The organism is Methylobacterium haplocladii (assembly GCF_007992175.1).
GTDB classification, from domain to species: Bacteria; Pseudomonadota; Alphaproteobacteria; order Rhizobiales; family Beijerinckiaceae; genus Methylobacterium; species Methylobacterium haplocladii.
Genome location: NZ_BJZT01000022.1, coordinates 1 through 41481, shown reverse-complemented (window position 1 = coordinate 41481; position 41481 = coordinate 1). Strand labels below are relative to the sequence as shown.

Sequence of the window (41481 nt, the reverse complement as noted above, 5' to 3'; positions counted from 1 at the left end):
CCTGGTGCCGCTTGGTCCGACAACGGCGGGCGGCACCACCCCCACCCTCGATCCCTCCCCGCAAGGGGGAGGGAAGGCGCTCCGATGGTCGTGCCGGATTATCCCGAAACCGCCTCGGACGACACGCGCTCACGCGCGCCCGCGCGCTCGGCAGCCACGCGCAGGACTTCGGCAAGCGTCGTCGCCGTATGGTAGCGCGCCGCCTGCCCCGAGAAATCGCTGCGCCAATGGGCGCCGCGGCTCTCCTGGCGCGACAGGGCGCAGACGGCGATCATCAGGCCGGTCAGCGCCGCGTCCGAGCCGCCCTCGGCAAGGACGTGCAGGCGGGCGATGGCCTCGCGCAAGCCGGCCTCGTCGCGCACGACGCCGACCCGGCGATCCATCAGCGCGCGCACCTCGGCCAAGGCCCGCCCATCATCGCCCTGACGTCGCGGCGCCGAGGCCGCGTCTCCGAACATGGCGGAGGCCGACACCCCCTCGATCGACGCGGCGATCGGTCCGGCGAAGGCAAGCGCTTCCAACAAGGAATTGCTGGCGAGGCGGTTCGCGCCGTGCAGGCCCGTCGAGGCGACCTCCCCGCAGGCCCAGAGGCCGGGCACATCGGTACGGCCGCCGGCATCCACCAGCACGCCGCCCATGTGGTAATGCGCGGCCGGGCGCACGGGGATCGGCTGCAGAGCCGGATCGATGCCGACACCGGCGCAGAGCCCAGCCACCGTGGGAAAGCGTCGCGTCATCGAACGGCCGAGATCGCCGCGCGCATCGAGAAAGACGTCGCGGCCGCCGGACAAAGCCTGAAAAATGCCGCGGGCGACGACATCGCGGGGCGCGAGATCGCCACCGCTGATCCCCGCCATCACCCTTTCACCCGCGCCGTCGACGAGCACCGCACCCTCGCCGCGTAGGGCTTCCGTGGCCAGCGGCATCGGATCGGCGCCAGCCGCGATGGCGGTGGGGTGGAACTGCACGAATTCGAGATCGCGCAGGGTGGCGCCAGCGCGTGCCGCGAGCAGCAAGCCGCTGCCGATGGCGCCGCGCGGGTTGGTCGTCGCGGCGTAGAGGCCGCCGACGCCGCCGGTGGCGAGCACGACGGCACGGGCCGGCAGGCGAAAGGCCGCGCCGTCGCTCGCACAGACGAGGCCGCGGACAGCCCCGTTCGCGTCCTGCATCAACGCCTTGGCCTCGGCGACGAGAACTTCGATCGAGGGCGTCGCGCGCACGGCACGGACCAGCCCTTCGAGAACCGTCGCACCGGTGGAATCGCCGCGTCCGCGCACGATCCGGCGGCGGCTGTGGGCGGCCTCAAGCCCGAGCGCGAGCGATCCGTCGGCATCGCGGTCGAAGGCGACGCCGAGGCCGACCAGCCAGTCGATCAGGGCGGGCGCTGCCCCCGCCACGTGGAGCGCGACGTCGGGCTCGGTCAGTCCGGCACCGGCGGCCTCGGTGTCGGCGGCGTGGAGCGACGGTGCGTCGTCGGGACCGATCGAGGCGGCGATGCCGCCCTGGGCCCAACCCGTCGCGGTGCCGTTGCCGAGCGGCGCGGCAGTGACGATGGTGACCGGACGGGGCGCGAGCCGCAGGGCCGTGGCGAGCCCGGCGACGCCCGCGCCCACCACGATCACGCGGTCGGCGGGGCTGCGCGAGACGATGCTCATCGTCAGGACTTCAGGACGGGGGTCGGCGCGGCGGTCGGCTTCACCGCGAGCATCCGCTCGACGGCGCGCCGGGCGCGCTCGGCCAGGGTCGGCTCGACGATGATCTCGTGCGTCATCGTCTCCAAAGCGTGACGGATGTTGCCCAGCGACATGCGCTTCATGTGCGGACACATGTTGCAGGGCTTGATGAATTCGATGTCCGGGTTCGCCACGGCAATGTTGTCGGCCATGGAGCACTCGGTCACCAGCACCACCTGAGAGGGGCGCTTCTGCGTGACGTAGTTCATCATCATCGCGGTCGAGCCCGAAAAATCGGAGGCCTGGACCACGTCGGGCGGGCATTCGGGGTGGGCTATCACGGTGATACCGGGATAGCTGTCGCGAACGGCCGCGATGTCGTCGGGCGTGAAGCGCTCGTGGACCTCGCAATGCCCGGCCCAGGTCAGCATCTCGACCTCGGGGACCTGCAGCTGGATGTTCTGCGCCAGGAACTCGTCGGGCAGCATCAGGACGCGCGGCACGCCAAGCGAACGCACCACGTCGGCGGCATTGCCGGAGGTGCAGCAGATGTCGGATTCTGCCTTCACAGCCGCCGAGGTGTTCACGTAGGTCACCACCGGAACGCCGGGGTACTTCTGCCGCAGCGCGCGGATATCCGCAGCGGTGATGGAATCGGCCAGCGAACAGCCCGCCCGCATGTCGGGGATCAGGACCGTCTTGTTCGGGTTCAGCAGCTTCGCGGTCTCGGCCATGAAGTGGACGCCGGCGAGCACGATGACGTCGGCATCCACCGTGATGGCTTCACGGGCGAGCGCAAGGCTATCGCCGACGATGTCCGCGACCGTGTGGAAGATCTCCGGCGCCTGGTAGTTGTGCGCCAGGATCACGGCGTTGCGCTCACGCTTCAGCCGGAGGATCGCCTCGATGTCGGGCGCGAGCGCCGGCCATTCGATCGCCGGGATGTGCCGGCTGACACGGGCGTAGAGATCCGGGAGCGGCAGACCGTCGGGGCGGGCATTTCGCTGCGGGAGAGAAGTCGCGGCCATGGCCACTCCTTTATGCTCACTTTGAGCATTGCGCCGCCTAAGTTAGGCGCGGCCCGGGGCGTTGTCCAGATATACCCAGACTGAGCATAACGTTTTTGCGGTGCGAGATTTTGGTGCGGACGCGAAGGCCCGCGCACGAGGTCGCGGGTCCCTAAATGAGGTCGGGCGTAGCGGCCGGCCGTGGGGTCCTGCACGAGGACATCACACGAGTGGCATGACAGCAGGGCGCAGGCTGCGAGCGCCGCCGAGGCTACCTGCGCCGAAGCAGCGCTGTACGCCCTCCCACGGCATCGACCGAACCCGCCTCGCGAGCGTAGCGATCAGCCGGAAGCGGACTCAAACCTTCTTTTCGAGCTGCTTCTTGACCATCATCAGCTGATCCCAGACCGTTCCGGGCGTGGTGCCGAAGAACTCGAAGCCGGCGTTCACGCCCCACCAGACCCCGAACACGATGATGGGAACGAGGATCCAGCCCAGGATCTCTTCCCCACGGCGCCTGGACTTGCGCCGCCTCCGGCGCGCCTCGCGTGCCGTCAGCTTCGGCTTCGGCGCACTATTAGGCGCTGAAGAAGGGGGCTGCCGGGTGACAGGCGTGAGGGTCTCCTCATGCGTGTCGCTCATCATGCTGCCCCCGTCACTGTTCGGTCCGCGCAACGCGCAAGCGCCCCGCCCGTCTCATCTCGGTGCGCCCGTATCCGCGAGCGGCCCGAGGAAGGCAACCCGCCTTCCCCGGAAGCGCAATCCGATCACGCCTTCACGAGCGGAACCTTCGGTACCGTGCTGCGAACGCTGCCGGGGCCGCTCGGACCGTCATCCTTGCCGCCGCCGACCTTGCGCTTGGGCGCGGCCCGCGGCTTCGAGCGCTTATGGCGCTTGACCGCGTTGGTGACGTCCTTCTCGGGTTTCGGCGTTACCGGGCCGGCCGGAAACTCGAAGCCGAGCGCGGCCTTACCAGCCTTCGCATCCTTATCCCTGTCGTCCGCATCCGCCTTCAGCAATACGACGCGAACGGCGCCGCCCGTCCTGAGCTTGCCGAACAGCACCTCGTCGGCGAGCGGCGTCTTGATCGTCGACTGGATCAGCCGTGCCATGGGGCGTGCGCCCATCGCATCGTCGTAGCCGTGCTCGACGAGCCATTCGCGGGCCTCGTCGGACAGCTCGATGGTGACGTTGCGGTCGGCAAGCTGTGCCTCGAGCTGCAGCACGAACTTGTCGACGACCTTGGCGACGACGTCCTTCGGCAGATGGCCGAAGGAGATGATCGAGTCGAGCCGGTTGCGGAATTCCGGCGCGAACAGCTTGTTGATCGCCTCGACGTCGTCCCCCGTGCGCTTGGTCTGGGTGAACCCGTAGGCGGAACGAGCCATGTCGGAGGCGCCCGCATTCGTGGTCATGATGATGATCACGTTGCGGAAATCGACCTGCTTGCCGTTGTGGTCGGTGAGCTTGCCGTGGTCCATCACCTGCAGGAGGATGTTGAAGAGGTCCGGATGGGCCTTCTCGATCTCGTCGAGCAGCAGCACGCAGTGCGGGTGTTGGTCGATGCCGTCGGTGAGCAGGCCGCCCTGGTCGAAGCCGACATAGCCGGGGGGCGCACCGATCAGGCGGCTGACCGTATGGCGCTCCATGTATTCGGACATGTCGAAGCGCAGCATCTCGACGCCGAGCGACGCGGCGAGCTGCTTGGCGGCCTCGGTCTTGCCGACGCCGGTCGGGCCGGCGAACAAGTAGGAGCCGATCGGCTTGTCGGGATCGCGCAGCCCCGCGCGTGCCAGCTTGATCGCCGACGTGAGCGCCTCGATCGCGTTCGGCTGGCCGTAGACGACCCGCTTCAGGTTCTCGGTGAGGTTCTGCAGCACGATCGTGTCGTCCTTCGACACGGTCTTCGGAGGAATGCGGGCCATGGTGGCGACCGTGGCCTCGATCTCCTTCACCCCGATGGTGCGCTTTCGGCGCGCCTCCGGCACCAGCATCTGCGAGGCGCCGGTCTCGTCGATCACGTCGATCGCCTTGTCCGGCAGCTTGCGGTCGTTGATGTAGCGGGCCGACAGCTCCACGGCGGCCTTGACCGCCTCGGTGGTGTACTTGAGCTTGTGGAACTCCTCGAAGTAGGGCTTCAGCCCCTTCAGGATCTCGATCGTGTCCGGGATCGACGGCTCGTTGACGTCGATCTTCTGGAAGCGGCGCACCAGGGCGCGGTCCTTCTCGAAGTACTGGCGGTACTCCTTGTAGGTCGTCGAGCCGATGCAGCGCAGCGTGCCGGAGGCGAGCGCGGGCTTCAGCAGGTTCGAGGCATCCATGGCGCCGCCAGAGGTGGCGCCGGCGCCGATCACGGTGTGGATCTCGTCGATGAACAGCACCGCGTTCGGATGCTGCTCGATCTCCTTCATCACCTGCTTGAGGCGCTCCTCGAAGTCGCCGCGATAGCGCGTGCCGGCGAGCAGCGTGCCCATGTCGAGGGAGAAGACGGTGGCGTCGGCCAGAACCTCCGGCACCTCCTTCTGGATGATCTTGCGCGCGAGGCCTTCGGCGATGGCGGTCTTGCCGACACCCGGGTCGCCCACCAGCAGCGGATTGTTCTTCTGGCGGCGGCAGAGGACCTGGATCGTGCGCTCGACCTCCGAGTGGCGACCAATCAGCGGATCGATCTTGCCGTCGCGTGCCTTCTTGTTGAGGTTGACGCAGTAGGCTTCGAGGGCGTCGCCCTTCTTCTTGGTGCCGCGACCGCCCTCCTCGTCGCCGCCGCCACCGGGCCGCTCGGAAGAACCCTCGTCGTCCGAGCCACGTACGGGCTTCGATTCCGAGGCGCCGGGCCGCTTCGCGATGCCGTGGCTGATGTAGTTGACCGCGTCGTAGCGCGTCATGTCCTGCTCCTGCAGGAAGTAGGCGGCGTGGCTCTCGCGCTCGGCGAAGATCGCCACCAGCACGTTCGCCCCCGTCACCTCCTCGCGTCCGGAGGATTGGACGTGGATCACGGCGCGCTGGATCACCCGCTGGAAGCCGGCCGTCGGCTTGGCGTCCTGGCGTCCATCGCCGGTGAGATTCGAGAGTTCGGTGTCGACATACTCGACGAGGTTGCGCTTCAGCACGTCGACCTCGACGCTGCAGGCCCGCATCACGGCGGCGGCATCCTGGTCGTCGACCAGCGCAAGCAGGAGATGCTCCAGCGTCGCGTATTCGTGGCGTCGTTCACCCGCCAGCGCCAGAGCGCGGTGGAGGGCTTGTTCCAGGCTGCGGGAGAAGCTTGGCAATGCTCGAGCCTTTTTCGCGGGGGCCTATTTCTTCTCCATAACGCACTGGAGAGGGTGTTGGTGCTTGCGCGCGAAGTCCATCACCTGCGTCACCTTGGTCTCGGCGACTTCATAGGTAAATATTCCGCACTCACCGACGCCGTTCTGATGCACGTGCATCATGATCTGGTAGGCGTCGTCGTGGTTCTTATTGAAGAAGCGTTCGACGACATGAACGACGAATTCCATCGGCGTGTAGTCGTCGTTCAGAAGCAGCACGCGGTAGAGGCTTGGACGCTTGGTCTTGGGTTTGGTGCGGGTGATGATCGCGGTGTTCGAGCGATCGCCGTCCCCCGGCCCGCGCTCGCTCGCGGCCGTCACCGGCGGGGTGCGCCCGAGCCCGTCATCGGCCGTCGCCATGACCTGCGTCGGCGTCTGAGATCTCGGAATCGTATCGAGTCCGTCCGGCGGCATGCTGCAATCGTGAGGCGTGAATCGTGGGAAGTTCGACGGACCTGCGGCAGCTCCTCCGCCCAGGCCGCCCGCTGACAACGCAACCAGCGAAAGGCAATCTATAGGCCGGGAAACGACTGCGCCAGTCGCCTGCGCGCACTTGTCCGTGCCGGAAGGTCCGAAGACCGGCGCAAGCCCGGCTAAAAGCTCGGCTAGAAGCCTGCCTCCAAACGTCGTTTCGTCGCCAGGTTGCGCCGCATTAACGGCCGCGTAACCGCGTCCGCATACCGTCACACTTCAGAGATGGAGCGGGACGTCGGGCGGACCCGGCGCTCTTCGCGGCAATGGCGCGGTGCGGGCCTGGCGGCGGCTCGAGAGTGCGGGACGGATCAGCGGTAATGCGTAGCGTATCAGGCCGTTTTTTTCGTAACCGTGCGACCCCCGCAGCCCTGGCTGCGGCGGGCATCCTCGCCGCGATCGCCTCGCCGGCCGAGGCGCGCCGGCACGCCCACCACCACCGCGCAGCCCACCATCGCGCCGTCAGCGGCTACAACCCGCCCTACGCGGCCATGGTCGTCGACGTGAAATCCGGCAAGACGCTGCACGCGGTCAACGAGGACGCGTTGCGCCACCCGGCCTCGATCACCAAAGTCATGACGCTCTACATGCTGTTCGAGCAGCTCGAGCGCGGCCGCTTCACCCTTGAATCGCCGCTGACGATCTCGGCCAACGCCGCCGCGCAGGCGCCGTCGAAGCTCGGCCTGCGCCCGGGCTCCACCATCGAGGTCGAGGACGCGATCAAGGCGATCGTGACGAAATCGGCCAACGACGTCGCCTGCGCCATCGGCGAGAACATCGCCGGCTCGGAGCCGAAATTCGCGGAGATGATGACCCGCAAGGCCCAGGCGCTCGGCATGAGCCGCACGCACTACGCCAACGCCTCGGGCCTGCCGGACGCCGACCAGATCACCACGGCGCGCGACCTCACGGTGCTCGCCCGTGCGATCCAGGACCGCTTCCCGCGCTACTACAAGTACTTCCAGACCCGCTCCTTCGCCTTCCGCGGCCGGGTGATCGGCAACCACAACCACCTGCTCGGCAACGTCCAGGGCGTCGACGGCATCAAGACCGGCTACACGCGCGATTCCGGCTTCAACCTGATGACCGCGGCCAAGTCCGACGACCGCCAGATCGTCGCGATCGTGCTCGGCGGCAAATCCGGCGCGAGCCGAGACCGGATCATGGCCGACCTCGTGCGCGCCAGCCTGCCCCGCGCCTATGCCGGCGCCCGTCAGTCGCCGGCCCTGATCGAGACGGCCGAGCGCGGCCGGCCGGCGGTGATCGCCGATGCCGCCTCGAAGACCCGCACCCGCTACGCCTCCGCCGACGACGAAGAGATCGAGACGACGAACGCGACGGATGCCGCGCCGACCACCACCCCCGGCATGGGCCGCCGGCCGCCGGCCGCGATCCCCGGCGCCGCACAGGCCTATGCCGGATCGGCCGGCCAAGCCGCGTTCCCGGGCTCGGCCAAATCGAACGCCCGGCTCCCGTCCTACGACACGGTCGCCGCGCGCTCCGAGGCACCGGCCAGATCCGAAGCCAAAACGGAGATTTCCTCGCGCGGCGTGACGCCGACGGCCTGGGTGATCCAGCTCGGCGCCATGGACGACGAGGACAAGGCTAAATCAATGCTGGCCGAAGCCCGCGGTCGCGCCGGCGGCGCGCTCGGCAAGGCCGCCCCCTACACGGTGCGCGTGAGCCACGGCGGCACCACGCTCTACCGCGCCCGCTTCTCGGGCTTCTCCGAACAGAGCTCCGCCCAGGACGCCTGCTCGGCCCTCAAGAAGAACGGTTTCAACTGCTTCGCGACCCGCAGCTGACGCCGTGCATGATGCGGGAAAGTGGAAGCCGGTTTTTCGATAACATCATGCGACACTTCTGATCTGCCCGTCGGCCCGCGTATCGGGCCGGCGGTTCGTCATCAGTCCCTTCTGACAACGCGCGTGGAGTTTCAGCGATGTCGGTTCGTCAGCCTGTCCCGAGCCGCGTTGATACGCGCGGCAAACTCGGCGGTGCCCCCCTGGTCGGGATGCAGCCGCTTCATCAGCGCCCGGTGGGCCGTGCGGACCTGCTCCAGGGACGCCCCGCTCTCAAGCCCCAGGATCTCATAGGCCTCCTTCTGCGTCATCGCCCCTGGGTCAAGCGCACGGCCCGCCCCCGGGTGAGGATCGCGCTCAGCGTCTACACGCCAGCCGGCGTGCCGGCGGTCCAGATACGCCTCTAGCAGCCGGGCCCCATCGAGGTCGGCACTGCGGCAGAGGGTGTGGAGCGCGACGAGATCGCCGCGCGGAACCGCCGACAGGCGCTCGCCGGTATGGGGCCCGGCCAGCACCGTGCCGTCACCGGAGGCAGGCTCGAACTCGATGGTGGCCGTGCGCTTCGGAGCGCGGTTCGGCTTCAGCTTCGCGACGAGGCCGGCGAGCCGCTTCGAGACCCCCTCCCCTCCCTCCAGCAGCCAGAGACCGGCGCCGGCGAGCAGAAGCGCTGGCAGCAGAACGCCGCGCAACGCCAGCAATGCCGCCACGGCGAAGGCGGCGTAGCTGCCGATCCGCCTTGGACTCAGTCCGGCCGGCAGCCGGCCGCCGCTGCGGCCGAGCCACCACAATCCGACGAGAGCGAGGAGACCGAGGGCGAGAAGCATGCTGCCGTGATCGGCCGGTTAGGTTCGCGCGTAAAGGCTGATCGAGCTACAACCGCGTCTGCGCCACATCCGCCGTGGTCACGCGGATCTGCCGGATCCGGCCGTCGCGCTCGACCTGGAGGGTCACGGCCTTGTCCATGCCGGCCGCCTCGACGGCGGCGGTGAGGTCGGCGAGGCGGTGGACGCGTTTGTCGTTCACGCCGACGACGATGTCGCCGATCTCGCCGGATTGCGGATCGACGCCGCGCAGGCCGGCATTGGCCGCCGGCGATCCGGGCAGCACCCGCAGCACCACGACGCCGTCGATGCCGAGGCGGGCGGCGGTGGCCTCCTGGCCGGCGATGATGCCGATGCCGGGATTGCGCATACGGCCGTTGCGGATCAGCTCCGGCACGACGCGGTTCACCACATCCACCGGAACGGCGAAGCCGATGCCGGCGCTGGCGCCCGAGGGCGAGAAGATCGCGGTGTTGACGCCGATCAACCGGCCGGCGGAGTCGAGCAGCGGCCCACCCGAATTGCCGGGATTGATCGCCGCGTCGGTCTGGATGACGCCCGCCAACTCGCGGCCCTCCTGCGTCGGCAGCCGGCGCTGCAGGGCGCTGATCACCCCGGTGGTGAGGGTGTGGTCGAGGCCGAACGGGTTGCCGATGGCGAAGGCCGCCTGCCCCACCTTGAGGTCCGCAGACGTGCCGACGGCGAGCGGCGGCGGCTGCCGGGCGACGCGCCCGAGCCGCAGTACCGCGAGATCGTAGTTCGGAGCGGTGCCGACGATGCTCGCCGAAACCACCTCGCCGGAGGACAGCCGCACCGAAATCGAGCCGCCCTTGTCCGTCGCGCCCTGCACGACGTGGTTGTTGGTGACGACGTGGCCGCCGGTATCCCAGACGAAGCCGGTGCCGGTCTGCGTGCCGCTGCCGCCCTGCTGGCCGCCGCCCTCGCCCTCGTCCATCTCGGGGTCGAGCAGGGCACGCCCCTGCGCAGCCGACTGCGCGAAGACGTGGACGACGGAGGGCGAGGCCCGGGCGAACAGGTCGACGGTCGTCGTCTCCGAGGCCGAGAGGTCGCCGCGCGCCGTCACGGCCCGGGGCTGATCGGCCGCGTAGAGGAAGGCCATGATGTAGGGCTGCGCCACCAGGGCGATCAGCAGCCCGAGGGTGATCCCCAGGGCGATCCGCACGAAACGATCAGGCACCGGACACATCCCGAAGCCGCGAGCAGGGACGACGGCGTCGTCGGCAGAGCTGCCCGTGCGGGTGCCGCCTGACGTGGGACCGTGGCGCGGTCCCGTCAACGCGCCGACGTCGCGAAAAACCCACAGCCGTCCACAAGCTGAGCAGGTGCGTCACCGCACTGCGGTAGAGTGAGTGCCGAGCTAACGAATTGCTTACACTTCGATCCCACAGTTATCGCATCGCAAGTGCCGAGCATCCAAGGCGTAACGCACGACGCCAGTTCTTCAGTATTTGTCAATCGCGGCAGGGAACTGCGTCGACAAGGTGACGATCGGGAAACAATTGCCCGAATTGATCGCAAAGACGCCAACAGATGCTCCCAATCGTGCTGACATATGCATCCCGTCGGCTGGTCGCTGATCTCAGCCCCGTCGACGAACCGACCGCGTACAGGGTTCACGAGGAAGACCACGACATGGAAACCGAGGCTCTCGAACGTCCGGCCGACCTGACGATCTGGCGCACGCTGCCTGCCGCGTCGCCGCTCGCCCAGCCCGAGCGCTACGATACGCTGCGCGAGGCACTCGAAGCCGCCGCAGGCGCTCTGACCGATCCGGCGAAGCAGCCCTGGATCATCACGGAAGAGGGCGAGATCCTCTCCCCGAACTGGATCCGCACCTACCTCAACTGAAACATAACACAGTGCCGGCGCGCCTATTCGTGGCGCGCCCCCTGACCGCGGGCCGACCAAGGCCTGCGCCGTCGCCGGGACGGCGGATGGCTCGACGGATTTCGAGCCCCCTCTCCTTATGAACCTGCGAAGTCATGTCCGGCCGAGGCTGGTGCCCGCCGGCACCGGCCCATCCGCGAACCGGCCTGCCGGTGCCTCGGCCGAATAGCGCTGAGGCCGGCTCACGAGCGTGACGAGCACGTACGAGACGATCATCAGCAGGAACCACGAACCGAGCTTGGCGGTCGACACCATGGACCAGCCGGCGGTCTGGTTCGGATAGACCCAGACGCGCGTGGCCGTGCCGATGTTCTCGGCGAACCAGATGAACAGCGCGACGAGGCCGAAGCCCAGGAGCAGCGGCATCGCGCGGTGGACGTGCCAGACCTTGAAATGCACGGTCGTCCGCCCGAACAGCACGGCGGTCGCGGCGAACAGCACCAGCCGCAGGTCCGGCCCGTAATGGTGCCCGAAGAAGTTCAGGTAGATCGCCAGGGCGAGCGGAAGCGTGAACGCCAGAGGCGGATGCCGCGTGAACCGGAAATCGAACAGCCGCCAGACGCGGGCGATGTAGGAGCCGATGCTCGCGTACATGAAGCCCGTGAACAACGGCACGCCTGCGATCCGCAGCAGGCTCTCACCCGGATAGATCCACGAGCCGACACCGGTCTTGAAGATTTCCATCGCCGTGCCGACCACGTGGTAGAGCGCAATGACCTTCGCCTCCTCCCAGGTCTCCATGCGCAGGGCGAGGAGCGCGACCTGGATCGCCACGGCCGACAGGGTGAGAAAGTCGTAGCGGCCGAGCCAGGCATTGGCCGGGTAGAACAGGTGGGTGCCGATCAGGAGCGCGCAGATCAGGCCGCCGAACAGGCAGGCCCATCCCTGCTTCACGCCGAAGCGCAGGAACTCGTAGGCGAAGGCAGCCGTCCGCCCCCGCGCGGCGACGCGGGCGCCGAGCGCCGCTTCCGCCGTGATGAAGCGCGCGAGCGGCGGCCAGAACCGCGCCGCGCTGTCCTGCTCGGGATTCGGTCCGCGACGCCATCTCATGCGAGCTTTCCTCCGGCACGCCGTCCGCCACCTTGAAAGCGACCGAAGCTGGGCGACGAAGGCGGCGCGTTCGCTGGCGCACGGACGCCAAGGTCGCCCTCGGGCAACAAGGCGCCGATGATTGGGAGGGGGACGAAGACCGATGCTGCCATCGACGACGCGGGACCCACGCGACCCGGGAGTGCTCCGGGTCGAGCGCGAACTCGTCCGGCTCGAAGCCCTCGCGGCCCGCAAAAGATTTCGGATCGCGATCCTGCGGGCTCTGCGCGGCTTCGTCGGCGCCGGCGGCGCCCTGGCGACCATGCTGAAGCTCAAGATCGCCGGCTCGGTGGTGCTCAAGATCGGCCTCGCCGTGATCGTCGGCCTCGGCTTCGCCTGGCCGCTCTACGCCTTCGCCGCGGTCATCCTCGGCTTCGCGATCCTGTCGATCCTCGACAGCAGTTCCGGGAGCGCGCCGAGCTGCGATTGCCCCGGCGATTGCGAGCGCAAGGAATCGCGGCGCGCCCGCCTCGATCGTCTGATCGAGCAACGCAAGACATGGCTCGTCGCCAACGCCGTTGCGCAGCCACCGAACGTGGGGGTCGCGCGTTAGGAGTAGCGGGCACCCCGACTGTCCCTATAATGGCGAAAAGGCCGCACGCCCCGAGAACCCAAGCGCCATGACGTCCCGCGTTCCCGATTTCACCACCCTCTCCTACGCGGCCGAGGCGATTCCGGCCCCGCCGCCGCCCATGGGCGAGCCGTGGATGACCCCCGAGGGCATACCGGTGAAGGGCTTTTACGGCCCCGAGGACCGCGAAGGGCTGGAGGGTGTCGACTCCTATCCCGGCATCGCGCCGTATCTGCGCGGCCCCTATCCGGCGATGTACGTCACCCAGCCCTGGACCATCCGGCAATATGCCGGCTTCTCCACGGCCGAGGATTCGAACGCCTTCTACCGGCGCAACCTCGCGGCGGGCCAAAAGGGCCTTTCGGTCGCCTTCGATCTCGCCACCCACCGCGGTTACGATTCCGACCACCCGCGCGTCTCGGGCGACGTCGGCATGGCGGGCGTGGCGATCGACTCGATCTACGACATGCGCACGCTCTTCTCGGGCATTCCGCTCGAAGAGATGACCGTGTCGATGACGATGAACGGCGCGGTGCTGCCGATTCTCGCCCTCTACATCGTCGCCGCCGAGGAGCAGGGCGTACCGCCCGAAAAACTCGCCGGCACGATCCAGAACGATATCCTCAAGGAGTTCATGGTCCGCAACACCTACATCTATCCCCCCAAGGGATCGATGCGGATCATTTCGGATATTTTCGGCTATACGTCCAAAAATATGCCGAAGTTCAATTCGATCTCGATTTCCGGCTACCACATGCAGGAAGCCGGGGCGACGAACGATCTCGAACTCGCCTACACGCTCGCCGACGGCGTCGAATACATCAAGGCCGGGCTCGCGGCGGGCCTGACGATCGACCAGTTCGCGCCGCGCCTGTCGTTCTTCTGGGCGATCTCGACGAACTTCTTCATGGAGATCGCCAAGATGCGGGCCGCGCGCCTGATCTGGGCGAAGCTCGTCAAGCAGTTCGACCCGAAGACCGACAAGTCGCTGCCGCTGCGCACGCATTCGCAGACGAGCGGATGGTCGCTGACCGCACAGGACGTGTTCAACAACGTCACCCGCACCGCGATCGAGGCTATGGCGGCGACGCAGGGCGGCACGCAGTCGCTGCACACCAACGCGCTCGACGAGGCGCTGGCCCTGCCGACGGATTTTTCCGCCCGCATCGCGCGCAACACCCAGCTCTTCCTGCAACAGGAGAGCGGCACCACCCGGATCATCGACCCTTGGGGCGGCTCCTACTACGTCGAGCGCCTCACCGCCGACATCGCCAAGCGCGCTTGGGAGCATATCAAGGAGGTCGAGGAACTCGGCGGCATGGCCAAGGCCATCGAGGCCGGCGTGCCGAAGCTCCGGATCGAGGAAGCGGCGGCACGCGCCCAGGCCCGCATCGATTCCGGCCGCCAGACCATCGTCGGCATCAACAAGTACAAGCCCGACGACGAGATGAAGATCGAGCTTCTGCGCGTCGACAACAAGAACGTGCGCACGTTGCAAATCGACAAGCTCAAGCGCCTGCGCGCCGAGCGCAACCAGGCCGATGTCGACGCGGCGCTCGCCGCCCTGACCAAGGCCGTCGACACGGACGAGAACCTGCTCGCACTCGCGGTGAACGCGGCGCGGGCGAAGGCCACGGTCGGCGAGATTTCGGAGGCGCTGGAGAAGGCCTGGGGCCGTCACCGCGCCGAGATCCGCTCGATCTCGGGTGTCTACAAGCGGGAGGTGGGCGGCATGTCGCCGGCGGTGGAAGAGGTCAGGCTGCTCGTCGAGGCGTTCGAGGAGGCGGATGGGCGCCGCCCGCGCATTCTCGTCGCCAAGATGGGCCAGGACGGGCACGATCGCGGCCAGAAGGTGATCGCCTCGGCCTTCGCCGATCTCGGCTTCGACGTCGATATCGGGCCGCTTTTCGCGACGCCGGACGAGGCGGCGCGGCAGGCGGTGGAGAACGACGTCCACATCATCGGCGTCTCCTCGCTGGCCGCCGGCCACCTGACGCTCGTGCCGGAGCTGAAGGCCGCGCTGACCGAGCAGGGCCGCGAGGACGTGATGATCGTCATCGGCGGCGTGATCCCGCCGGCGGATTACGACGCGCTCTATGAGGCCGGCGCCTCGGCGATCTTTCCGCCGGGAACGGTGATCGCCGAGGCCGCGGTGAAGCTGATGAGCGAGCTGAACCATCGGTTGGGCTACGTCGAGCGGCAGGCGGCGGAGTAGCGCGATCGCACCGGGGCGCCGCAGCACGACGACGGTCCGGAGGGTGTCGGCAAGGCGACGACGCCGACCGGAGTTCGGCGGCCCGGGACAAGGTTGGGAGCGGTTGGAGTTTCCGGCGATCCTTCGGTAATGGTGCGGTGCGATCGGTGCTCCGCGTGTGCATCGGCGTATCGGCAACGCTGACGGGAGTGGTTTTGGAATGTCGGAGCCCAACCGAGACCTCATCCTCCCGGTGATCTTGTGCGGCGGCTCCGGCACGCGGCTATGGCCAGCCTCGCGCGAGAGCATGCCGAAGCAGTTTTCGCGACTGGTGGACGAAAACGCCTCGACTTTCCAGGCGACGGCGCGGCGAGTGACCGATGCGGCGGTCTTCGCCAAGCCCATCGTCATCGCCTCGTCCGACGCCCGCTTCATCGTCGCCGAGCAACTGCTGGAGGCCGAGGTCCCCGCCGACATCGTGCTGGAGCCGAGCCGGCAGGATTCGGCCGCCGCCGTCGCCGTCGCCGCCCTCACCGCGGCCCGACGCGACCCCGAGGCAGTCGTCCTCATCCTCGCCGCCGACCACGTCATCGGCGATCCTCCGGCCTTCGCCGCCGCCGCTCGTATCGCTGCGTCGGGCGCACGAGACGGGCACATCATGACGCTCGGTATCGAGCCCACCCGAGCCGCGAGCGACTACGGCTATGTCCGCCCCGGCCCGGCCCTCGAGGGGCTGCCCGGGCTTCATGCCGTCGAGCGCTTCGTCGAGAAGCCGGACACGGCCGGCGCCGAGCGGCTGATCGCCGAGGGCGCCCTTTGGAACTCGGGCTACTTCCTGTTTCGCGCCGACATCATGCTGGCCGAGCTCGAAGCCTACGTGCCGGAGGTCCTCGCCGCCGCGCGCGCGGCGTTCGAGGCCGCCACCACCGATCTCGATTTCGTGCGCCTCGACGCCGCCGCCTTCGCCCAGGCGCCGAAGACCTCGATCGACTACGCCGTCATGGAGCGCACCGAGCGCGCCGGCGTGCTGCCGGTCTCGTTCCCCTGGTCCGACGTCGGCACCTGGGACGCCGTCTGGCAGGTGCTCGACCACGACGCACAGGGCAACGCCGTGCGCGGCCGGGTCGAGCTCGTCGGCACCTCGAACAGCCTCATCCACAGTGAGGGCGAAGGCCTGACCACGGTGGTCGGCCTCGACGACGTCGTCGTCGTTGCCACGCCCGATGCCGTGCTCGTCGCCTCGAAATCACGCTCCGGCGAGGTCAAGGAACTCGTCACCGCGCTTCGCAAGAAGGCGCATCCGGAGGCCGACGCCCATCGGCGGATGTACCGGCCGTGGGGCTGGTACCAGCGCATCGATATCGGCGAGCGCTTCCAGGTGAAGCGCATCATGGTCACGCCGGGCGGCCGGCTCTCGCTGCAGAAGCACTTCCACCGGGCCGAGCACTGGGTCGTGGTCAAGGGCACGGCCGAGGTCACGCTCAACGAGCAGATCATCCTCGTGCACGAGAACGAGGCGGTCTACCTGCCGATCGGCTCGATGCACCGCCTCACCAACCCCGGCAAGATCCCCCTCGAGCTGATCGAAGTCCAGGTCGGAAGCTACACGGGCGAGGACGACATCATCCGCGTCGAGGACATCTACGGGCGCTGAGGAGCGATGAGATGCAGGCGGGCCACGGCCGCCCGCCATCTTACCCCTTGAGGCAGCCGCGCCCGGCTCGTCGCTTGACGGGGCCGAGGGTGCACCCAAGGGTGGCGCACCTCACGCCTCCCGGGCCACCATGGCGCTGTTCGCACGACTGATCTCATACGCCTCGGCGGCCTTCGGCTCCGGGCGGCCTGCGCCCGAGGCGAGCGGAAACGCAGAGGGCGACGAGCATCTCGCCGCGACCGCCCTGCTCGTCCATGTCGCCCGCGCCGACGGCGTGCTCGACCCGGCCGAGTCCGAGCGCCTGACCCGCCTCGTGTGCTCCCGCTACGCGGCGACCGAAACGGAAGCCAACGAGCTCATTGCCCGCGCCGCTGCATTCGATGCGGAGACTCGCGACATGTCGAGCCTCGTCGAGCTGATCGGTCGCGAGGGCGGCAGCGCGGAGCGGGAGCGAATCCTGACAATGGCCTGGTCGGTTGCCGGTGCCGATGGCGAGGTCCACGAGTTCGAGGAGGCGCTGGTATGGCGGCTCGGCAAGCTGCTCGGCCTCGACGAGACAGCGATCGGCCGGGCGCGCGCCGAGGCCCGGACGGCCGGCGATGCTCCGGCCGCCGACGCGATCGCTCCGTAACGGATCCCCGACGGCGCCGTGATCGTCAGCCTTGCCCTGATCCTGCTGGCCCAGCTTCTCGGCGAAGTGGTGGCCCATGGCAGCGGCCTGCCTGTGCCGGGTCCGGTGCTCGGGGCCGTGCTGATGTTCGGTTTTCTGCTGGTTCGCGACCGCTACCACCGCTCGGCCGAGCGGATGCTGCCGAAGCCCCTCGTCCAGGGTGAGTTGGAGGGCACCGCGAAGGGGCTGCTCGCCCATCTCTCACTGATGTTCGTGCCGGCCGGGGTCGGCATCGTCGGCCGGCTCGACGTGTTGGCTGCCAACGGCCTCGCGCTCGCCGTCGTGTTGCTCGTCTCCGTGGTGCTGACCCTGTCGGCGACGGCACTCACCTTCGTCGCGGTCTCGCGCCTCGTGCGTCCGCGCCGCCCCGACGAGACCGCATGACCGGCGAGTTCGCTCTCTGGGTCTATCTCACGCGCACGCCGCTGCTGTGGCTGACCGTTACGCTCGTCGCCTACGTCGTCGCCGAGCGGTTCTCGGAAGCGACCGGACGCCATCCCCTCGCGAACCCGGTGCTGCACGCGATCTGGATGACCGGCCTCGTCCTGAAGCTCACCGGTACGCCCTATCCGACCTACTTCCAGGGCGCGCAGTTCGTGCATTTCCTGCTCGGACCGGCGACGGTGGCGCTGGCCGTGCCGCTTTACGAGCGCCGTGCCGTCGTGCTGCGCGCGCTCGTCCCGATGCTTGCCGCGCTGGTGGTCGGGGCGGTAACGGCACTGACCTCGGCGGTGCTGCTCGCACGCGCTTTCGGGCTGTCGCACGGCATCGTCGTCGCCCTCGCCCCGAAATCGGTCACCACCGGCGTCGCAATGGGCATCGTCGAGGCCCTCGGCGGCGATCCGACGCTGACCGCCGTGCTCGTCATGCTGACGGGGGTGGCCGGCGCGGTCGTCGTCTCGCCCCTGCTCAACCTGCTGCGCGTAAAAGACCTGCGCGCCCGCGGCTTCGCGGCCGGCCTCGCCGCCCATGGCCTCGGCACCGCCCGCGCCTTCCAGGTCAGCGACGTCGCCGGAACCTTCGCCGGCATCGCCATGGGGCTGAACGCCTTCCTGACGGCGATGCTGGTGCCGCTGGTGCTCGGGCTGGTGAAATAGGCGGACCTACTCCGCCGCCGCCGGCACCGGCAGCCGCTTCGGCTCGAACCGGCCGTCGTTCGCCGGCTGCATGTCGATGCGGCCGTCGTGCAGGGCGTGCAGGGTCGAGCGGTGACCGATCGAGACGATCGTGGTGCCCGGCAGTTTTTCACGAAGCGTCGTATAGATTTTGGCCTCGCTCGGCTCGTCGAGAGCGGCGGTGGATTCGTCGAGGAAGAGCCAGTCGGGCTTGGCGAGGATGGCGCGGGCGATGGCGAGGCGCTGCTGCTCGCCGCCGGAGAGGCGCTGGTCCCAGGCATCGGTCTCGTCGAGGCTGTCGGCGAGTTGCGGCAGCTGCGCCGCTATCAGCGCATCCTTGATCGCCGCATCCGAGAACTGGTCGGTGGTGCTGGGGTAGCTCACCGCTCCGCGCAGGGTGCCCAGGGGGATGTAGGGACGCTGCGGCAGCAGCAGTGCCGATTGGCCCGCCGGCACATCGACCCGTCCCTTACCGAACGGCCAGATGCCGGCGATCGCACGGAACAGCGTCGACTTGCCCGAGCCCGAGGGGCCGGTGACGAGCGTGGCGGCGCCCTTGGGCAGGGCGAAACCCGGCGTGTGGACGATCTCGCGGCCATCGGGCAGGGCGAGGACGAGGTCCTTCGCGGTGACGTCGCCCCGACTCTCGTTGCCCTGAACGAGTCCATAACCGGCGCCGCTCAGCGCCTCGGCCTTCGTCATCGCGCGCTTGAACGAGGAGAGACGGTTGGTGTTGGCCTTGTATGAGGCGAGCGTGGTGTAGGAGTTGATGAAGAACGACAGAGCGCCCTGCACGCTGCCGAAGGCGTCGCCCGTCTGCTGGAACTGGCCCAGCGTGATCTTCTTCGCGAAGTAGGACGGAGCTGCCAGAATGTAGGGGAAGACCACGCTGATCTGGCTGTAGGACAGCGTGAAGCTGCCGAGCTTGATCCGCCGGTAGATGATGCCGAGGTAGTTGCCGATGATCGAACCGAACAGGCCGCGCAGGCGCACGGTTTCGGCCCGCTCGCCGCGCAGGAGCGCGATCTGCTCGCTATAGATGCGGGTGCGGGCGAGCGAGAAGCGGAAATCCGCCTCCACCTTCTCCTGGCGGAAATCGAGACCGATCAGCGGCCGGCCGATGACGTGGGTCAGCCAGGTGCCGATCACCGCGTAGCCGATCACCAGCCAGACCAGGAAGCCCGGGATCACCGTGTCGGTGAAGGGCAGCACGAAGTCGCGCGACAGGCCCCACAGGATCACCATGAACGAGACCAGGGTCGCGGCCTGCGAGAGCAGCCGGATCGAAAGCGTCGTCGTCTGCTGGATGAACAGGTTGACGTCGCTCTGGATGCGCTGGTCCGGGTTGTCGGCGTGCTCGTCGGTGAACGGGATGCGGTAATGCGTGCCGCCGTCGAGCCAGCGCTCGTAGAGGCTGCGTGTCAGCCAGGTGCGCCAGCGGATGTGCAGGCTCGCATCGATGAAGACGTCGAGCATGCCGATGATCACCCAGACCGTGGCCAGCGGCCCGAAGATCCAGATCAGCTGATACCAGAAGACCTCGGCCTTATATTCCTGCAGCGCGTTGAAGAGGTCGCGGTACCAGAAGTTCAGGCGCAGTTGCAGGGCGACCTGGGCGAAGGTGACGAAGATCGAGAGCGCCACGAGCCGCTGGCCGATCTTACCCTCGGTGCCCCCGAGGAAGCGGAAGGGTCCGATCTCCTGGGTCGGTGCATCGTGGCCGGCGAAATACGGATCGGCGATCAGCGTGATGTCGCGGATCGGCTGCAGGTAGGAGATGCCCAGCACGACCGCGGCGAAGACGACGGCGCCCGTGGCCGCGAAATCCGGCGGCAGCAACGCCGCCAGCACGGGCGGCAGCAGGCCGAGAACCGCGGCCTGCTTGGCGCCCGCGAGGAAGAGGAAGCCGACGCCGTAGACCGAAATGAAGATCTTCAGATAGGCGGAGATGTTCTTGGCCGCGAGCAGGATGCCCGCCATCGCGAAGCCCGCGAGCGAGACGTAGAGCGGCGGCGACGGCATGCCCGGCGCGACGAGCAGCAGCAGCGAGACGATCGCGGTGAGCACGGCCTGGATGCCGAGCCCGCTCTTGAGTGCGGCCACGCTGGTTCCCCTTCGAAGTCTTCGTCACGCACGAAGTCGGCCCGATGGCATCGGCCCGGCGACGGGCGCCATCCCTGACGGCGCGCCGTGGCGACATAGTGTTGCCGGGCAGGCGCTGTCTCGTGAAATTTTGGTCAGGTTCGGGGCCGCGGCTCCTGCGAGGCCATGTTTCGCTCGGCCCGGCGCTCCGATGAAGCCATCGGGGTGCGACGCCGTGGCTTGCCCGACAGAGCCCCTACTTCCAGTTCCAGTCCTCGAAATCGGGCGACTTGCAGCGGTAGCCGACGGGACATTGCGGGTTGTCGCGGGTCGGCACGAAGCGCAGCTCGGCGATCTCGGTCATCTCGCAATAGCTGCGGTCGGCCACGATCCGCTCGGACATGCCGGGCCCGGTAGCGAGCATGACGTCGCCGTCCTGCTTCACCAACGCCTTCGCATCGGTACAGGACATGCGATTCGCCGCCAGCCGTTGCTGGGCGCCGGCCGGAGCCGCCTGGGCCATCGCCAAGGCGCTCGTCAGTAGGACGAGAGCGAGTTTCATGATCCCGACGGGCGGCCGGTGACGATTCCGGCCTAAGCTTGACCATGGCAGGTTCGATCGGCCGGGAAAAGAGGCCCATGCCGTGCAGAAGCCGCAATCGCGCCGTTTACGAATCGGTGTGGCCGGAAAGGCCTTTAACAAACGATGAAGCGGCCGTAGAAATTACGAATCGCGCCGCCTCCGAACGGGCGAGACCTCACCATGTCGGGCTTATCGATCCTCAACCTGGACGCCGTGCGCGCAGCCCCCGTGGCGCGCGCGCCCTACACCTATTTCCTCGGCAACGACGTGCTGAACCAGGGCGCAATCGACGAGATCCGCGAGGATTTCCCGGCCATCGCGAAGCCCGGCTACCTCACCGTCGACGAGGTCGCGCTGAAAGGCCGCTTCAAGGCGCTGATCGACGAACTCGAAAGCGACGAATTCTCGCGGATCCTCGGCGAGAAGTTCGGCATCGATCTCGTCTCGTGCCCGCGCCTCACCACGATCATGAAAAAGAGCCAGCCGAAATACGGCTCGATCCACACGGATGGCCCGTCCAAGGTGATGACGCTGCTCGTCTACATGAACGATGCCTGGGACGCGCCCGCCGCCGGGCGTCTGCGGGTGCTGTACGACGGCAAGAACTACGAGCCCTTCGCCGTCGAGGTGCCGCCGACCATGGGCACGATGTTCGCTTTCCTGCGGTCGGACAATTCCTGGCACGGCCACGAGCCGTTCGAGGGAGAGCGCCGCGTCGTGCAGGTGGCCTGGGTCAAGGATGCGGCCGAGCTGGAGCGCAAGAAGAAGCGCAACCGCACGGCGCAGTTCCTGAAGGGCATCTTCGGACGCTGATTATGGCCAGGGATCGAGCGGGGGATCGGACATGATCGTGGCGCGCGAGATCGGGGACGACGAGCCCGTGCCCCGTCTCGACGCGCCGATGTCGCCCGTCGCCGATGTCGACGGGCACAGGCCCGTTCGGCTGACGATCCCGCTCCTGCTCGCCGCCGGCTGGGGCGCGCTGCTGACCTTCAGCGTCATGTTCCTGCTGGAGGACGGTCGGGGCCAGATGGCGGGCCACCTCGCAGCGGCCGAGCGCACTGCCGTCGCCGATCAGTCCGACGCCGAGCGCATCGCGATGGTGCGGGCGCGCCGACAGGCAACGGCTGAGGTCGTCACCACCGGGGACACTGGCGTCATCGCCGAGGAGGCCGCCGTCGGGCCGGCAGGCGTCATCCGCGTCGCCAGCGTCGCTCCCGAACCGCTGACGCCCGTTGCACCGGTCGCACCCGTGCGTCCGCCGAGCCCGGCGATCGAGCGGGTAAACTATGTCGGGACCTGGGGGCCGACCGCGCAGGCCTGCGGCGCCACCTCCCGCCGGCGCGGCTACCTGCCGGCCCTGATCACGGAGGACGGGGCGAAGGCCGGCCGCACGCTCTGCCGTTTCCGCAACGGGCGGCGCGACGGCATCGCCTGGACGGTGGCCGCCGATTGCAGCGAGCGCGGCCGCCGCTGGACCTCGCAGGTTCGCCTGCTGGTCGACGGCGACCACCTGACCTGGACCAGCGCGAAGGGCGCCTCGACCTACGTGCGCTGCGGCCGCCGGGACGGGTGAGCCGTCTCAGAACGGCAGCAGCACGTCGACGAGTTGCTGGCCGTAGCGGGGCTGCTGGACGTCGGTGATCTGGCCCCGGCCACCATAGGCGATGCGGGCCTGCGCGATCTTCGAGGAATCGATGGTGTTGTCGGACTCGATGTCCTCCGGCCGCACCACGCCGGCGACCACGAGTTCGCGCACCTCGTAGTTGATGCGGATCTCCTGCTTGCCCTCGACCACGAGGTTGCCGTTCGGCAGCACCTGCGTGACGATGCCGGCGATGTTGGTGGTCACGGTCTCGGCCCGCTGGACCGAGCCGGCGCCGTCGCTCGACGAGGTCGAGGTGGCGTTCAGCAGCTTGTCGGCGCTGATGCCCGCCGCGGCGACGCCCGCCGCCTTCTCCAGGCCGAAGGCGTTGGGCAGACCGAACCCCTCGGCGTTCGAGCGCGAGCGCTTGGTCTCGTTGTTGAGGTTGGCCTTGTCGGTAAAGTTCACCTTCACGGTGAGCAGGTCGCCGATGCGGGCGGCGCGCTGGTCCTTGAAGAAGGCCCTCGAGCCGGTCCGCCACAGCGAGTTCGGCGCGTAGGAGACCGGCTGCACGTCCGGCATCGGCAGCCGCACCGGCTTGTAGCCGGCCTGCGAGGTCGGATCCTCGATTGCCGAGAGGTTCGGCTGCGCGCCGATCTGCGACAGCCGGTCGGCCGTGTTGCAGGCGCCGAGACCCGCGCAGGTCAGCGCGACGGCGAGGAGGTGGGGAACGCGGACGGTCATGGGAAGGGGGCCGCTCTGTGTGACCAGGGACGGGATCAATTGATGCGGCCGACCGGTGCGGCGCTGGCCTGCACCATCGGCTGCGGCCGGGCGGGGCCGACCGAGACGCGGCCGGGCCCGATCACGGTGGCCTGGAGCATCTTCTTCGAGGCCGGGTTGGTCACCGAGACGCTGGCGCCGAGGCGACCGTTCTCGTTGGCGACTCCCGTCATGGAGAGCGAGACGCCGGACGTCTCGAAGACGATGGCGACGGCATCGCCGCGCGCGACCAGATCCGGCGGTGCGACGTCGCCGGTCCGCAGCACGGAGCCGGCGCTGAGGCTGCGCTGCGCGACCTGCCCGGCGACGCTGCCGCCGTTGCCCAGCGCGTCGGCGCCGAGGGTCTCGCGCGGACGGCGCTCCAGGGTGAGGTCGGCGGCGGCGATCGCGTCGCCGCGGTTGAGCGCGCGGGTCAGCACGGCGACTTCGCGGATCTCGACGACCTGTCCGGTGACGCGCAGGGACGCTTGGCGCTCGCCGAGCACGATCAGCCCGGCGATCCGGTGCGAGCGGGCATCGTAGGTGACGTCCAGCGCGTTGGCCGGGCCGTCGAGTTCGACCGGGGCGAGCAGCATGGCCTCGCCTTCGAGGCGGACGCTGAGGTTGGCGGCGTCGACGCCCTGGCTCGTGGCGAGGGCGCGCTTGAGGGCGGCCTCGATCTCCGGCGGCCCGACACGGCGTGCGGCGCGCTGCACCTGGATCTGGCTGCGGCCGCCGGTCTCGATGGTGCCGAGGTCGAGCTTGTCGATCGCCTCGGCGATGCGCCGGGCCTGGATCGTGCCGGCGGCGCCCAATGCCGGCGCGCGGAACAACGGGCGGTTGCGGAGGGCGGCCGGCGCGTTCTCGACGAGATCGCCCAGCGTCAGCACGTCGCCCCTGGCGGTGATGTCGCCGCGCAGCCGCAGCGTATCGGCGCGTGCCAGCGACGGGAGGGTGAGGGACACGGCGACGAGGCCCGCGACGGCCAGAGCGGCGCGGCCGATCATGCCGAGGGTCGGCACGACGACGCGGCGGTTGGGGGCGGGGCGGCGCTGCTTGAGAGTCTGCATCGGATCTACGAGCCTCAGCCGCGGAACATCTGGGAGGTGGTCGAGAGCATCTGGTCGGCCGCCGTAACGACCTTCGAGTTCATCTCGTAGGCGCGCTGGGCGGCGATCAGCGAGGAGATCTCGGTGACGGCGTTGACGTTCGCCTCTTCGAGGTAGCTCTGCTGCAGGTTGCCGAAGCCCTCTGCGCCCGGCAGGCCGGTGATGGCCGGGCCCGAGGCCGCGGTCTCCAGAAACAGGTTGTCGCCGATCGATTCGAGGCCGACCTTGTTGATGAACCGCGCGAGCTGGAACTGCCCGAGCTGCTGCGGCGCGGTCTGGCCGGGGATCGTCGCCTGGACGGCGCCTGTGGCCGAGATCGTCACCGAGGTCGCGGTGCTCGGCACCGTGATCGAGGGGTCGAGCAGGTAGCCGTCGCGGCTGACGAGGTTGCCCTGGGCGTCGAGATCGAACGAGCCGTCGCGTGTATAGGCATATCCGCCATCCGGCTTGCGGATGCGGAACAGGCCCTCGCCGCGGATGGCGACGTCGTAGTCCTTCTCCGTCGAGGTCAGGGTGCCCTGCCCCATCGCCCGCGCGGTCGAAGTGGTCTTCACGCCCGAGCCGAGGGCGAGGCCGGCCGGCAGGATGGTGCCCTGGTCCGAGGTCGAGGAGCCGGAGCGGCGCAGGTTCTGGTAGAGCAGATCCTGGAAATGCACCTGCTGGCGTTTGTAGCCGGTGGTGCGCAAGTTCGCGATGTTGTTCGAGATGACCTGGACGTTGAGTTCCTGGGCCGCCATGCCGGTGGCGGCAGCGTAGAGGGCGCGCATCGCGGATGCTCCTTAGACGCTACGGATCAGGCGACGTCGGCGAGACGGCGGATCGCCGTGCCGCGCAGATCGTCGAGGCGCGAGATCACGCTCGAAATCATGGAATAGGTGCGGTTGACGTCCATCAGCCGGGTCATCTCGACGACCGGCTTGACGTTGGAGCGCTCCAGCGTGCCGGGCTCCAGGCGTCCGTCGATCCCGGCGGCCTGCGGGGCCTGTGTCGACGAGAACAGGTTGGCGCCCTCGCTCTTGAGGACCTGCGCATTCTTGAAGGTGACGAGGCGGATTTTCCCGCGGACGCCGAGATTGGTCGAGACGGTGCCGTCCGGGGCGATGCTCAGGCCGGTCTCCTGCTGGCTGACCGTGATCGGGCCGTTATCGCCCTGCACCGCGTAGCCGTCCGAGGTGACGAGGGTGCCGCGGGCGTCGAGCTCGAAGGCGCCGTTGCGGGTGAAGCGGTCGCCGGACGGCGTCTTCACGCTCAGGAAGGCATCACCCTTCACGGCCACATGCATCGGGTTGCCGTCGGGCTCGACCGGTCCCTGCGAGAGATCGAGGGGCGTCCCCGAGTCGATGACGTAGGAGACGCGCCGGTCGGCGCCCATGAAACTGTCGGCCGAGGCCGTCGGCATCAAGTACTCCTCGAAGCGGGCGTTGCGGGCCTTGAAGCCGGTGGTGGAGACGTTCGCCATGTTGTTGGCGATGACGTCGAGCTCACGGGCGAGCGCCACCTGGGAGGAAACCCCGACGAAGAGCGCGTTCTGCATGGTCTCAGGCCCCAACCGAGGAACGGTATCGCGACCATCTCCGCAGGGCTCGTGCCAAACGCGAATTTTTGGTTTTTCCGTTCAGGATGAGATGGTTAACCAAAATCCGGAGGCAGTCGGCCCCAGCGCAGGCCGTGCCGTCGGCAAGTCCGACTCGGCAGATTTTGCCGTACTTAAGCGTGTGTTAACCACGATCGGGAAAGCTTAACGCCAGGGGTCGCGTTTCGCGCGATCCGTGTCTCGTCGCGTGGTGCGGGTCAGGAGCGTTCGGCATGGCCAAGAAGCCCAAGAAGCTGCCCGAAGGTGAGGACGGCGCTGCGGCCGCGGCTCCCAAGTCGAAGAAGAAGCTCGTGATCATCGCCGCTGCCGCCGTCCTGCTGCTCGGCGGCGGCGGGGGCGGCTACATGATGATGAAGAAGCCCGCCGCGGCCGGCGAAGGGCATGGCGACGCGCACGGCGCGCCGGCGGCCGACGCCCATGGCGGCGGCGGTCACGGCGAGGCCGGCCCGAAAATGGGCGTGGCCTTTCTCGAAGTCCGCGACCTCATCGTGAATCTCACCCCCGAGCCCGGCCAGCAGAAAGGCGGCTTCCTCAAGCTGAAGGTCGCGCTCGAACTGAAGGACGGCCGCGTCGAGGCGGAGGTGAAGCCGCTGCTGCCGCGGGTGGAGGACACCTTCCAGACCTACATGCGCGAGCTGCGCGCCAGCGACGTCGCCGGCTCGGCCGGCCTCTACCGCCTGCGGGAAGAGCTGTTGCGGCGGGTCAACGTCGCGATCCACCCGGCCAAGGCCGAGGCGGTGCTCTTCAAGGACATCGTCGTCCAGTAATTCCGGCCTGAGACGCGCGAGAAGGCGATCGAGACCACCATGGCCGGACCCGACGAGCCCGAAGACGACTGGGCAGCCGCCCTCATCGAGCAGAACGAGGGCTTCGGCACCGGCGGTGGCGACGCCTCGCTCGCCGAGGAATGGGGCGCCGCGCTCGCCGAGCAGGGCACGACCAACAATGCCGGGGACGTCGCCGCCGAATGGGCGACGATGATCGAGGACGGGGAGACCGAGAACCTCCCCGAGCTCGCCGGCAACGACCGCATCCTCGTCCAGGACGAGATCGACGCGGTCCTCGGCTTCTCCCTGCGCGAGCTCTCGGCCTCGGGTGCGGGCGGTGTCCGCGCCATCGTCGATTCGGGCGTCGTCCAGTACGAACGCCTGCCGATGCTGGAGATCGTCTTCGACCGGATGATCCGGTTGCTGTCGACGAGCCTGCGCAACTTCTTCCAGGACAACGTCGAGGTCTCGCTCGACGGGATCACCTCGGTCCGGTTCGGCGACTATCTCAACGCGATCCCGCTGCCCACGCTGCTCGGCGTGTTCCGGGCGGATGCCTGGGAGAATTCGGGCCTCGTCACCGTCGAGCAGACCCTCGCCTACTCGACCCTCGACCTGCTGCTCGGCGGCAAGCGCGGCGGCACCTCGACCCGTCTCGACGGGCGGCCGTTCACGACGATCGAGATGAACCTCGTGCGCCGTCTCGTCGAGATCATCCTGACGGACCTGGAGCAGTCGTTCCAGCCGCTCTCCCCGGTGCGCTTCGCCATCGACCGGATCGAGACCAACCCGCGCTTCGCCACGATCACGCGGCCGGCCAACGCCGCGATCCTGATCAACCTGAAGCTCGACATGGACGGCCGCGGCGGCGGACTGCAGATCCTGTTCCCCTACGCGACCATCGAGCCGATCCGTGAACTGCTCATGCAGAGCTTCATGGGCGAGAAGCTCGGCCGCGACCATGTCTGGGAAAGCCACCTCGCCACCGAGATCTGGCAGGCCGACGTCGCCATGGACGCCGTGCTCCACGAGATGACCCTGCCCCTGCGCCGCGTGATGGGCCTCAAGGTCGGCGACACCCTGATGTTCGAGCAGAAGGCGTCCGACCTGATCACGGTCCGCTGCGGCGACTGGCACCTGACCCAGGGGCGGATCGGGCGAATCGACGACAACATCGCCGTGCAGATCGCCCGGCCCCTGCGCCGCTCTCGCACGACCCTGCAGGCCTTCGAGGCCGCGACCTCCAACCGTTCCGACGGGTGATCCGGCATGTCCCTCTTCATCACCCTCGCCGCCGACGTCCTCGTCGCCGTCCTGCTCGTGGCGACCATCCTCACCTCGGTGAAGCTGTCGCGCCGGATCACGGGGATGAAGGCCGACGAGTCCGCCATGCGCCGGACCATCGGCGATCTCGTCACGGCCAGCGCCGCGGCCGAGCGCGCCATCGCCGGACTGCGCGCGGCCCTCGACGAATGCGACCGCGGCCTGACAGAGCGGCTCGAATCGGCCGAGCGCTCGGCATCCCAGCTCGACGCCCATGTCGCGGCGGGCGAAGGCGTGATCGCGCGGATCGGCGCCATCGTCGCCCAGGCCGGAAAGCCGGCACCCCGCCGTGAGGCGGAGCCCGTGTTGGTCGCCGTGCCGAAGCCCGCAGCGGTGCGGACCGTCTCCACCAGCGAACGGCTCGACGTGGCGCTCGCCGCCGCGCAGGCCATGTCCGAGCGCGCCCTCGATCGGCTGCGGGCCAGGGCCGCATGAGTGCAGCGAAGCCGCCGGCGAATGCTCCGCCCCGACAGCCCAAGCCCGTCCGCCGCCTCAAGCATTACGCAGGGCTGCCGATTCGCCCGATCAAGCTGCGCCTGGTCGACGCCGTCACCCTGGCGGCGATAGGACTGCTCGTCCTGAAGCTGACGGCCCTGCTCGCCGACGGCATGCCCTCCGGGCCGCCGCCGCCCGGTACGCCGCTGCCGGACTTCGCGCGTGTGCTCTCCAGCGCCCGCACCGGCTACGAGCCGCAGGACCCGACGACGACGGGCTCGGTGACGCCGAAGGAGAATGCCGCAGAGCCGCCAAAACCCGCCGAGGCGCCGGTCTACCAGCCGGTGATGAAGGAGCCGGCCTCGCCGACGGAGCGCGTCATCCTGGAAAAACTCGCCACCCGCCGTGACGCCCTCAAGCAGCGCTCCGACGAACTGGACCTCCGTGAAAAGATGCTCGGCGAGGTCGAGCGGAAGCTGGAGACCGGCGTCGGCGACCTGCGCCAAGCCGAGGACAAGGCTGACCTCAACGGGTCGAAGAAGGCCGAGGCCGAGCGCGCCGGCCTCAAGAGCATCGTCACGATGTACGAAACGATGAAACCGAAGGATGCCGGCCGCGTCTTCGACCGGCTCAACCTCGACGTCCTGGTGCCGCTGGTCCTGGCCATGAACCCGCGCAAGATGGCGGAGATCCTGGCCGTCATGGGCTCGGAACCGGCCGAAAAGCTCACCATCGCTCTCGCCAACCGCGCCCGCGGCGTCGATGCCGGAGCGGTCCAGCAGGCCAGCGCCGGCGGCCTGCCGGCGAACGAGCTGCCGGCGCTCGATCCCGGGCCGCCGACGCGTCCGAGCGTTCCTTAATCGCAACGCTCCTTCCGGACCGTCGTGGTCTCGCCGTCGGCGTCGGTGCGGGTGACGGTCTTCGATTCGCAACCACCGATCGGCGGCCGATCCCGCTCGATCTCCCGGCGCTCGATCACCGCCGCCGGTCGATCGCGCACGATCACGGCTGGCTCGTCGCGCTCGATGATGGTGGTCTGGGCCGAAGCCGCGCCGCTCAGGGCGGCCAGCGTCGCGGCCGCGAGGATGATGGCTCGCATGGATGCTCTCCGAACTGTGGAACAGGCCCGACAAACGGCCCCGACAGCTGGACAGTTCCGAAATGTCCGGCTGTCGCCACGCGCGGAGAGGCTGTGGCTACAGGCGTTCGTCCAGATAGAGGACCAGCGTCGCGAACCCGAGACCGATGCACCAGCCGAGGAAGGCGCCGACCGTCGTCAGCAGGACGGATCCCGACTCGAGTGTTCGGCCGAGCCACCAGCCGCCGAGCCACACCAGGAGCCAGAGCACGATCGCGAGGGCGACGGCGGCGCGGTGCCGCCACTCGCTCGGCATGTCGGCATCCGACTCCGCAGCCGCGTTGCGAACAAAGTCTCCGTGCCGGTGCAATGCCAGGGTGACTCCCGCAATGAGGACGCTGTACGCCGTCACATTCCGTGTCCTGTCCGCAGGCCGTATGAAACGGGCGCTGTTCCGAGATGCGTGCCGGAGGGCTGGGGTGCCACCCGGCGCCGATACCGTTTCACAGAAAGAATACCGGCCATAACAGGGATCGGGAGCCGTTCGCCCGATGCGATCGGATCGGATACTGCTCTAGCAGCCGGCGTCAGTGGCCGCCACTCGTCGGAGTCGCGAAATTCACGCCGGCACCGGCTCGGCCAGCGCCTCGGTCACAGCCTTTTCCAGATCGGCCGGCTTCGTCTTCGGCGCGAACCGGGCGATCGCGCGGCCGTCGCGGCCGACCAGGAACTTCGTGAAATTCCACTTGATCGCCTCCGACCCGAGAAGGCCCGGACGCTCGCGCTTGAGCTGAACGAAGAGCGGATCGGCCCCCGCCCCGTTGACCTCCACCTTGGCAAGCACGGGAAACGTCACATCGTAGCTCAGGGCACAGAAACGGGCGATCTCCGCCGCATCGCCCGGCTCCTGGCCGCCGAACTGGTTGCAGGGCAATCCGAGGACGACGAGCCCGGCCTCGCGATGACGCCGCCAGAGCGCTTCCAGCCCCGCGTATTGCGGCGTGAACCCGCATTTCGAGGCCGTGTTCACGACGAGCAGCACGCGCCCGCGGTACTGCGCCAGCGGGTGGGGTGCACCCGACGCGTCCTTGGGTGACAATGCGTGGATACCGCCCATGCCGTTGGTCCTCCGGTTCTGCGACGCTCTCGATACATGGAGATCGCGCCAAATGCTCGCTCGGTGACACACACCAACATCAGTCACGTTTTGAACGGCCGATCGGCGAAGTCGGGAGAGTTGCGCAAGCTCAGTCTTGAATAACTCCAAGGTCAGCGCGGCATTCCTGCATCGTCACCAGACTTTCGGCCCGGCTGCGATTGCGCGCGGCACGCGGCAACGCTAGGCGGCGCCCACGCTGTCGTTGAAGGTCGTTCCATGACTCCGATCCGCTCCCACCTGTTCCAGGCGATCCTACTGACCGCAGCCGCGACGCTAGCGCCGGCCGCCTGGGCGCAGGAGCCCGAAGCCCCCGCGACGGAAGCACCGGCTGCAACCGAGGACGCCGCCAAGCCGAAGCCCCGCCCGAAGAAGCCGACGCCGCCCAAGCCCAAGACAGTCGAGACGAAGCCGGTCGAGCCGGAGAAACCGCCGGCCGCCAAGCCGGCCGGCGACGGCACGCTCCTGGAACCCGCCGCCTCCGACGCCAAGGTCCAATGGCCGAACGCCGCACGCTCGGTCAGCGAGGCCTATGGCGACTGGACCATGAACTGCAATCGCGAAGGCGCGCAGACCGATTGCGTCGTGATCCAGTCCCAGGGCGACCGCCGCACCGGCAAGCGCCAGTTCAGCGTCGAGCTGCGCGCGCCGAAGGACGGCCGTGCCGAGGGACTGATCCTGATGCCGTTCGGCCTCCAGATCGAGTCGGGCGTCACCTTCAAGCTTGACGACCGGACACTCGGCAAGGGCGCGCCCTACTCGTTCTGCGTCGCCGACGGCTGCCTCGTGCCGATCAGCCTGCCGACCCTCGCCACCGACACCATGAAGACCGCGCAGGCCCTGACCGTCTCGGCGATGAAGCCGGACGCGAAGGAGCCGACGGTGATCAGCATTCCGCTCGCAGGCTTTGCCGCCGCCTTCGCGCGCGCAACGGCCTTCGGCGGCTGACGGCGGCAGCGATTCCCGGGCTGAACAGGCAACCCCATTTGGGTTGACCACGGCAGCGTCCTCCCGCAACGGATTGGCAACGCGAGGCCATGCCCGCGCGAAGAAATCCCTTCGGGAGGAACACGATGAAGCATGCCCTGACCGCCGCATGCCTCGCGGCGGCACTCGCCGTCGCGCAGGCCGGACCGGTAGCCGCCGAAACGCCGAGCACGCCGGAGGCGGCTCCGGCCCCCGAGGCCAAGGGCGATCCGCGCGTCGAGCGCCAGCGCAACGGCGCCGCCAAGGTCGCCGGCATGATCCGCTTCGTCGCCGTCGAGTGCCCGGACGCGCAGCCGGACTACGACCGCTTCAGGAAGGTCATCGCCGCCATGGGCGTCGACATCAAGGATCTGGAGCAGGGTCCGCTGATGGTCGAGTCGCTGGGCTACAGCGAGGCCTACAAGAAGGACACGGCCGGGAGCTGCAAGCGCGCCTTCGAGCATTTCGGGGAGAGCGGCACGACCATCCCCGGCCTCGTCGCCCGCAAGGCGCCCGATGCCAAGACTCCCTGAGTGAAGACGTCCTGAGCGCGGGGGTTTAAGCGCGCGTTCACCCCGATCGGTGACACTCATGAGCGAGTGTGGCGTATGGCGGTCCCCGTTGCGGGACGGTCGGGAATTCGGACGGACGCGATGGGGTGGCGAGCCGATGGCGAGAGGCGGCTCGGCAGGACGCGCCCTGCCCGGCGGCTCGTCGCGCTGACGGCCCTGCTCGCTGCCTGTCTCCCCACCGCCCCGGCCGAAGCCGCCCGCCTCGTCTCGGCCAAGGGCAGCCAGCCCGGCGGCTACGGCCGCATCGTTCTGACCTTCGATACGCCGGTCGCCGTCAAGGCGCGCCTGTCCGGCACCGTGCTGGCGCTCGGCTTCGGCGAGGCGGTCGCCGGGGGGGCGGAGCGGATCGCGGCGGGGATGCCGGATTTCGTCAGCATCGTGCGGCGCGACCCCGACGGCACCGCCCTGCGCCTCGCCCTCCAACGGGGTTTTCGCGTCAACCTGCAGGAGGCGGGCGAGCAGGTCTTCGTCGACCTCCTGCCAGAGACTTGGGCCGGCCTGCCGCCGTCCCTGCCGCCCGAGGTCGTCGCCGAACTCGGCCGCCGAGCCCGTGAAGCCGAGGCCGCTCTCCGGGCCAGCAAGCCGGCTCCCCAGCCGAAATCCGCCGAAGTCGACGTGTCCCATGCGCCCGGACGCACCCGCGTGAGCCTGAAACTGCCCAGCGACGCGAAAGCAACCTTCGACGAAGCCGACGAGGGGCCGCGCCTGACCTTGGCAGGCGCGTGGCGGATCGAGGATCGGGCCGCGCGCGGTCGCCTCAAGCCGGAGATCGGCACCATCCGCATCGAGAACGATGGTGCCGGCGCACGCCTGATCGCCGTCCCGGCCGATGGCGTCACCGTCGAGACCGGCCGAGACGCCGAGGAAGCCGTCATCGACTTCCTCTCTAAGCCGGCCGCCGTGGCGAAGGACGCCCCCTCTGGCGACACGGTCGCAAAAGACGTTGCTTCTGATGCGATGAAAAATGCCGAGGCTGCCGTACCTGCCAAGGCTCCGGCCGCCGTACCTGCAAAGACTCCGGCCGCCGAGCCGAGCAGGACCGAGCCGGCGAAGGCGGACATCCGCGCCGCCGAAGTGCCGCCGCGGCGTGCCGGGTCCGGCCTGGTCTTCCCATTCACGAAGACGGTACCGGCCGCCTTGTTCGAACGGGCCGGCATCGCGACGCTCGTCTTCGAGACCGCTGACGCCGTGACCGTGCCACCTCCCGGCAGCAGCGGCCTCGTTCCGCTGGGACCGCCGCAGCGGGTCGGCCCCGTCACGGTGCTGCGCTTCGCCGTTCCGTCGGGCAGCCTGGTCGACCTGCTGCCGATCACCGAACCCCGCGGCTGGGAACTCGCTGCCGGCGACGGCGCCGCGCCAAGCGACAGCCTGCTGGCGAAGCGCAGTCCCGGCGGCCGGGGCCGCATCGGAATCGGAGTCGGCCTGCCGGATCCGGGCTCCGCCACCTGGCTCGACCTCGACGGGGAACGCATCGCCGTCGTGACGGCGGGCGGTGCACGGCGGGCCGGCGTGTCGAAGCCCCAGCGCTTCGTCGACTTCGAGCTGCTGCCGAGCCGGGTCGGCCTCGCGGTGCTGGCGCTCGCCGACGACCTCACGGTGCGGCCCGACATCGATGGCGTCGCGATCGAGCGCGAGGGCGGCGTCGCCGTATCCGGCGTCACGCGTGCAGCCGAGCCGCCGGTGGCCGAGGCCGGTGACCTCGCCGTCGACCGCGAGGTCTGGGCGGTGGCACGGCGCGGCGACGTCGGCAGCATGCTGCGCGAACGGTACGCCGCCGCCGCAGCCGCGTCCCATTCGGGGCGCGGCGCCGCTCGCCTTGCCCTCGCCAAGGCCCTCATGGCCAATAGCCTCGACATCGAAGCGCTGGGCGTGCTCGCCATCGCCTCGGCAGAGGATCCGGTGCTCGACGGCGAGCCGCTGACGGGGCTGATGCGCGGCATCATGACGGCCCGGATCGGCCGCTACGACGAGGCCGAGAAGATTCTCGCCACCGAGCGCTTCGCCCGCAATCCCGAGGCGCGGCTCTGGCGCGGCTACATCGCCGCCAGACAGGGTCGCTGGGGCGCGGCGGATTCGAACCTGAACGCGAGCCAGTCCGTGCTGGATCGCTATCCCGACGATGTCGCAGCCGTCCTCTACGCCGCCGCGTCGGAGGCCGCGGTCGAGCTTGGCGACTGGGATGGTGCGCTGCGCGTCAGCCGCGCCGCCGGCCAGGGTGCCGACGCCCTCACCCGGGACCGGGTCGCCCTGATCCGCGCCCGCATCGACGAGGCCAAGGGCGGCGTCGCGGCCGCCCTCGACGCCTATGACACGCTTTCCGCCAAGGCGGAGCGTCCCGTCGCCGCCGCCGCAACCCTGCGCGCGGTGACGCTGGCGCAGACACAGCGCAAGCTCCCTCTCAAGAACGCGATAGACCGGCTGGAGACGCTGGTGCTGACCTGGCACGGCGGCGCCACCGAGAACGAAGCGCTCGGCGCCCTCGGCCGGCTCTATGCCGAGGCCGGGCGCTGGCGGCAGGTCTTCGTGACGGCGCGGCGCGCCAATCTCCTCGCGCCGGACGCCCCCGCATCGCGCACCATGCACGAGGCTGCCCAGGCCCTGTTCGAGGACCTGTATCTCGGCGAGCGCGCCTCCACCATCGGCGGCGTGGAAGCGCTGGCGCTCTACTTCGACTTCAAGGATTTCGCACCCATCGGGCGGCGCGCCGACGAGATCGTGCGGCGGCTGGCCGACCGGCTCGTGGCCCTCGACCTGCTCGAATCCGCCGACGAGTTGCTGGAGCATCAGGTCGCGCACCGCCTGACGGGGCCGGCCCGCGCCAGCGTCGCCGCGCGGCTCGCGACGATCCGGCTGATGGAGGGCAAGCCGCTCGAAGCGCTCAAGGTTCTGGAAGAAACCCACCAGCCGGCACTCGGGGACGACCTGCGCCGCGCGCGAGCGCTCCTGCGCGCCCGTGCGCTCTCCGATCTCACCCGCACCGACCTCGCCCTGGAGACGATCGAGGGCGAGAGCGGTGCCGACGTCGAACGCCTGCGCGCCGACATCTTCTGGGGCGCACGGCGCTGGCGTGAGGCCGGCGAGGCGCACGAGGCCATGCTCGGCGAGGTCTGGCGCGGTCGCAAACCTTTGGACGACGCGGCGCGCGCCGACGTGATCCGAGCCGGTATCGCCTATGGGCTCGCCGGCGAAGGCCTCGGGCTGGAACGGTTGAAGGCGAAGTTCGCCGCCCCGATGGCGGAAAGCCCGGACGCGCGCACCTTTGCGCTGCTGACCCGAAGCGACGCGCCGCGCACGCCCGCCTTCCGCGACGCCGCCCGCCGCGCCACCTCGGCGGAAACGCTCGGCGCGTTCCTCACCGAGTACCGCAAGCGCTATCCCGAGGCCTCGGTGCCGGAGCGGGGTACGGACGGCGCCGCGCCGCGGGCCGACGCGGAAACGGCGACGACGCCCCCGGGCTGAGCCTCAGATCCGGCAGGTTCCGGCGAGCGCGTCGTTCTCGGCCTGGCTGAAGAGGCGCGAGCGGATGTGGAAGCGCTTTTCGCGGCCGTTCTCGAGCGAGAACATGCCGCCGCGGCCGGGCACCACGTCGAGTATGATGTGCGTGTGCTGCCAGACCCCGAACTGCGAGCGCGAGATGAAGAAATCCGCGCCGCCGACCTGGCCGAGATGCACGTCTCCGTCGCTCGTGATGAAGTCGCCGACGGGATAGCACATCGGCGACGAGCCATCGCAGCAGCCGCCGGACTGGTGGAACATCACCGGCCCGTAATCGGCCTTGAGCTCCTCGATGAGATCGAGCGCGGCCGGCGTCGCGGTGACCCGCAACGGCGTGCCGGCATTGTCGGCCTGCTCGGCGGTGACGGGGTCGATGGTCTCGGCGTGCGTCGCGACCGTCTCGGTCATGGCGTGATCTCCCGTAGCTGTTCCGACGTTATGTGAGGTTCTTGACGCGAAATTCCATGACGATGCTGCCCCCCTCCCCCGGTTCGGCGGAGGGCGGCCCGCGAAGCGGGTCGGGAGAGGGAAGCGCGCTATCCAGGTACGCCGCTCCCTCTCCCGACCCTCGCTGACGCGAGGGCCACCCTCTCCCGCAGAGGGGAGAGGGAGTAAGGTGCTCAAACAAAAAACCCGGCCTTTCGGCCGGGTTCGGAAGTTTGGGAGGACACACCTCCTAGAAGAAGCCGAGCTTCTTCGCGGAGTAGGAGACCAGCATGTTCTTCGTCTGCTGGTAATGGTCGAGCATCATCTTGTGGGTCTCGCGGCCGATGCCGGACTGCTTGTAGCCGCCGAAGGCCGCGTGGGCCGGGTAGGCGTGGTAGCAGTTGGTCCAGACGCGGCCGGCCTGGATCTCGCGGCCGAAGCGGTAGGCGCGGGTCCCGTCGCGGGTCCAGACGCCGGCGCCGAGGCCGTAGAGGGTGTCGTTGGCGATCGCGAGGGCGTCGGCATCGTCCTTGAAGGTCGCCACCGAGAGCACGGGCCCGAAGATCTCCTCCTGGAAGATCCGCATCTTGTTGTGACCCTTGAACACCGTCGGCTGCATGTAGAAGCCGTCGGCCAGTTCGCCGTCGCGGTTGCCGCGGCCGCCGCCGGTGAGGCACTCGGCCCCTTCCTGCTTGCCGATGTCGACGTAGCTGAGGATCTTCTCGAGCTGCTCCGAAGAAGCCTGCGCGCCGATCATGGTCGCCGGATCGAGGGGCGAGCCCTGGGTGATCGCCTCGACGCGCTTGATCGCGCGCTCGATGAAGCGGTCGTAGATCGACTCGTGCACGAGCGCGCGGCTCGGGCAGGTGCAGACTTCGCCCTGGTTGAGGGCGAACATCGTGAAGCCTTCGAGGGCCTTGTCGAAGAAGTCGTCGTCCTCGTTCGCGACGTCCGCGAAGAAGATGTTCGGCGACTTGCCGCCGAGCTCGAGCGTCACCGGAATCAGGTTCTGCGAGGCGTACTGCATGATGAGGCGACCCGTGGTCGTCTCACCGGTGAAGGCGATCTTGGCGATGCGCGGCGAAGAGGCCAGCGGCTTGCCGCATTCCAGACCGAAGCCGTTGACGACGTTGATGACGCCCGGCGGCAAGATGTCGGCGATCAGCTCCATCACGACGAGGAGCGAGGCCGGGGTCTGCTCGGCGGGCTTGATCACGACGCAGTTGCCGGCGGCGATCGCCGGGGCGAGCTTCCACACCGCCATCAGGATCGGGAAGTTCCACGGGATGATCTGGCCGACGACGCCGAGCGGCTCGTGGAAGTGGTAGGCGACCGTGTCGTGATCGATCTCGGAGATCGAGCCTTCCTGGGCGCGCAGACAGCCGGCGAAGTAGCGCCAATGGTCGATGGCGAGCGGGATGTCGGCGTTGACGGTCTCGCGGATCGGCTTGCCGTTGTCCCAGGTCTCGGCGAGCGCGATCAGATCGAGGTTCTCCTCCATCCGGTCGGCGATCAGGTTGAGGATGCGGGCGCGCTGGGCCGGGGCGGTGCGGCCCCAGGAATCCTTGGCGGCATGCGCGGCGTCGAGCGCCTTGTCGACGTCCTGCGCGTCGGAGCGGGCGATCTCGCAGATGACCTTGCCGGTGATCGGCGAGGTGTTCTCGAAGTAGCGTCCGGCGACGGGGGCGACCCACTGGCCGCCGATGAAGTTCTCGTAGCGCGCCGAGAAGGGCGACTTGGTCTTGGCGTCGGCCAAAAATTCCGGCTTGTTCATCGGTGTTCCTCCATGGTGCTCTTCGGCAGCATTCGGCGGCAGACAAGGCCAGCCGGTGCGTCAAATCAAGGTGGACTTTAGGCCAACCTGTCGCAGCCTACGGCAAGCCGTTGTGCGATAAGACGTTTTTCTCGAGGCCTCGGTTCGCCCGGGTGCTGCTCGCGGCGCACTGTTGTAGCCGCGTTCGTGCACGATGGCGACACCCGACGACACGGTCCACCCTTCAGCGAGTCTGCGATCGACCCGGCTTTCGCGTCGAGGCCTGATCGCCCTCGATGCGGGGGGCGGGGGTGTCGAGCCCGTTCTGGTGCAGGACGAGACCCGTGGCGCGCCCGTTGCCGTCGAGATCGAAGCTGAGCTGTGCGTCGACGGTCCTGAGGAAGAATTCCCGTTCGCTTTCCGGAAACAGCTCGTTGCGCGGCTGGCCGGTCGCCTGGGCATAGAGGCGTCCGTTCTCCAGGGTCACGCTCATCACGACGGTCGGGCCGATCTCGTAGCGACCGGTCAGCCGGCGCAGGCGGGAGCGGTCGATGGAGATCTCGCGGTGGAGCGGACGCGGCTCGGCCAGGATCCGGGCAGCCTCCTCCGGGCTGGTCCGCGGCGCGATGCGGTCACGGGCGCCTTGATGGTAGACGAGCCCGTTGGGGCGCCCGTCCGGCTCGGTGTCGATGGTGATGCGCGCATCGATCGCCGGCGCGACGAAGGTCCGGTCGCTCTCGGGCAGGAACAGGACCGGCGGCCCTGACGTCCCCTTCGAGAGGAGCCGGCCGTGCTCGCGGGTGAGCGTCAGGAAGAACCGGGGCCCGAGCCGGTAGGTGCCGGCGTAGCGGTCGAGGATGAGGTCCTCCAGCACGATCGAATCGGGCGGATCGAGTACGCCGAACCAGAGTGCCGAGAGTTCGCGCGAAATCTTCTGGACCGGGGCGTTCTCGTTGTTGGCGAGTACGATCACGTCGAGCGCGTCATCGGGATAGTGGTCGATCATCGACAGGAAGCCGGAGACGGCGCCGCCATGCGACCACACCCGCCGCTCGTGCGCCCGGCCGACATACCAGCCGAACCCGTAACCGCGGCCGCCATCGTCCACCGTCGCGGCAAGCGAGGCAGCCGAGATGAGCTTCCCGCCAAGCAGGGCTCGGCTCCAAGCGAGCAGGTCGTCGACGGTCGAGTACAGCCCACCGGCAGCATAGGCGACGCTGGAGGCCATCGGCGGTGCGTTGCGCCACTGCGCCTGACCGAAGCGGTACCCGGCGGCGCGCCGCGGCAGCACCGTGCTGGCATCGTCGTAGCCGGTCTCCTTGAGCCCCAGCGGCGTCAGGATCGCCTCGCGCAGGTAGCGGGCATAGGGCTCGCCCGATGCCGCCTCGATCGCCATACCGAGCAACACGTAGCCGGTGTTGCTGTATTCCATCCGCGTGCCCGGCTCGAACAACAGCGGCTCGGCCTCGACGAGGGCCACGATCTCTTGCGGCGGGCGCTCCAATCGTGAGATTTTCGCATAGTAGTCGGGTAGCGCCGTGTAGTTGATGATACCCGAGGTGTGGCCGAGGAGATGCCGCAGGGTCACACGGTCCCAGGAGGCCGGAGCGCCTGGCACGCACTGGCGGATGCGGTCGTCCAGGCCGAGCCTGCCGGCCTCGGCGAGCTTCAGGACCGCCGCCGCGGTGAAGGACTTGGTGAGCGAGCCGATGCGGAAATGCGTGTCGAGGGTGTTCGCCGCGTTCCATTCGCGGCTGGCCAGACCGTAGGCCCGGCGAAACACCGGCTTGCCGTCCTTCGCCACCAGGATCGTGCCCGAGAACAGGCCCGACTGGAGATACGGCTCGATCAGCGCTTCGGCCGCCGCCGCGTAGGTCGCCTCGGTCACGCGGGCACGCGCCAAAACGGTCGTGGCGGCCCCGAGCCACGCGAGCAGCCCGGCCGTGACGAACGCGACGAGACGCGATGCGAGCCTGTCACCGATCACGTCGCCCCCTGCCCGACTGCAGTCTCCATGCCGACATGGCGGCGAACGTAGCGCTTCGATTGCGGCCACGCGATAGCATCCTGCAACGAAGCGGCGCCGGACGCCGGTTGTCAGGCAGCAGCCTTGCCGGGGACACGGCGGAGCAATGCCCAGGCTCACCGTCGCCGACGGCCTCCCCCGGGATGCGCGTTCCGACAGTGCGTGCGCTCACGCTGCCGCACCTGACGACGGAGGGGCGTTCCGGATCCGCACCGACATCGAAGACGGCCTCGCCGCGCAGAAGCTCGATTCCGCGTGCCGTCTCCAAAAAGCGCATCACGATCGCCGTATCGGTGTCGAGATCGACATCCGGGTCGCACTTCACCGGCTCTCGGCATACGCAAGTGCATCGGTACGCGCGACATCCGCCCGCCGAGGACGGGACGTAGAGAACCGCTGACCAGAATCAGACCCTCGCACCACCAGCGCCGAATGGGCCATGCACCCCGAAGTGCCAGCCCCACGGGTGCCGAACGGGGCGTACAATCTTACGTTTACGTATTCCTAGGATTGAATTGGCAAAATCAGTGGATCGCAACCTGGGCGTCCCGATTGCCATGATTCCGCGCGCCGAAGAACGTCGGGACACCAATTGGATCGCAATGATCCATCTTGCCGACGGCACCGAGATTCCCTGCACGGTCAAGGACATCTCGAAATCCGGCGCGCGGCTCGGCGTGCCGAGCCATTGCGCCCTCCCCGAAAGCTTTCGCTTCAGGGTGCTCGGCCGCGACTTCCTCTGTTCGGTCAAGCTGGCCTGGCGCCGCGGCGAGTATGTCGGTGTCGCGATCGAGCAGGTTGGCAAGCTCAAGCCGACGGCACCGAAACCAGAGCCGGTGGCTCCTGAGCCACCGCCGGAGGCGACTCAGCCGATTCAAGCTCGCCGCAGCCGCTACTCGGGACTTTGACGCGTCCTGCAGGCAGGCGGATTCCGGTTATCCGAGAACATCATACGAAAACAGGAACCGCGCAGATTTCCGTCGGCCTGCTCGCACGAGCCTTCTCACGCCGTCGGCTGCGGACCGTCATAGCCCTCGATGATGACAATGTCGGATTCAGCGCCGCGCTGCTTGGCGCGGGCGTCCTGGTAGGTTCTGGAGTTCCAGCAGGCGAGCGCCTGGGCGTAGCTCGCGAACTCGATCACCACGTTGCGGGCACGCGACGTGCCGGAGACCGCCTCGAAAGGGCCGCCGCGCACCAGGAAGCGACCGCCGAACTCCTCGAAGGCCGCGCCGTTCGCCGCCGCGTACTCCTTGTAGGCCTCGGGGTCGTGCACATCGACCCGAACGATCCAGTAGCCGCGCGCCATTCCCGAAACTCCCTCTGTCACGCCATCTCGGCGACGATCGCCTGCGCCACGGCGCGGGGGTCGGCAGCCCCCGTGATCGGCCGGCCGACCACGACGTGGTCGATACCCGCCGCGCGCGCCTGCCCCGGCGTCATCACCCGCTTCTGGTCGCCGAGATCGGCTCCCGCCGGTCGG

41 protein-coding genes are annotated in these 41481 nt (G+C 68.7%); 18 read left to right on the top strand and 23 right to left on the bottom strand.

The window, feature by feature from the left end:
* Window positions 1-98: 98 nt before the first annotated feature.
* The 5 genes from MHA02_RS10810 to clpS all read right to left on the bottom strand — a co-directional run bounded on the left by MHA02_RS10810 (window position 99) and on the right by clpS (window position 6351).
* A complete protein-coding gene (locus tag MHA02_RS10810) occupies window positions 99-1655 on the bottom strand; it encodes an L-aspartate oxidase (protein WP_147078652.1) in 1557 nt (518 codons plus the stop codon).
* A 2-nt stretch (window positions 1656-1657) separates the two neighbouring features.
* On the bottom strand, window positions 1658-2701 hold the full coding sequence (gene nadA, locus MHA02_RS10805; RefSeq protein ID WP_147078651.1) for a quinolinate synthase NadA: 1044 nt from the start codon (window positions 2699-2701) through the stop codon (window positions 1658-1660).
* Window positions 2702-3037: 336 nt separating this feature from the next.
* Entirely contained in the window at window positions 3038-3325 is a 288-nt protein-coding gene (locus MHA02_RS10800; protein WP_147078650.1) for a hypothetical protein, read from the bottom strand.
* A 122-nt stretch (window positions 3326-3447) separates the two neighbouring features.
* Window positions 3448-5952 (bottom strand): ATP-dependent Clp protease ATP-binding subunit ClpA, encoded by a 2505-nt coding sequence (gene clpA / locus MHA02_RS10795; RefSeq protein WP_147078649.1) that lies wholly within the window; start codon window positions 5950-5952, stop codon window positions 3448-3450.
* A gap of 24 nt (window positions 5953-5976) precedes the next feature.
* Entirely contained in the window at window positions 5977-6351 is a 375-nt protein-coding gene (gene clpS, locus MHA02_RS10790; protein ID WP_147078648.1) for an ATP-dependent Clp protease adapter ClpS, read from the bottom strand.
* 431 nt (window positions 6352-6782) lie between these two features.
* Between clpS and MHA02_RS10785 the strand changes: the two genes are divergently transcribed.
* Window positions 6783-8267: an SPOR domain-containing protein gene (locus tag MHA02_RS10785; protein ID WP_147078647.1), complete on the top strand. Its 1485-nt coding sequence runs from the start codon at window positions 6783-6785 to the stop codon at window positions 8265-8267.
* Between the two features lie 131 nt (window positions 8268-8398).
* Here MHA02_RS10785 and MHA02_RS10780 read toward each other — a convergent pair whose 3' ends face one another.
* Window positions 8399-9088 (bottom strand): J domain-containing protein, encoded by a 690-nt coding sequence (locus tag MHA02_RS10780; RefSeq protein WP_147078646.1) that lies wholly within the window; start codon window positions 9086-9088, stop codon window positions 8399-8401.
* Between the two features lie 46 nt (window positions 9089-9134).
* Window positions 9135-10283, bottom strand: coding sequence for a S1C family serine protease (locus MHA02_RS10775; RefSeq protein WP_147078645.1), 1149 nt, complete (start codon window positions 10281-10283; stop codon window positions 9135-9137).
* A 455-nt stretch (window positions 10284-10738) separates the two neighbouring features.
* On the opposite strand from MHA02_RS10775, the gene MHA02_RS10770 reads away from it, so the two are divergent.
* Entirely contained in the window at window positions 10739-10954 is a 216-nt protein-coding gene (locus tag MHA02_RS10770; RefSeq protein ID WP_147078644.1) for a hypothetical protein, read from the top strand.
* A gap of 132 nt (window positions 10955-11086) precedes the next feature.
* On the opposite strand, the gene MHA02_RS10765 is transcribed toward MHA02_RS10770, so the two are convergent.
* Window positions 11087-12043, bottom strand: coding sequence for a DUF817 domain-containing protein (locus MHA02_RS10765; protein ID WP_147078643.1), 957 nt, complete (start codon window positions 12041-12043; stop codon window positions 11087-11089).
* Between the two features lie 142 nt (window positions 12044-12185).
* Here MHA02_RS10765 and MHA02_RS10760 point away from each other — a divergent pair, with 142 nt between their 5' ends.
* From MHA02_RS10760 to MHA02_RS10735, 6 genes are all read left to right on the top strand, one after another.
* Window positions 12186-12635 carry a hypothetical protein gene (locus tag MHA02_RS10760; protein WP_147078642.1) on the top strand — a complete coding sequence of 150 codons (450 nt, stop codon included), beginning with the start codon at window positions 12186-12188 and terminating at the stop codon, window positions 12633-12635.
* A gap of 67 nt (window positions 12636-12702) precedes the next feature.
* A complete protein-coding gene (gene scpA, locus MHA02_RS10755; protein WP_147078641.1) occupies window positions 12703-14868 on the top strand; it encodes a methylmalonyl-CoA mutase in 2166 nt (721 codons plus the stop codon).
* Window positions 14869-15067: 199 nt separating this feature from the next.
* Window positions 15068-16501, top strand: coding sequence for a mannose-1-phosphate guanylyltransferase/mannose-6-phosphate isomerase (locus MHA02_RS10750; protein WP_147078640.1), 1434 nt, complete (start codon window positions 15068-15070; stop codon window positions 16499-16501).
* 130 nt (window positions 16502-16631) lie between these two features.
* Complete coding sequence (locus MHA02_RS10745; protein WP_147078639.1) at window positions 16632-17132, top strand: tellurite resistance TerB family protein; 501 nt, start codon at window positions 16632-16634, stop codon at window positions 17130-17132.
* A gap of 18 nt (window positions 17133-17150) precedes the next feature.
* The gene (locus MHA02_RS10740) at window positions 17151-17555 is read left to right on the top strand and encodes a CidA/LrgA family protein (protein ID WP_147078638.1); all 405 of its coding nucleotides are present in this window, start codon (window positions 17151-17153) and stop codon (window positions 17553-17555) included.
* Window positions 17552-18268, top strand: coding sequence for an LrgB family protein (locus tag MHA02_RS10735; protein WP_147078637.1), 717 nt, complete (start codon window positions 17552-17554; stop codon window positions 18266-18268). Before MHA02_RS10740 ends, MHA02_RS10735 begins: the two co-directional genes overlap by 4 nt.
* Before the next feature lie 6 nt (window positions 18269-18274).
* On the opposite strand, the gene MHA02_RS10730 is transcribed toward MHA02_RS10735, so the two are convergent.
* Window positions 18275-20389: an ABC transporter ATP-binding protein/permease gene (locus tag MHA02_RS10730; RefSeq protein WP_147078636.1), complete on the bottom strand. Its 2115-nt coding sequence runs from the start codon at window positions 20387-20389 to the stop codon at window positions 18275-18277.
* 235 nt (window positions 20390-20624) lie between these two features.
* The gene (locus tag MHA02_RS10725) at window positions 20625-20930 is read right to left on the bottom strand and encodes a hypothetical protein (protein WP_147078635.1); all 306 of its coding nucleotides are present in this window, start codon (window positions 20928-20930) and stop codon (window positions 20625-20627) included.
* Window positions 20931-21131: 201 nt separating this feature from the next.
* Between MHA02_RS10725 and MHA02_RS10720 the strand changes: the two genes are divergently transcribed.
* Together MHA02_RS10720 and MHA02_RS10715 are read left to right on the top strand one after the other, a co-directional pair.
* A complete protein-coding gene (locus MHA02_RS10720; RefSeq protein ID WP_147078634.1) occupies window positions 21132-21764 on the top strand; it encodes a 2OG-Fe(II) oxygenase in 633 nt (210 codons plus the stop codon).
* A 37-nt stretch (window positions 21765-21801) separates the two neighbouring features.
* A complete protein-coding gene (locus tag MHA02_RS10715; protein WP_147078633.1) occupies window positions 21802-22527 on the top strand; it encodes a hypothetical protein in 726 nt (241 codons plus the stop codon).
* Window positions 22528-22533: 6 nt separating this feature from the next.
* Here MHA02_RS10715 and flgH read toward each other — a convergent pair whose 3' ends face one another.
* The 4 genes from flgH to flgF are packed head-to-tail and all read right to left on the bottom strand — an operon-like array spanning window position 22534 to window position 25941.
* A complete protein-coding gene (gene flgH / locus MHA02_RS10710) occupies window positions 22534-23280 on the bottom strand; it encodes a flagellar basal body L-ring protein FlgH (protein WP_147078632.1) in 747 nt (248 codons plus the stop codon).
* A 35-nt stretch (window positions 23281-23315) separates the two neighbouring features.
* Window positions 23316-24368, bottom strand: coding sequence for a flagellar basal body P-ring formation chaperone FlgA (gene flgA / locus MHA02_RS10705; protein ID WP_147078631.1), 1053 nt, complete (start codon window positions 24366-24368; stop codon window positions 23316-23318).
* 14 nt (window positions 24369-24382) lie between these two features.
* Window positions 24383-25174 (bottom strand): flagellar basal-body rod protein FlgG, encoded by a 792-nt coding sequence (gene flgG, locus MHA02_RS10700; RefSeq protein WP_147078630.1) that lies wholly within the window; start codon window positions 25172-25174, stop codon window positions 24383-24385.
* Between the two features lie 26 nt (window positions 25175-25200).
* On the bottom strand, window positions 25201-25941 hold the full coding sequence (gene flgF / locus MHA02_RS10695; RefSeq protein ID WP_147078629.1) for a flagellar basal-body rod protein FlgF: 741 nt from the start codon (window positions 25939-25941) through the stop codon (window positions 25201-25203).
* A 272-nt stretch (window positions 25942-26213) separates the two neighbouring features.
* On the opposite strand from flgF, the gene fliL reads away from it, so the two are divergent.
* Genes fliL through MHA02_RS10675 form a run of 4 tightly spaced genes read left to right on the top strand, consistent with a single transcriptional unit; the run spans window position 26214 to window position 29386 of the window.
* Window positions 26214-26768, top strand: coding sequence for a flagellar basal body-associated protein FliL (fliL, locus tag MHA02_RS10690; RefSeq protein WP_147078628.1), 555 nt, complete (start codon window positions 26214-26216; stop codon window positions 26766-26768).
* Between the two features lie 39 nt (window positions 26769-26807).
* Complete coding sequence (gene fliM, locus MHA02_RS10685; protein WP_147078627.1) at window positions 26808-28031, top strand: flagellar motor switch protein FliM; 1224 nt, start codon at window positions 26808-26810, stop codon at window positions 28029-28031.
* A 6-nt stretch (window positions 28032-28037) separates the two neighbouring features.
* Window positions 28038-28526 (top strand): DUF6468 domain-containing protein, encoded by a 489-nt coding sequence (locus MHA02_RS10680; RefSeq protein WP_147078626.1) that lies wholly within the window; start codon window positions 28038-28040, stop codon window positions 28524-28526.
* Entirely contained in the window at window positions 28523-29386 is an 864-nt protein-coding gene (locus MHA02_RS10675; protein ID WP_147078625.1) for a MotE family protein, read from the top strand. The genes MHA02_RS10680 and MHA02_RS10675 overlap by 4 nt, the downstream gene beginning before the upstream one ends.
* Here MHA02_RS10675 and MHA02_RS10670 read toward each other — a convergent pair.
* The 3 genes from MHA02_RS10670 to MHA02_RS10660 all read right to left on the bottom strand — a co-directional run bounded on the left by MHA02_RS10670 (window position 29383) and on the right by MHA02_RS10660 (window position 30721).
* Window positions 29383-29625, bottom strand: coding sequence for a hypothetical protein (locus MHA02_RS10670; protein ID WP_147078624.1), 243 nt, complete (start codon window positions 29623-29625; stop codon window positions 29383-29385). The genes MHA02_RS10675 and MHA02_RS10670 overlap by 4 nt on opposite strands.
* 97 nt (window positions 29626-29722) lie before the next feature.
* Entirely contained in the window at window positions 29723-29920 is a 198-nt protein-coding gene (locus MHA02_RS10665) for a hypothetical protein (protein WP_147078623.1), read from the bottom strand.
* A 303-nt stretch (window positions 29921-30223) separates the two neighbouring features.
* Window positions 30224-30721, bottom strand: a complete 498-nt coding sequence (locus MHA02_RS10660) for a glutathione peroxidase (protein ID WP_147078622.1) — start codon at window positions 30719-30721, stop codon at window positions 30224-30226.
* Window positions 30722-30979: 258 nt separating this feature from the next.
* Here MHA02_RS10660 and MHA02_RS10655 point away from each other — a divergent pair, with 258 nt between their 5' ends.
* The 3 genes from MHA02_RS10655 to MHA02_RS10645 all read left to right on the top strand — a co-directional run bounded on the left by MHA02_RS10655 (window position 30980) and on the right by MHA02_RS10645 (window position 35757).
* A complete protein-coding gene (locus tag MHA02_RS10655; RefSeq protein ID WP_147078621.1) occupies window positions 30980-31708 on the top strand; it encodes an invasion associated locus B family protein in 729 nt (242 codons plus the stop codon).
* Between the two features lie 125 nt (window positions 31709-31833).
* On the top strand, window positions 31834-32259 hold the full coding sequence (locus MHA02_RS10650) for a hypothetical protein (RefSeq protein WP_147078620.1): 426 nt from the start codon (window positions 31834-31836) through the stop codon (window positions 32257-32259).
* Window positions 32260-32379: 120 nt separating this feature from the next.
* Window positions 32380-35757, top strand: coding sequence for a hypothetical protein (locus tag MHA02_RS10645; protein WP_147078619.1), 3378 nt, complete (start codon window positions 32380-32382; stop codon window positions 35755-35757).
* 3 nt (window positions 35758-35760) lie between these two features.
* Here MHA02_RS10645 and MHA02_RS10640 read toward each other — a convergent pair whose 3' ends face one another.
* The 4 genes from MHA02_RS10640 to MHA02_RS10625 form a co-directional block, all read right to left on the bottom strand.
* Window positions 35761-36201: a DUF779 domain-containing protein gene (locus MHA02_RS10640; RefSeq protein ID WP_147078618.1), complete on the bottom strand. Its 441-nt coding sequence runs from the start codon at window positions 36199-36201 to the stop codon at window positions 35761-35763.
* Window positions 36202-36469: 268 nt separating this feature from the next.
* On the bottom strand, window positions 36470-37993 hold the full coding sequence (gene adh, locus MHA02_RS10635; protein ID WP_147078617.1) for an aldehyde dehydrogenase: 1524 nt from the start codon (window positions 37991-37993) through the stop codon (window positions 36470-36472).
* 223 nt (window positions 37994-38216) lie between these two features.
* The gene (locus MHA02_RS10630; RefSeq protein ID WP_147078616.1) at window positions 38217-39959 is read right to left on the bottom strand and encodes a serine hydrolase; all 1743 of its coding nucleotides are present in this window, start codon (window positions 39957-39959) and stop codon (window positions 38217-38219) included.
* The gene (locus MHA02_RS10625; RefSeq protein ID WP_280177980.1) at window positions 39949-40323 is read right to left on the bottom strand and encodes a FecR domain-containing protein; all 375 of its coding nucleotides are present in this window, start codon (window positions 40321-40323) and stop codon (window positions 39949-39951) included. The genes MHA02_RS10630 and MHA02_RS10625 overlap by 11 nt, the downstream gene beginning before the upstream one ends.
* Before the next feature lie 202 nt (window positions 40324-40525).
* Here MHA02_RS10625 and MHA02_RS10620 point away from each other — a divergent pair, with 202 nt between their 5' ends.
* Window positions 40526-40906 carry a PilZ domain-containing protein gene (locus MHA02_RS10620; protein WP_238180361.1) on the top strand — a complete coding sequence of 127 codons (381 nt, stop codon included), beginning with the start codon at window positions 40526-40528 and terminating at the stop codon, window positions 40904-40906.
* A gap of 95 nt (window positions 40907-41001) precedes the next feature.
* Here the strand turns inward: MHA02_RS10620 and MHA02_RS10615 are convergent, their stop codons facing one another.
* Together MHA02_RS10615 and MHA02_RS10610 are read right to left on the bottom strand one after the other, a co-directional pair.
* Complete coding sequence (locus MHA02_RS10615) at window positions 41002-41307, bottom strand: DUF1330 domain-containing protein (protein ID WP_147078653.1); 306 nt, start codon at window positions 41305-41307, stop codon at window positions 41002-41004.
* 17 nt (window positions 41308-41324) lie between these two features.
* Window positions 41325-41481: orotidine 5'-phosphate decarboxylase / HUMPS family protein (locus tag MHA02_RS10610; protein WP_174804664.1), on the bottom strand; the 157-nt coding region annotated here is incomplete at its 5' end.

Coding starts and splice junctions, on each gene's coding strand:
- MHA02_RS10810 (WP_147078652.1), bottom strand. CDS start 1,655: ATGAGCATCGTCTCGCGCAGCCCCGCCGACCGCGTGATCGTGGTGGGC.
- nadA (WP_147078651.1), bottom strand. CDS start 2,701: ATGGCCGCGACTTCTCTCCCGCAGCGAAATGCCCGCCCCGACGGTCTG.
- MHA02_RS10800 (WP_147078650.1), bottom strand. CDS start 3,325: ATGATGAGCGACACGCATGAGGAGACCCTCACGCCTGTCACCCGGCAG.
- clpS (WP_147078648.1), bottom strand. CDS start 6,351: ATGGCGACGGCCGATGACGGGCTCGGGCGCACCCCGCCGGTGACGGCC.
- MHA02_RS10785 (WP_147078647.1), top strand. CDS start 6,783: ATGCGTAGCGTATCAGGCCGTTTTTTTCGTAACCGTGCGACCCCCGCA.
- MHA02_RS10780 (WP_147078646.1), bottom strand. CDS start 9,088: ATGCTTCTCGCCCTCGGTCTCCTCGCTCTCGTCGGATTGTGGTGGCTC.
- MHA02_RS10770 (WP_147078644.1), top strand. CDS start 10,739: ATGGAAACCGAGGCTCTCGAACGTCCGGCCGACCTGACGATCTGGCGC.
- MHA02_RS10765 (WP_147078643.1), bottom strand. CDS start 12,043: ATGAGATGGCGTCGCGGACCGAATCCCGAGCAGGACAGCGCGGCGCGG.
- MHA02_RS10760 (WP_147078642.1), top strand. CDS start 12,186: ATGCTGCCATCGACGACGCGGGACCCACGCGACCCGGGAGTGCTCCGG.
- scpA (WP_147078641.1), top strand. CDS start 12,703: ATGACGTCCCGCGTTCCCGATTTCACCACCCTCTCCTACGCGGCCGAG.
- MHA02_RS10750 (WP_147078640.1), top strand. CDS start 15,068: ATGTCGGAGCCCAACCGAGACCTCATCCTCCCGGTGATCTTGTGCGGC.
- MHA02_RS10745 (WP_147078639.1), top strand. CDS start 16,632: ATGGCGCTGTTCGCACGACTGATCTCATACGCCTCGGCGGCCTTCGGC.
- MHA02_RS10735 (WP_147078637.1), top strand. CDS start 17,552: ATGACCGGCGAGTTCGCTCTCTGGGTCTATCTCACGCGCACGCCGCTG.
- MHA02_RS10725 (WP_147078635.1), bottom strand. CDS start 20,930: ATGAAACTCGCTCTCGTCCTACTGACGAGCGCCTTGGCGATGGCCCAG.
- MHA02_RS10720 (WP_147078634.1), top strand. CDS start 21,132: ATGTCGGGCTTATCGATCCTCAACCTGGACGCCGTGCGCGCAGCCCCC.
- flgH (WP_147078632.1), bottom strand. CDS start 23,280: ATGACCGTCCGCGTTCCCCACCTCCTCGCCGTCGCGCTGACCTGCGCG.
- flgA (WP_147078631.1), bottom strand. CDS start 24,368: ATGCAGACTCTCAAGCAGCGCCGCCCCGCCCCCAACCGCCGCGTCGTC.
- flgG (WP_147078630.1), bottom strand. CDS start 25,174: ATGCGCGCCCTCTACGCTGCCGCCACCGGCATGGCGGCCCAGGAACTC.
- flgF (WP_147078629.1), bottom strand. CDS start 25,941: ATGCAGAACGCGCTCTTCGTCGGGGTTTCCTCCCAGGTGGCGCTCGCC.
- fliL (WP_147078628.1), top strand. CDS start 26,214: ATGGCCAAGAAGCCCAAGAAGCTGCCCGAAGGTGAGGACGGCGCTGCG.
- fliM (WP_147078627.1), top strand. CDS start 26,808: ATGGCCGGACCCGACGAGCCCGAAGACGACTGGGCAGCCGCCCTCATC.
- MHA02_RS10680 (WP_147078626.1), top strand. CDS start 28,038: ATGTCCCTCTTCATCACCCTCGCCGCCGACGTCCTCGTCGCCGTCCTG.
- MHA02_RS10675 (WP_147078625.1), top strand. CDS start 28,523: ATGAGTGCAGCGAAGCCGCCGGCGAATGCTCCGCCCCGACAGCCCAAG.
- MHA02_RS10670 (WP_147078624.1), bottom strand. CDS start 29,625: ATGCGAGCCATCATCCTCGCGGCCGCGACGCTGGCCGCCCTGAGCGGC.
- MHA02_RS10665 (WP_147078623.1), bottom strand. CDS start 29,920: ATGCCGAGCGAGTGGCGGCACCGCGCCGCCGTCGCCCTCGCGATCGTG.
- MHA02_RS10660 (WP_147078622.1), bottom strand. CDS start 30,721: ATGGGCGGTATCCACGCATTGTCACCCAAGGACGCGTCGGGTGCACCC.
- MHA02_RS10655 (WP_147078621.1), top strand. CDS start 30,980: ATGACTCCGATCCGCTCCCACCTGTTCCAGGCGATCCTACTGACCGCA.
- MHA02_RS10650 (WP_147078620.1), top strand. CDS start 31,834: ATGAAGCATGCCCTGACCGCCGCATGCCTCGCGGCGGCACTCGCCGTC.
- MHA02_RS10645 (WP_147078619.1), top strand. CDS start 32,380: ATGGGGTGGCGAGCCGATGGCGAGAGGCGGCTCGGCAGGACGCGCCCT.
- MHA02_RS10640 (WP_147078618.1), bottom strand. CDS start 36,201: ATGACCGAGACGGTCGCGACGCACGCCGAGACCATCGACCCCGTCACC.
- adh (WP_147078617.1), bottom strand. CDS start 37,993: ATGAACAAGCCGGAATTTTTGGCCGACGCCAAGACCAAGTCGCCCTTC.
- MHA02_RS10615 (WP_147078653.1), bottom strand. CDS start 41,307: ATGGCGCGCGGCTACTGGATCGTTCGGGTCGATGTGCACGACCCCGAG.